The sequence below is a fragment of the Solimicrobium silvestre genome, assembly GCF_002976435.1.
In the GTDB taxonomy this organism is placed as follows: Bacteria; Pseudomonadota; Gammaproteobacteria; order Burkholderiales; family Burkholderiaceae_D; genus Solimicrobium; species Solimicrobium silvestre.
In genome coordinates, this window is the sequence record NZ_PUGF01000029.1 from 1 (window position 1) to 57,671 (window position 57,671).

Sequence of the window (57,671 nt, forward strand, 5' to 3'; positions counted from 1 at the left end):
TACTTTGTATCTAAATCTTACTTCTCAGACACAAACTAAAAATAGTTTTACCAATTTGTACACGACCGTATTTTTTTAATGCGACGCAACATGTTTTCATTAGTTTTCAAGGGGAATGGAGAGAAAAAAGATAATTATTTTTTTTGAAGAAATTTCAAAAATTTTTTCCCGATTGCAAAAAATTTTGAATTATTTAAAAAAAGAAAACTACATTAATTTACAAATTTATTTGATCTTCTTTTGAAAACATCGAAATTTCCCACCAACCAATGCCCACTTGCGTTAAACACGGTATAAGGTGCTTCTTCATTGCACTTAACCAATAAACAAATACGATTAAAACGTCAACATTTAATGCATGAATAGACAAGTACTAAAACTGCATCAGCATCAATGATTTTATGCGGCAATATTTACGCCAAGAATGACTTATTCAACATGTTTAATTGCAATTACACGAAAGTAAAATATTAACAAGCCATCTTCAATCAGAATTCTCTATGTTACATTTGAACTTTTCGCATTTAATTGCTGAAAAATAAATACAATAAAACGACGCGAAAATAAGTAATTAACAATAAAAAAATCCAGTTTTTCCGCCCGAATGGATGTATATCTGCACCAATAAAACGCCAAATAATCATTAAAAATCCATGTCAGCTTATATATTACGTCGCCTCTGGCAAATGCTGCCCACCTTGCTTGGGGTGATTTTATTGGTATTCTTTCTATTTAACTGGGTCGGTGGCGACCCGGCGTATCTGCTGGCCGGCAAAATGTCGAACCCGGTACAAATCGCCGAAATACGCGCGCAACTCGGCATAGATAAGCCGTATTACGTACAACTCGGAATCTTCATTCAACAAATCGCCACCTTCAATTTTGGCGTAAGTTGGAGCACCGGCGAAACGGTTTCTTCCATCATCAGCACCCGCATGGGCCCTTCCCTGACAGTGCTAATTCCGCTCACCATTTTGGAAACCGCGATTGCTATTGCATTAGCCTTGTCGATTGCTTTTATACGTGGCTCACTCACTGACCGCATGGTGATGATTGCCTGCACGGTCGGCATGTCGGTCAGCATTTTGGTGTACATCATTGTTGGCCAATATGTGTTTGCCTACCAACTTGGTTTATTCCCGGTGCAAGGCTGGGGTAATAATTTTTTCGAAAATTTATTCCGCTATTCTGCGTTGCCGATCTTAATTGCGCTAGCTGTCTCGGTTGCACCAGATTTACGATTATTCCGCAGCTTCGTATTGGATGAAGTTAATCAGGATTATGTACGCACCGCACGCGCCAAGGGTTTATCTGAGCGACGGATAGTCTGGGTGCATGTGTTACGCAATGCGTCGATACCCATCATTACCCACGTTATGGCCAACTTGCCGGCTCTGTTGATTGGTGCGTTTTTGATTGAACGTTTCTTTGGTATTCCAGGAATTGGGCGTGAAATTATTTTAGCTGTAGAGCGCAGCGATTTTCCGGTGATTAAAGCAATTACTATCTATGTCGCGATTGTCACCATGATTTTTAATTTGCTAACTGACCTGCTGTATCAAGCGGTTGATCCACGCATTAAATTGAAATAGTTCTGAAATAGAAAAAACCTCAAATGCCATCAACCACACAAACATCTCCCGGTCTCTGGCTACTCGCCTGGCGTCGCTTACAAGCTGATCGCGTTGCTATGTTGGCGCTGACTATAGTCGTCGCTTATTTACTGTTATTGCTTGCGTCTGCAACCGACATAGTCGCATCCGACTGGAATAAAGAAATTGCCGTTAATTATGCTCCACCGACATTTATTGGCACGCAAAAAACGATGACAGGTATTGAAAAAACTGAAGAGGCATTAGCAGAGAATCCACTCGATCCATTAAAAGAGTTTATTAAAGAACTCAAGGTTAAATCTGCCGCAAAAACAACGGAAGTAGCCAAGCGTACCTCCTTACCATTTGGTGCAGATAAGTGGGGCCATGACATCATTAAAAAAACAATTAAAGGCGCAGAAACGTCAATTATTGTTGGCTTGGTCGCCGCACTTTTAGCGACCTTTCTGGGCACATTACTTGGTGCATTTTCTGGTTATTTTGGCGGCTGGATCGACGACATCTTTAGCTGGTTTTACAGTATTTTCACCTCGATACCTTACTTGCTGCTGATCTTGTCAGTCGCAGCGGTACTACAACAAAAAGGTATCGGCACCATCGTATTGATTTTGGCACTCACTGGTTGGACCGGCACTTATCGCTTGATACGCGCTGAATACATGAAACACAAAGAACGTGAATACGTCTTAGCCGCCGATGCAATTGGTGCTTCCCACTGGCGAAAAATGTTTGCGCATATTTTCCCTAATGTTTCACATGTGGCCTTGGTACAGGTTTCCATTTTGGTGGTGAGCTTTATTAAATCGGAAGTAATTTTGAGCTTCCTGGGTTTTGGTGTTCCGGTTGGCATGGTGTCGTGGGGTAGCATGCTCAACGAAGCGCAGAACGAACTCATTTTAGGTAAGTGGTGGCAATTGGTCGCAGCTAGCGTGGCGATGGCGGTGTTGGTGACGGCGTTTTCACTGTTTACGGATGCGCTGCGTGATGCCCTCGATCCTAAACTGAAATGAGGAACGCCACATGAATAATAAAACAGTAGCTAATGCTGACGATATGTTGTTAAACGTTGAAAATTTACGGATCAGTTTCAAAGTTAATAAACACGAAAGCGTAGCCGCCATTAAAGGTATTTCGTTTACGGTTCCTCAAAATTGCACAGTAGCTTTGGTCGGCGAATCCGGCAGCGGTAAATCAGTCAGTTCTTTGGCGATAATGGGTTTATTGCCATCCGATAGCGCTCAAATAGATCCTAATAGTCGAATTACCTTTGAAGGTAAAAATTTGCTGGATTTATCACTGGCTGAACGGCGCAAGTTATGCGGCAAAGAGTTTGCCATGATTTTCCAAGAACCGATGACGTCGTTAAATCCGGTCTTTACGGTGGGATTTCAAATTGCCGAAGTACTGCGTTTGCATTTGAACATGAATGCCAAGCAAGCACATGCGCGCACCTTGGCCTTGCTCGATGAAGTCGGCATTCCTGATCCGAAAACTAAGATAGATGCATATCCCAACCAACTTTCGGGCGGCCAACAACAACGCGTCATGATTGCGATGGCGATTGCCTGCGAGCCAAAATTATTAATCGCCGATGAACCGACCACAGCGCTCGATGTCACTATCCAAAAACAGATTATTGAATTGATCGAGTCATTGCGCACTAAACATAAAATGTCAGTGCTGTTTATTACCCATGATCTGGCCTTGGTCGGTGAAATTGCTGATTATGTGGTTGTGATGCGGCACGGTGAGGTGCGTGAAATGGGCGCAGTGCAGCAGATTTTTGAAGCGCCAAAAGATGCTTACACCAAAGCGTTATTACATTGCCGTCCGTCGCTAACAACCCGGCCTTGGCGCTTGCCGGTCATCGACGATTATATGCAAACAGCGCCAAGCGATAAAATTCACACAGAACGCCCGCGCGGCTTAAATGGCAGCGAAGAGATTGTGCTTGAAGTGACTAACTTAGCGAAAAGTTTTTTCTTCCGTGAAGGTTTTTTCGGCCGCAAAGAATTTAAAGCTGTGGAGGATGTGTCATTCAAGTTAGCGCGCGGAAAAACTTTGGGGGTAGTCGGTGAATCCGGCTCAGGAAAAACGACGCTGGGCTTAACATTACTGCGCTTGCATCAAGCTAGCGGCGGGCAAGCGATTTTTGACGGCAAAGATATTCTCGCCATGTCGAATAACGAATTTATGCATTACAAACGCAGGATTCAAATTATTTTCCAGAATCCTTATGCGTCGTTAAATCCAAGGTTTACTGTCGGTCAAATTTTGATGGAGCCGATGCACATCCATCGTATTGGTTCCAATGATGCTGAGCGCGCAACAATGGCGTATCAATTACTGGATAAAGTGAGTTTGCCGGCCGCGGCTTTTCATCGTTATCCGCATGAATTCTCTGGCGGCCAACGGCAGCGGATTGCAATTGCGCGCTGCCTGACTATGCGCCCGGAAGTATTGGTATGCGATGAATCTGTCTCTGCGCTCGATGTGTCAGTGCAAGCGCAAGTGCTCAACTTGCTGCAAGATTTGCAGGAAGAATTTGGCATGAGCTATATCTTTATTTCACATGATTTAGCAGTGGTGAAATACATTGCCGATCAGGTGATGGTTATGCATCAAGGGCGCGTGGTGGAATTGGCGAATTCAGACGAGTTATATTTGAATCCAAAACAGGAATACACGCGCAGCTTGTTAAGCGCAATACCGCGTGGTTTACAGAATTAGGCCAGATTGAAATTCGGCAATGCTAACTATTTACATGGAACTTATTACACGCTGTCTAAAAATTAGATTTCACCGACAGGAAACCCGTTGGGTACGTTAAAAATTTAAAAAAATCAGGAAAATATATGAAGTTCCTGATTTATGCGACCAAACTCACCGAATTTCAGCATTATTCGTACACAATTCAAACCCAAGCCAGTACAGAGAATGGTTGCCGAAGCCAAAACAAAGCCCTACAATCTGCGCGGTAATCATAACAATAACCACTCAACAACCACTTTTAACACCGCTGCAAGCGTAAGCGCTCAAGCATTATCAGCGCGGAGCATGGCGGGCAATTGGAGTCACTCATGGCATTTCTGCAAGGTAAAAAAATTCTCATCACCGGTTTATTATCAAACCGCTCTATTGCTTACGGCATTGCACAAGCCTGCAAACGCGAAGGCGCCGAACTGGCCTTCACCTATGTTGGTGAGCGCTTTAAAGACCGTATCACCGATTTTGCCGCTGAATTTGACAGTAAATTGATCTTTGATTGCGATGTCGGTAGCGACGAACAGATCGACGCGGTTTTTGCCGATTTGAGCAAATCATGGGATAAATTAGACGGTCTGGTACATGCTATCGGATTCGCACCACGTGAAGCGATTGCCGGTGATTTTTTAGAAGGCCTATCACGCGAATCCTTCAAAATCGCCCACGACATTTCTGCTTACAGCTTCCCGGCATTAGCCAAAGCCGCACAGTCAATGTTAAGTGACGAAGCGGCATTAATTACCCTGACCTATCTTGGCGCCGAGCGCGCTATTCCCAACTACAACACGATGGGGCTAGCCAAAGCATCACTGGAAGCCAGCGTGCGTTATTTGGCCGAAACAATGGGCAAAGACGGCGTTCGCGTGAACGGTATTTCAGCTGGCCCGATCAAAACCCTGGCCGCCGCGGGAATTAAAGATTTCAGCAAATTATTAGGACTGGCAGCGCAAATGGCTCCGTTACGTCGTAACGTTACTATTCACGATGTCGGTAATACTGCCGCGTTCTTGCTGTCATCATTGTCAAGTGGCATTACCGGTGAAATTATCTATGTAGATGGTGGCTTTTCACACGTTGCAGTCAACGTGGAATAAGTTTCCACTGTAAATAGCAGTCGGATTTGCATATCAAATTAATACTGAGTGCCATTAATTTAAGCACTCGTTATGTACCTACCGACTGCGCACCAATCATTTCTCAAAAGCAATAAATCAATGAATTCAATGATCTATGCGTGAATTGTGAAATTATTGATGCAATTCAACTCGAAATACTGTATAGTTCTTTGTGCGCTGCAATATATTAGCAGCGGCAACATTGAAGTAGCATCGTGAACCCTTGCGCGCCAGCAACTTAGTTGGATTGCGCGATGAAAAGCCCCCCGCCTTGTATGTCGTTATTCTAGACATCGTCCCGGCGCAAAGCTTTTTGTGCCGAAATTTCTTTGTTAAAGATACTTCTGAATTTCTTCACGCCATCAATTGGTGTGTAAGGTATTTTGCGCAATTTATGCGTTTATTTGTCGTCTTTAACTATTTCGTTTGGTTTGCGCTGCTGCGCATCACACCTTTTGTGTGCTGCACTAAGTGCTTATTTAAATAAGTACGAAAACTACGAAAGAAAAGCATGACATTTGAACAAATTGGCTTACACGCATCCCTATTAAAAGCATTGACTGAAGCTGGCTACACCAAGCCTACACCAGTGCAACAACAAGCTGTGCCTGCCGCTATCGCTGGTCGCGACTTATTAGTATCATCCCAGACCGGTTCTGGTAAAACCGCTGCATTTATGCTCCCTGCGTTGCATAAATTTGCAAGCAACGAACAAATCAACGACACTGCTGCCGGTGAAAAAACACCTAATCAAGAACGTCAATCAGCTCGCTCACGCGGCGATCGTCCACGTTTTCAAGCAGCAAAACCAAAAATGTTGGTGCTTACACCAACTCGCGAATTAGCTCTGCAAGTAACTACAGCAACCGATAAATACGGTTCATTCTTACGCAAGATTCGTGCGGTATCTATTTTGGGCGGTATGCCTTACCCAAAACAAATGCAACTTTTGGCTAAAAACCCAGAAATCTTGGTTGCTACTCCAGGTCGTTTGATAGACCACATGGAATCCGGCAAAATTGATTTTTCTGAATTAGAAATTTTAGTGTTGGATGAAGCCGATCGTATGTTGGATATGGGCTTTATTGACGACATCGAAAAAATCGTTGATGCAACTCCTGCAACTCGTCAAACCATGTTGTTTTCAGCAACATTGGATGGCGTAGTCGGTAACATGGCACGTCGCATCACGAATAATCCAATGATTATTCAAATCGCTGGCTCAACAGCCAAGCATGAAAACATCTCCCAACGCGTTCACTTTGTCGACGACATGTCACATAAAAACCGTTTGTTAGATCATTTATTGCGCGATGAAACATTGGATCAAGCAGTTATCTTTACCGCTACTAAACGTGATGCAGACACTATTGCTGACCGTTTAAATATCGCTGGTTTTGCAGCTGCCGCTTTGCATGGCGACATGCATCAAGGCGCTCGTAACCGTACATTAGATGGTTTGCGTCGCGGTCAAGTACGCGTTTTAGTAGCAACTGACGTTGCAGCGCGCGGTATTGACGTTCCTGCGATTACCCACGTTTTCAACTACGACTTACCTAAGTTCCCAGAAGATTACGTACATCGTATCGGCCGTACTGGCCGTGCTGGTCGTAATGGTGTTGCGATTTCTTTGGTGAATCATGCTGAAAGCATGAACGTTAAACGCATCGAGCGCTTCACAAAACAATTGATCCCAGTTGAAGTTGTAGAAGGCTTTGAAGCCAAACGCAGCGCATCACCACGTTCATCCGCTAAACCAGGCGGCTGGAAACCAGGTGACGGCCGCAGCAATAGCAACAGCCGTAACGGCAATGGCGGCGGCAATACTGGTAGTGGTTATGCAGGCAACAAGCCAGCACAGCGTACTTTCAGTAAGCCGGCAGCGCCATCCAGAGATGGTGGCGGTGGTTTCAATAAAGAAGCTGGCGGCTACAAAGGTGGCAATCGCTCTTCAGACACTACACGTCGCTCATTCGGCGATCGGTAATCTGGCGAAGTGACTGGAATAATGGCGTAGTCTAACTACGCCATGTAATAAAAAAACGACTGTTCGCAGTCGTTTTTTGTTTTTCAGAGACATAAACAATTAGTTCCATTTCTAGATCAATTGTGAAACCGACAAAGTGCACGGTTGATATAGGAATGGAATAAAATGGTGCTTCATTAAATTAATACTTGCTAGCCACCATGACCACAACTCCCATCAAACTAACTTCTTTCTCTCACGGCGGTGGCTGTGGCTGCAAAATCGCGCCGGGCGTATTGGCTGAAATATTAAAAAACTCTAACGGCTTCCCTATTCCACCGCAATTGATGGTCGGCATAGAAAACTCCGACGATGCTGCCGTTTATAAACTCAACGAAGAACAAGCACTCATCGCCACCACAGATTTTTTTATGCCGATTGTAGATGACCCGTTTGATTTCGGACGAATCGCCGCCACCAACGCCATTTCCGATGTATACGCCATGGGTGGAACTCCAATTATGGCCCTGGCTTTGGTAGGAATGCCTATCAACAAATTACCTCTTGATGTCATTACCAACATAATTAAAGGTGGCGAAACAATTTGTGCCGAAGCAGGAATTCCGATTGCTGGCGGCCATACGATAGACTCAGTCGAACCAATCTATGGTCTGGTGGTTTTAGGCTTGGTGCATCCATCAAAAGTAAAACGCAATGGCGACGCAAAAGCTGGCGACCAACTTATTTTAGGTAAAGGATTGGGCGTAGGAATACTCTCAGCCGCACTTAAAAAAGGCCTGTTAGACGAAGCCGGCTATACCTGCATGATCAATACCACCACCCAACTCAACAAACCCGGTGCGGCCTTGTCAAACATGGATGGAGTTGGTGCAGTCACCGATGTGACTGGTTTTGGATTGCTGGGGCACTTGCTCGAAGTCGCTCGTGCTGCAAAATTAACGGCGAATTTATCTATGCAATCCATTCCATTATTGGATAACGTCATGACGCTGGCCGAACAAGGCTGTATTACTGGCGCATCAGGCCGCAATTGGGCCGCTTACGGGCATGAGGTTAGTTTGCTGGATGGCGTTAGCCAAATCCATCAGCATTTATTAAGTGACCCACAAACTTCCGGCGGATTATTAGTCTCGGTACGCCCTGAAGCGGTTGCCAGTGTATTGGCGCTGTTTCATGCGCAGGGCTTTCCGCATGCCTGCGTTATTGGTGAGTTAGTTGAGAAACCTGTCACTAGCGCAGCAAACATTATCGTGGCACCATAAAAGCATTCTTATTAATCAAAATTACGCGGAGCAGCTCATGAACCAACTTGAACAACTCAAACAAGTCACAACAGTAGTGGCTGATACAGGTGATTTTCAATCCATGAAAATCTTCGCGCCGCAAGATGCCACGACCAACCCATCATTGATCTTGAAAGCCGTTCAAAAACCTGACTATTTGCCTTTGCTAAGTCAAGCAATTAGCGCACATCCACAGGCTACGAACAGCGAAATTATTGATCATTTATTGATCGCTTTCGGTCTACAAATCCTAGCCTTGATACCCGGCCGTGTCTCCACCGAAACCGATGCGCACTTATCGTTTGATACTGCCGCCACCGTTGCCAAAGGACGCCATTTAATTGCACTGTATGAGGCTGCCGGCGTTACCCGTGAACGGGTTTTAATTAAAATCGCCTCAACCTGGGAAGGTATACAAGCCGCGGCTATTCTTGAAAAAGAAGGCATACATTGCAATATGACGCTGTTGTTTTCCTTAGAGCAGGCCGTGACTTGCGCGCAGGCTGGGGCGCAGTTAATTTCGCCATTTGTTGGTCGCATTTATGATTGGTACAAAAAAAATACCGGCCAAGAATACAGTGCTGAAAATGACCCGGGTGTTCAGTCGGTAAAGCAGATTTATAACTACTACCGCAAATTTGGCTTTAAGACTGAAATCATGGGCGCGAGTTTTAGAAACACCGGACAAATTACTGAATTAGCTGGTTGCGACTTGCTTACCATCAGCCCTGAATTACTGCAAAAACTCAGCGAATCCAGCGATCCGGTTCCAAGCAAACTCAACCAGGCAGCAGCAAAGGCTTGCGACTTATCAGCAATCACAATGACCGAAGCCAGCTTCCGTTTAGCGGTGAATAATAATGCGATGGCAGCAGAAAAACTGGCTGAAGGAATTCGTTTATTTTGCGCCGATACCGTCAAGCTGGAACAACTGATCGCATCCATGCGCTAAAGCATTATTGCTGCTACAGCACCGCTTCCACGCCGCGATTAGCCAACTGATCAGCACGTTCATTACCCGCATGACCTGAATGGCCCTTAACCCAGCGCCATTCAATTTGATGTTGTGTCGTTGCAGCATCAAGTGTCTGCCACAAATCGACGTTTTTTACCGGCGCTTTGGAAGCCGTTTTCCAACCTTTGGCTTTCCAGCCTTCGATCCATTCAGTAATGCCCTTTAATACATACTGGCTATCGGTATGTATCGTGACGTGACAAGGGCGTTTCAAAGCGGATAATGCCTGAATTACCGCCATTAATTCCATCCGGTTGTTAGTGGTATTTGCTTCACCGCCGAACAATTCTTTTTCATTTGCGCCGACCACCAATAACGCGCCCCAACCGCCCGGGCCAGGATTACCTTTGCAAGCGCCGTCGGTGTAGATATTAATTTGATCCATGTTGTTTCTTTATTTTATAAGTTTGCTTGGAATATCTAATTGATCGCTGTGATGCCGATTCGTGACCGGAACCGCATTCGGTACCAACAACCGTTTATTTTTCCATGCGGGTCCAATTAAATGCATGCCCTTAACCCGTTTGATAGCTTGAACAATGTAAGCAGCGCCAAGATAAGGCCACCAGCGTTCACCCGCGGGCTCCATAAAGTGAAACCGCTGCAACCACTTCTGATTATCTAATGGCGGCGCATAACAACCAAAATGGCCGCGATCAACTTCCATATTGAGTAATTTTAACCAATCTTTCAACCGCAACAGGCTGATAAATTCGGCTGATTTCGGTAGGAAATAGCGTCCGGAAAATCGCCCCACAGTTTGACGGGCACCCCATAAACTAGCGCCATTAAAACCGCAAATAATCAACCGGCCTTCCGGTATCAATACGCGTTCTACTTCGCGTAGAATTTGATGCGGCTCTGCCGCAAACTCCAGCACATGCGGAAGCACGATTAAATCCAGACTTTGGGTATCAAAAGGCAGATCCTCAAAATCATGTAACAGCGCTATTTTATTCGGTGAATTAGGGAGTAAAGTATCGTTAGCCAGCCACTTATTCGGCATGCGGGAAGCGGCTAAACAATCAATTTGCGGCAAACCAATTTGCACGGCATTAAAGCCAAAAATATCGGCCGTTAATTTATCTAACACCGTCTGTTCCCAAGCGCGCACATAGATGCCCGAAGGTTGTTTCAACCATGCGTCCAAGTCTATGTTACAGTTTTGATTATTCTTTTCTTCCATACCCGCTCAGCTATGACAAACATTCACATTCAGCAAATTCCCGCTTTTGACGACAATTATTTTTGGTTGATACATAACGATCAAAACGCCATTATCGTTGATCCTGGTGATGCTGCGCCAGTGCTAGCCTATTTAAATCAGCACCAGCTTACTCTAAGCGCCATTTTAATCACTCACCATCATGCTGACCATATTGGCGGAGTTGATGAGCTACTTAGCCACGCTGCGGTTCCTGTTTATGGCCCCTTGGCAGATCAACAAAGCGGCCGAATTTCCACCATAACACAGGGATGCCAGCAAGGCGAAACGCTTTTTTTGAAAGAATTAAACCTTCATTTTGACGTATTGGAAGTACCGGGCCATACCAGCACACACATCGCTTATTATTGCGCCGCATTAAGCAGTCTGTTTTGCGGCGACACCCTGTTTGCAGGCGGTTGCGGACGCTTATTTGAAGGTACGCCAGCGCAGATGGTCGCTTCATTACGAAAAATAAGTGCACTGCCAGCTAATACCAATGTCTATTGCGCACACGAATATACCCTATCCAATTTACGCTTTGCCTTGGCAGTTGAACCGAATAATGCGGCATTGCAAAATAGATTTAAACTTGCCAACGTAGCGCGTGAAAACGGTTTATCTACGGTACCCAGCCAGCTGAATCTGGAATTGCAAACTAACCCGTTTTTACGTTCAAGCTCGCCTGAAATTATTCATACGTTGCAAAACAAGCAAAAATTATCCGATGTAACTGATGAGGTGACGGTATTTGCTGCCGTTCGTGAATGGAAAAATACGTTTTGATTGGTTGAAGAAAGGCTACTGCAGATTCTCCGAATAATGCCTATTGGTACGCGAAATTAATCCTGTTACTGTACGCTGTGAATACGAATTTTTAAAATGACAAGCCACGCGGGAAAGTCCGCTCGTAACGTCTTAAGTTCTGAAATAGTGTTACCCCATCGGCCAACAGTATCAGGACATATTAATTTTAAATTATTTGGTTAAAAAAATTTACTATTTATATTAATAGATATTGCAAATTCGACCATAGCATTCGTAATAAGATAGCGATGCCTTTGCGCTTTAAGTACAATCATCTTTGCCGATTTCAACGTTAACGGGTAGATAACATCACCCCCAATTACCCTAGTTCATTGACTACTCTCGACTACACCACCCTCACCCTGTTACGCCAGAATCATCCTGCGTGGAAACTGTTGCGTTCCGATCATGTACCGCTGGTAGCCAGTTTTTTTCAACGTGTATTTATCACGCCCAATGTGCGGATCATGACACAAGCTGATTTGGTGGAAACACTGGAAGATGAATTGTTTTCTTTGCGTGAGCAACTCGGTGCAGATGCTTTTCCTAAAGCGGCTCTGGATTATTTAAATGATTGGGCCAGTAACGCCTGGTTGCGTAAGTTTTATGTGCAGGATTCCGACGAACCGCATTTTGATCTGACGCCCGCCACCGAGAAATCCATTGCCTGGCTCGGTGCACTAGCCGAACGTAGCTTTGTTGGCACTGAATCACGCTTGCTGACCCTGTTTGATTTACTCAAGCAGATGAATACCGGTAGCGAAACCGACCCACAAACCCGCATTGCCGAGTTACACAAACAACGCGATCAGATTGATGCTGAAATTATTCGAGTATCAGCGGGCGATTTTACGTTGTTGGATGACACCGCTCTAAAAGACCGCTTCCAGCAATTTACCAGCATAGCCCGTGAATTATTAGCTGATTTCCGCGAAGTTGAACACAATTTTCGCGGACTGGATCGCCGGGTACGAGAACGTGTCGCCCTATGGAATGGATCTAAAGGTGCATTACTGGAAGAAATCATGGGGGAGCGTGATGCAATTTCCGATACGGATCAGGGTAAGAGTTTTCGAGCTTTTTGGGATTTTTTAATGTCCAGTCGCAGGCAAGAAGAATTGTCGAACCTGTTGGAGCGAGTACTTAACCTGACTCCCATCGCCGAACTCAAACCCGATGCTCGTATCCGCCGAATCCATTACGACTGGTTGGAAGCGGGTGAACATACTCAACGCACGGTGGCGCAATTATCGCAACAGTTACGTCGTTTTTTGGATGATCAGGCTTGGCTGGAAAACCGCCGTATCATGGATATTTTGCACGGCATCGAAGTAAAAGCACTAGCGTTGCGCCACGCTCTGCCGCCAGGTGAAGTCATGAGCATTGCCGACACCGCGGCCAGTATTGAACTGCCGATGGAGCGGCCATTATTTAGCCCAGCCACTAAAACCGCTATAGCAAATCTCAAACTGGAATCGGGTGAAGATGAACTTAATCTCGATTCTGATTCGGCCATGCAAGCGCTATATTCGCAGATTGTGATCGACAAACACCAGCTCGCCAAACATATCCGCCAAACCTTACAGGATCGCTCACAAGTCACCTTGCGCGAACTTTGCGAACTACAACCGCTACAACATGGCTTGGCCGAACTAGTAGCCTACCTGCAACTGGCCTGCGACAGCTTCAACGCCACCGTAGATGAAGATATTATTGAAACCGTTTTCTGGTCACGCGACACCGTCGATGGACAACACATCGAAAAACAAGCACGTTTGCCGCGCGTGATTTTTGTAAGGTAATCCAACTATGTCAGAACCAATGCTTGAACAGACACCAGCCTGCAGTAATTTATCATCACTCATCATCGTCTTGCTTAAAGGCGTGCTATATCAGGAAAATGACGTCAATCTATGGGCGGACTTACTCAACCTGCAAGCGCAAGTGCGTGACTATATTGCCGTCATCGGCCTGGAATTGGCACTGGACGAAGCTGAAGGTTATGCTTTTTTACGCGCCCATTCCGAGTTAAAGGATGATCCCGCATCCAAGCTGCCACGTTTAGTGGTACGTCGCCAACTTTCATTTTCGGTCAGTTTATTACTGGCCTTACTACGAAAAAAACTGGCCGAATTTGATGCCAGCGGCGGGCAAGATGGTAACGGTATGCGGCTGGTATTAAATCGAAACGACATCATCGAACTGATTCGGGTTTTTTTACCCAGCGCCAGTAATGATGCCAAACTCACCGATCAGATTGAAACCCATATCAACAAAATTGTGGAATTAGGTTTCTTGCGCAAACTCAAGGCCAGCAACCCAAGCATGCCAGCGGCTTTCGAAGTCAGGCGCATTATCAAGGCCTTTGTGGATGCGCAATGGCTGGCGGAATTTGATGCGCAATTAGACGCTTATCAAATCCACTTAACTGCTACACAGGAAGAAGATGAATAGCCCAACCGAAGCAAGCTTGCCACTGGACTTTAGCAACGAGCCTGCTCTATCTGGCTTTCGCTTACAACGGCTGGAAGTATTCAACTGGGGCACGTTTGACGAACGCGTCTGGACACTCAACCTGAATGGCAAGAATGCTTTGCTTACCGGTGATATTGGATCGGGCAAATCCACTCTGGTCGATGCAGTAACCACGCTACTGGTTCCGGCGCACCGCATCGCCTATAACAAAGCTGCCGGCGCCGACCATAAAGAACGCTCGTTACGCTCCTACGTGCTGGGCCATTACAAATCCGAACGTAATGACATCAGCGGCACAGCCAAGCCGGTCGCACTACGTGACCAGCATAATTATTCAGTGATTTTGGGCGTATTTCATAACATTGACTACAACCAGACCATCACCCTGGCGCAGGTTTTCTGGATGAAAGAAGCGCAAGGTCAACCAGCGCGTTTTTTTGTCGGCGCTGAACGTGACTTGTCCATTGCCAAAGATTTCGCCGAATTTGGAACCGAGATTACCGCTCTACGCAAAAAATTACGCGGGCCCGGCATCAACCTGTTTGATAGCTTCCCACCCTACGGTGCCTGGTTCCGGCGACGTTTTGGGATTGAAAATGAACAAGCGTTGGAATTATTCCATCAAACCGTATCAATGAAATCGGTCGGCAATCTGACCGATTTTGTACGCAACCACATGCTGGAAGCGTTCGATGTAGCACCGCGCATTGATGCCTTGATCGGCCATTTTGATGATTTGAATCGCGCTCATGCAGCGGTGCTTAAAGCTAAACGCCAAGTGGAATTACTCACGCCATTGATGAGCGATGGCACGCGCTATACCGAACAACAAACACAAGTAGCCCAATTACGCAGTTGCCGGGTCGCTCTTGAACCGTATTTTGCGGGTTTAAAACTAGACTTACTAGATAAGCGCATCGCCGCTCTTAGGCAGGAATTTGAACAACAAACACACCAGATCGCGCGTAGTGAAGAGGTGCGCGATCGCCTCAAGGTGGAAGAAAATGAACTCGAACGAGATATTCACCAAAATGGCGGTGACCGCATTCAAAAACTGACACTAGAGATAGAAGCTAAACAACAGGAGCGCAACACCCGTCAAATAAAGGCCAGTCGGTATACCAAACTGCTTAGTGACATCAGCGAAAAGCCCTGTCTTAATGAAGCTGATTTTTTGGTTCGGCGTAACAACCTTCCAATCGATGCGCAAACCACTTCCGCACAAATCGAAAAACTGCAAAACACCATCGCCGGACATAGCCTTAACCTACTTCAGCTCGAGCAGGAACACGCTCTACTAACAACCGAGATCACCAGTCTTAAAGCGCGCCGCAACAACCTCCCTGCAGAACAAATTACCATGCGCAGCGCCTTATGCCAGGCACTCAATCTTCCAGAAGAAGATATGCCTTTTTCCGGTGAACTCCTGCAAATACATGACAACGAGCGCGACTGGGAAGGCGCTGCGGAACGCATCTTGCGTCCCTTTGGTCTATCGCTGCTGGTGCCGGATATGCATTACCAATTGGTGGCCGATTGGGTGGATAAAATCCATCTCAAAGGACGTCTGGTGTATTTTAGAATCCGCCAAAACTCAAGCGTATCAACTGCCTTACCGAGTTTGCATAGAGATTCTCTGGCACGCAAAATAGCGATAAAGCCCGATTCAGAATTCTTTGACTGGTTAGAGCGTGAACTGGTACGCCGTTTTGACGTGGCCTGCTGTGCTACGCAAGACCAGTTCCGGCGTGAGGTACGAGCCGTCACGCCGAATGGGCAAATCAAAATGCCGGGTGAACGTCATGAAAAAGATGACCGTCACCGCATTAATGATCGCAGCCGTTACGTGCTGGGCTGGAGCAATTTAGACAAAATCGCCACCTTGGAAGCCAGTGCCGCAAAACTAGATGTTGAAAAAAATAAATTACGTGATGTGATTAATAAGACTCAGGCGGTACTTGACACACTCAACATCAAGCTCGCCACACTATCCAGACTGGACGAATACCGCGATTTTAATGAGATCAATTGGCAAGCCGTTGCCGTTTTAATTGCCCAATTACAGGATGAAAAAAAGCTACTCGAATCGGCATCCGACATCTTGCTGCAATTAACGCAACGGCTCACTAAAGTGCGTAGTGAACTGCTTGACGTCAAAATAAAAATTGATCTTCAAATTGAAAAGCGCGGAGGAACCGGGGTCAAACGTAATGTCGCCGAAGAATTACACCGGCATACCACCTTAATCCTGAATCAACAGGAATTAGCAGTCCACACCGCCTATTTTGACGCTCTGAACAGTATCCGCAATGAAGCCTTGGGTGAGCACAACTTAAGCGTAGAATCATGCGATGCACGCGAGCGTGACCTACGCGGCTGGCTACAAACTAAGATCGAATCGGAAGACGGCAAATTGAATCGACTAAGGGACAAAATAGTCAAGGCAATGACATCCTACAACAACGAATTTAGGCTCGAAACGGAAGAAGTGGATGCCAGTATCGACGCGGTGTTCGAATACGACACCATGCTCGCCAAACTGGCCGCCGATGATCTGCCGCGCTTTGAAGCGCGTTTTAAAGAACTGCTCAACGAAGATACCATCCGCGAAGTCGCTAATTTTCAATCGCAACTGGGACGAGAACAAATAAATATTAAAGATCGCATTACACGCATCAACGCTTCGCTCACTGGCATAGATTACAACCCCGGTCGCTTCATCGAACTGGAAGCCAAACCCAGTATGGATACCGACATCCGCGATTTTCAAGCTGAATTACGCGCCTGTACCGAAGGCACGTTAACCGGTTCGGAGGACGATCATTATTCCGAAGCCAAATTTTTACAAGTCAAATACATCATCGAACGCCTGCGCGGTCGGGAAAGCTTGTCGGAACTGGATCGACGCTGGAGCAATAAAGTCACCGATGTACGCAACTGGTATAGCTTTGCCGCCAGCGAACGGTGGCGCGACGATGGCCGGGAACACGAACATTATTCAGATTCAGGCGGCAAATCCGGCGGCCAAAAGGAAAAGCTGGCCTATACTGTTTTAGCCGCCAGTCTGGCTTACCAATTCGGCCTGGAATGGCAAGCGACCCGCTCACGCTCCTTCCACTTTGTAGTAATTGACGAAGCCTTCGGGCGCGGCTCAGACGAATCAGCGCAATACGGCTTACGTCTGTTTGCCCAGCTCAATTTGCAATTACTGATCATCACTCCACTGCAAAAAATTCATATTATTGAACCGTTTGTGTCAAATGTCGGCTTCGTTCATAACGAACAGGGCCGCACGTCCAAATTGCGCAATCTGTCGATTGACGAGTATCGCACTGAAAAAACCAAGGTACTTTCATGAAATGGAGCACACCGGATGAATTGCGTGCTCAACTGCAAAAACGATGGGAACGCGGTGAGCTATTAGCTAGCCTGCTAGGTAGCGAATCGCCCTTTCCCATTCGCTTAACGCTAAAAACACCGACCTCGCCAGACATGGCAGAGCACTTTGATCAGGTGCGAACATGGATCGCTGCACTACGAGCCATGCCACATTGCCGTATCGAGATGCGCGAGTTCAATCATCGTCTTTTGGGTGCCAACGCCATTCCTCATCAAATATGGGTAGATACGCTGGCTGCGGCTCTGGTCTGGTTAGGAAAAAAACGCGATGCTGAACGCTTTAACACGATCATCGCCATAACGCGGGCACAACAACCGCAATTACTTCCTTGGCTGGCAAAACGCCCGTTACGTGCATTAGAGTTGGCCGAATCGTGGTCGCTACTACTTACCATTGTGGGTTGGTTAAAAGCGCATCCGCGTCCCGGAATTTATTTAAGGCAGGTAGATATTCCGCTTGTGCACAGTAAATTAATCGAAGCTCACCGCGCCTTATTAAGCGAATTATTCGATCTAAGCTTAGCGCCCGAAACCATCGACTTCAACGCCACCGGCGTGAACCAATTCGCTCAGCGCTACGGTTTTTTAGATAAACCGCACCGCATCCGTTTCCGCCTGCTTGATCTAATTTCAACCAGGCTACCCGGTGCGCAGTTGGCTGACATCACCTTGGATGCAGACAGTTTTGCCCGCTTAAACCCCGCCATTTCACGTGTTTTCATCACTGAAAATGAAATCAATTTTTTGGCCTTCCCACTTTTGCCCGACAGCATGGTCATTTTTGGAGCGGGATATGGGTTTGAGATGTTGAGTAAAGCGGAGTGGCTGTCATGCTGCCAGATGATCTACTGGGGCGACATCGACACACACGGTTACGCAATTCTTGATCAGTTGCGCAACCATTTCCCACATGCGCAATCCTTCTTAATGGATCGCACCACCTTGATGGCGTTTGAAACGCAATGGGGACAAGAAGATAAACCCATGTTGCGCGACTTACCTAGATTAACGCCAGACGAAGCAGCGCTTTTTGACGATTTGCGCGACAACCGGATAAAAAAACATCTGCGCCTGGAACAGGAACGCATCGGCTTTACTTGGGTAGAAGCGGCATTGACAATACTAACCTCGCCCATTTAACAACCAAGCCAATAGCTCAGTCAAATCCCTACATTCATAATCTGCCCGAACTTCTGACCATCCAGGACGCTTAGTACGATTGATCCAAACACTAGCCAATCCGGCGTCTTGCGCGCCCCGCACGTCTAGCAGCACGTCATCGCCAACATACACGGCATGCTGCGGCTCTACATTTAATGCGGCGCACGCAGCCTTAAAAATGCTTGGGTCCGGTTTGGCGCAACCGAATTGGTGTGCCGCGATGGAGACTTTAAAATGCTCTGCCAAGCCTATTTGTTCTAAATCTGCAAAGCCATTAGAAATACTGCCTAATTGAAAATGCCGGCCTAATTCCGTTAAAGTCGGTATGACATCGTCGTATAAACTGACTTGATTACGCGCCGCGGCAAAAACCTGCATCGCCGTATCGGCCTTATTGTTAACCGTATTTGCGTCTTCACCGGTACTTAAAAATAGCTGCGTTAGCATGGCATGCCGTAAGGCCCATAAGTCAAACTGATAACGCGGGTTAGTTGGTATCAACGCGGCCCGAAAGTTGCGCATACTTTGTATGCTGTGCTGCTCGGTAACCTTGGGCGCATTTGCTTGCAGCCAATCAAATAAAGTTTGCTCTGCATGATTAATGAGCGGAATAATTGGCCATAAAGTGTCGTCCAGATCAAAAATGACGGCTTTTATGGACAGATTTTGAGGTTTCCTGCTATTTTTATGACGCATTTCCACTGGATACTCCACACTTTACTATTCAATACTACGCTGAACTATGATCTAATTTAGCCCAGATTATTTTAATCACCCAAACACTACAGAGGCAACTGCTAACTTATGACAACTTCGCCCGCCGTTGCCAAAACCATTGCATTAGTCGGTAAATATTCAGCCGCAGGTATTGCCAAAGACTTACTCAGCCTGGCGCATTTTCTGGTTGAAGCCGGTCATACCGTCGTGCTGGAACAAGAAACCGCGACTAACTTAAGTCTTACCGAATTTACCATTATGCCGCCGGCGCAGATCGGGCAGCATGCCGACGTTGCTATTGTACTTGGCGGTGATGGAACTATGCTGGGTATTGCGCGTCAATTAGCGCCCTATCAAATACCATTGATTGGAATTAATCAGGGCCGTTTGGGCTTTATGACCGATATTCCCATTGAGCAAATGTATACCGCATTAAGTGAAATTTTGGCTGGTAATCATCAATTAGAACAACGTTCTTTATTGGAAGGCGTCGTCATCCGCGATGGCCAGGAAATTACCAGTGGCTTAGCCTTTAACGATATTGTCGTCGCACGTGGTGCAGGTTCCGGCATGGTGGAATTGAAGGTGACGGTAGACAACCATTTTATGTACAACCAACGTTCCGATGGCTTAATTATTTCTACCCCAACCGGTTCTACCGCTTATGCTTTGTCCGCCGGTGGCCCGTTAATGCATCCCAATTTAGCCGGAATTGTATTTGTGCCAATTGCACCGCATGCGCTTTCTAACCGGCCGATTGTGGTGTCCGATAGTAGTAAAATCATTATCGAAATTTCCGCCGTACGCGAAGCCAGTGTTAATTTTGACATGCAATCATTTGCGCATTTGATGGTGGGTGACCAAATTCATATTCAACGTTCAAAACATGTGATTTGTTTCCTACATCCCAAAGAATGGAATTACTATCATACCCTGCGCGACAAAATGCACTGGAATGAGTACCCAACGGTGAATGGGAATCTCAACTAAGGCACGCATGACACTTTTGACTTATTTTTAACACTTTTCAGATAAAATAAGTCTTCCCCGATTTTTCACCTTACTTCATCTAACTACACCTCAACAACCACCATGCTACGCACCCTAACGATTCGTGATTTTGTCATTGTTGAACACATTGAACTGGAATTTTCTGCTGGATTTTCGGTATTAACCGGAGAAACCGGCGCTGGTAAATCCATCTTGATTGACGCCTTAAGCCTTACTTTAGGTGGCCGGGGCGATGCCAGCATGGTGCGTGAAGGCGCGAATAAAGCCGACATCTGCGCCGAATTTTCTTCCAATAAAGTTTGTGACGCCTGGCTCTCCGAACAAGAGTTAGCAATGGATGAAGGCATGATTTTGCTACGCCGGGTGATTGATAATGCAGGACGTTCCAAAGCCTTTATTAATGGCGTTTCCGCCACCGCCGCACAACTGCGTGAATTGGGTGCGTTATTAGTGGATATTCATGGTCAGCATGCGCATCAGTCCTTATTGCAAAACGACACGCAGCGACAGTTACTGGATAATCACGCTCAGCTAACAACACAAGTACACGAAGTCGGTGGCCTGTATAAAAATTGGAACGCGTTACGCCAGCAACGTACGCAATTTGAAGCGAATGCCAAACAGGTTTTATTAGAACGCGAACGCTTGGAGTGGCAAGTCAGTGAACTCGACAAACTACGCACACAAGCCGATGAATGGCAAGAAATCACCAATGAACACAGCCGTTTAGCGCATGCTGCCAGCTTAATTGAAGGCGCTCAATATGCGCTCAATGCAATCTCGGAATCCGAAGATCCTATCCTGTCTCAAATCGCCGCGATCAATCAAAAACTCGCAAAACTGACTGAATATGACGAAGACCTGCAAGCCATTCTCGACACATTAGAACCGGCCCGCATCCACCTGCAAGAAGCCACTTCGTCATTAAATGATTATTTAAGCCGGGTTGAACTCGACCCTGAACGTTTACGGATAGTGGAAGACCGGGTTGAAGCACTACACTCTTGCGCACGTAAATACCATGTAACGCCAGAAGAACTGCCCACCCTTTTCAAAACGCTATCCACTGAATTAGCGGCATTAGGTGAAGCGACTGACTTGGAATCATTGCTGGCAATGGAACAAGCCGCATTGAAAAAATATAAAACCAGTGCGACGCAACTGGGCAAAGCACGCGCGGCTGCCGCCGACAAACTCGGCAGAGCTGTCACCGACGCGATGCAAGAACTTAGCATGGTAGGCGGCTGTTTTGAAGTCGCTCTGACGCCGATAGAACCAAGTTTATACGGAACCGAACACATTGAATATATGGTGGCAGGACACGCCGGCGTTGCTGCCAGACCGCTTGCCAAAGTCGCGTCTGGCGGTGAGTTAGCACGAATTTCCTTGGCGATTTCAGTTATCACATCCTCTTCCACTGCCACACCAACGTTAATTTTTGATGAGGTTGATAGCGGCATTGGCGGCGGTGTCGCTGAAGTAGTCGGACGTTTATTAAAACGACTTGGGCAAGATTACCAAGTGCTGTGCGTCACCCATTTAGCGCAAGTGGCCAGCCAGGCCGATCAGCATTTCCAGGTCAGTAAAACGAGTCAGGCCGAAGGAACGGTTTCCCATATTGAAATGCTCGACCATAAGTCACGCGTGGAAGAAATCGCCCGCATGATAGGCGGCTTGGAAATCACTGCCACCACCCGCAAGCACGCCAGAGAATTACTTACTACCTAAGTCCAATGTCTAAAAATTCTTCCTCATTCCAGCACGGCAAAGCCAGTAAAACCGCCGTAGTGCTGGTTAACCTAGGTACGCCAGAAGCGCCTACTGCCAAGGCGTTACGACCCTATTTAAAAGAATTTTTATCCGATACGCGTGTGGTCGAAATTCCCAGATTAATCTGGTGGTTTATCCTGAATTGCATCATCCTGCCATTCCGCTCCAAACAATCTGCCGCCAAATACGCGGCGATCTGGACTGCCGAAGGTTCACCATTAAAAGTTCACACACTTAAACAGGCGACATTATTACGTGGTTACTTAGGTGAACGCGGGCATCAGGTTGATGTGGTTGCAGCCATGCGTTACGGCCAGCCTGCTGTATCAGATGTGTTGAACCAGCTGCAGAAAAATGGCTGTGAACGGGTGTTAATTCTGCCGGCTTATCCGCAATACTCCGGCACGACTACCGCATCTATTTTTGATGCGGTCTCCACACATTATAAAAAAATCAGGAACATTCCTGAACTACGTTTTATTAAGCATTATCACGATCATGACGGCTATATTCTTGCCTTAAAAAATTCCATATTCAAACACTGGGAACAAAATAAGCGTGCTGGGCACTTAGTAATGAGTTTTCATGGCGTGCCAAAACGCACCTTATTATTAGGCGATCCTTATCACTGTGAATGCCACAAAACAGCGCGTTTGTTAGCGCAAAGTTTGGGGTTAAAAGAAGACGAATACAGCGTTACGTTTCAATCCCGCTTTGGTAAAGCTGAATGGTTGCAACCATACACCTTACCGAGCATTGAAGCATTGGCAAAAAGCGGCACGCGCCGCGTTGATGTAATTTGCCCGGGCTTTACCAGCGACTGTTTAGAAACGCTGGAAGAAATTAATATTGAAGTGCGAGCCGCTTTTATGCTGGCGGGCGGTAAAGAGTTTCATTACATACCGTGCCTGAATGAAGATGCGCTTTGGTTACGCGCTTTAGCTGAAATCACCGAACCGCATTTACACGCCTGGCCGACCAGTTTTGAGGCGCTACGCGATGTCCAGCAACAAGCTGCCGCTAGTGTGGTTTGGGCTAAAAAAATCGGTGCTACTCAATGAACAGCATCGCAAACAACACCATGACCAACACCGAGCATATTTATGTAGTTGGCGACCTTCAAGGCTGCTGCGACCAGTTCAATGAATTGCATGCGCAGATCTTGCTGCAAGATCCCGACGCGACATTATTTATTGCTGGCGACCTGGTTAATCGTGGACCGCAATCCCTCCCTACTTTACGCAAATTAGTCGCATTAGGTGATCGTGCGAATAGCGTATTAGGTAATCACGATTTAAATTTACTGGGGATCGCGTACGGCGCGCATCGCCCGCATCACGACGCCTATTTACGCCCCATTCTCGATGCGCCAGATCGTGAACAATTGCTCGATTGGCTGCGTCATCGTCCGTTAGCATTTCAAATTGAACAGCATTTAATCATTCATGCAGGTGTATTGCCAAGCTGGACTGTAGAACAAACGCTGGACTATGCGCGAGAAGTTGAGCAGATGTTACAAGGTCCAAACTACGTGGACTTTTTGCGCGTTATGTATAGCAACCAACCCAGCGTTTGGAGCACAACGTTAACCGGTATGGACAGGCTGCGCTGCATCGTCAACGTGTTAACGCGCTTACGGTTTTGCACCATCAGCGATGAAATGGAATTCGACAGCAAAGAAGGCCTCAACAAAACCCCACCCGGCTTTGCTCCGTGGTTTAGTCATCCGAGATTATCGGCATCCAGCACGCTTATTTATGGTCATTGGTCCGCAATTGGTTTGCAACTACAACCCAACTTAATTGGCTTGGATACCGGCTGCGTGTGGGGCGGCAAACTCACGGCAATGCGATTATCTGATCATCAATTATTCCAAGTGGACTGCCCTCCGCATCAGGAAATAAATTAGATTTTATGCATCAACATACTCGAACATACAATTACAAATTTCACCACATTAGAATTCAGCACCTAGCCTAAGCACTAGCCGCAATGCAACGCGGTGTGTATCCTCAACTTCTTCCCCACGTTTACAGCCACCTTACAGCCATCGCCATGACAACTAGCAGCCATCCGCATTTACTCGCCCCGCTCGATTTGGGTTTTACCACCTTAAAAAATCGCGTCATTATGGGCTCGATGCATACCGGTTTGGAAGACCGTTTTTATAACTATTCCAAATTGGCCGCCTACTTTGCCGAACGGGCGCGCGGGGGTGTTGGCTTGATGGTGACCGGTGGAATTTCACCGAACCGCAGCGGTTGGTTGCTGCCGTTCGGCGGCACGATGAATCATTTATTAGATGTATTCAATCATCAAAAAGTCACTAAAGCCGTGCATCAGGAAGGCGGCAAAATCGTCATGCAAATTTTGCATTCGGGACGTTATGGCTATCAGCCCTTGGTAGTTTCTGCTTCGGACAAAAAATCCCCTATTTCCATGTTCAAGCCACGTGCATTAACTGAGCGCGGCATTCAGGGCACGATCCGCGACTACGTGCGTTGCGCTAAATTGGCGCAAAAAGCCGGTTACGACGGGGTTGAAATTATGGGTAGCGAAGGCTATCTGCTGAATCAATTTTTATGCACGCGCACCAATTTACGCAAGGATCGCTGGGGTGGTTCAATTGAAAACCGCATGCGTCTGCCGGTTGAAATCGTTAAACAAATACGCGCTGCAGTCGGTGAGAAATTCATCGTTATGTATCGCCATTCCATTTTAGATTTGGTCGAAGGCGGCAATAGCTGGGATGAAGTGGTAACAGTTGCGCAAGCCTTGGAACTTGCTGGCGTAACGATTTTAAACACCGGCATCGGCTGGCATGAAGCGCGCATCCCAACCATTGTGACTTCGGTACCACGTGCGGCTTTCCGTTCTGTTGCGGCACGTTTAAAAGCGGCAGTAAAAATTCCGGTGGTCGCTTCTAACCGCATTAATACGCCAGACATTGCCGAAGACATTATTGCCAGCGGCGACGCAGATATGGTATCGATGGCGAGGCCATTTTTAGCCGACCCTGACTTTGTGAATAAAGTGGCAAGCAACCGCAGTGATGAAATCAATACCTGCATCGGTTGTAACCAAGCCTGTTTAGATCATACATTTGCCAACCAACGCGCCAGTTGTCTGGTCAATCCGCGTGCTGCACATGAAACTGAATTAATCTATTTAAAAAAATCAAAGGCCAAAAAAGTGGCCGTGGTCGGAAGTGGCCCGGCAGGTTTATCCGCCGCGACCGTTGCAGCAGAATGCGGACACGACGTAACGCTGTTTGACAGTAGCGACAGCATAGGCGGTCAGTTTAAGATTGCCATGCAAGTTCCGGGCAAAGAAGAATTCTCAGAAACGCTGCGCTACTTTGCACGCCGCATTGAAATTACCGGCGTCAAACTTCAGTTAAACCAGCGTGTTACGCGTGACGAATTGTTAGCGCAAGGCTTTGATGAAATCATCGTCGCGACCGGCATTGTGCCGCGCACACCGCGCATAGACGGTGTTAATCACCCTAAAGTATTGTCGTACATTGATGTGTTGCAGCATAAGAAACCGGTCGGTAACAAAGTCGCCATTATCGGCGCGGGTGGAATTGGTTTTGATGTGGCGGAGTACTTATTACACAACCCAAACATCAGTTTGCCGATTACGGTAGAACATTGGTGCGCTGATTGGGGCGTGGATTTAAACGCGACTACGAACGGCGGCTTAGCGACCGACAAGCTGCCTGCTAACCCGTTCCGTCAAATTCATTTACTGCAGCGTAAAGCCAGTAAAGTCGGCGCGGGCCTTGGAAAAACATCAGGCTGGGTACATCGCGCTGCGCTCGCCCACGGCGGTGTCGCGATGTTGGCCGGTGTTGAATACAACAAAATTGACGATGCTGGTTTGCATATCACGGTGAATGGCGAAACGCGTTTGCTGGAAGTGGATAACGTGATTTTATGTGCGGGACAAGACTCGCTGACAGAATTAATGCCTGAATTAAAGGTTGAAGGTACGGCGCAAACCAAACCAACTGGCCCACGTTTTCATCGAATCGGTGGCGCTAAATTGGCGGCTGAGTTGGATGCCAAGCGTGCGATTCGGGAAGGTGCAGAGTTGGCGGCAAGTTTATAAAACTCTACATGACTGGCATCAAACTGCCAGACTAAATCGAGACTCAAAATGTCTTAATGAAAATGGCCAGGATAACCTGGCCATTTTTTACAACGTTTATTTAAATCAGCTTACAACACGCTTATTTAAATTTGTAGTTCACACTTAAATTCAACATCCGGCCTTCTGCATCTTGCATGTTGGTACCAAAAGTCGCACCGACACCAAATGCCTTTACGTCTACCGGCGCTTTTTGCTGGAACAGGTTAATTATATTCAGTCCTAATGTCAGGTTTTGAATCCCGGTATAAGAAATCGCATAATCGGTTGTCCGGTTAGAAGCAACGCGACACTGGGCTGCCGTCAGATTATTCCCAGCACAACCTGCCAGATTCCAAGCGGTATCAGGTAGGCCCGCTTGCTCGTTATATCCACCAGTGTAGTTAAAACGTAAAGAATTGGAGAATTTCTTAAAGTCCCACACCAACGTCAAGCTGCCTGCAAAGTGAGGTATTAAATAGCTACCGACCAAATTATCACTCAAGGTACTGACTGAGGTGTCGTAAAACTTTAATGTATACGTACTATCCAAAATTTCACGGAAATTACCGTATTCACCCAAACTTTGTTTTCCCTGGAATGCTATGTCAAGACCACTGGTTTTTTGTTCGGAGATATTTTGCATCGCGCGAACAATCTGCTGAAGCGATCCCGAGTTGACTCCATACACGGTAAAATCGTTCTGGCCTCCGAGAGCTGGATCATTACTTGAGAACGATTGATCAGCAGCGGTATTTAACGGCCGACGAATAACTGTGGAACCAGCCGGTGTATTCCCGGTTGCCGCATCATTCACTAATTGCTGCGCACCTTGCAGTCCGATAACGTTTGAACGATCAATACTGAAGAAATCGACGGAAGTTGCATAGCCTTTCACCGGCTCAAAAACCAACCCAAGGGAGTAGCTCTTCGCCGTTTCTGGTTTTAATTCAGGATTGTTACTCACTTGGTCAGGTACCGAAACTGAACATTCATTACCTTGAACAGCCAGAGCTCTGGCAGCAATTAGTGATGCTTGTGTCGGCGTTAGGGCCGGGTTATTTGCCGCAGTGTACAAATCATTCGATAACTGAGTCGCTTGTGCACAGCGCAGCGGATCTTGCACTCCCGAATCAAACGCAAACTTCTTCGAGTTAGCACTTTCAATCAGATTCGGTGCCCTGAAGCCATGTTCTAGTGAAGCACGGATTTTCAACGAATCGGTAGGGGAATAAAGCGCTGCCAGTTTAGGTGAAAAATGCGAAGACAGATTAGGATATTTATCCAGACGCAGAGCAGGAATTACTTCAAAGTTTTTCAGCACGGGAATATTGAATTCGGAATACAGGGATTCAATATTACGCGACGAGTTCGCTTCGCTGATACCATAACCGACGATATCACCAGTTTGCAAATTATTACTGTCACCTAAAATCATACTTTCATGGCGCAGCTCACCACCTATGGCGACATTGATTTGACCCGCAGGCAAACTATAAATCGGTCCGGTGATTTTTGCATCAACGAATTCTGCCTGTGTTTGTCCAGTGCTAACAAACTTAGGGAACAACGTGTTCAATACCGTAGCACTATTTTGTCCCCCAGCACGATACCCCCCTGGTTGGTTAAAGAAATTCGGATCGGTGGCATTATAGGACAAACCAACATTAGGGTTGGAATTTGGATAAAAGTTATTGTAGTTACCAATTTCTTGAATAAAACCAGAACTACTAAACGCACCTTGCGTAGTAGAGGTCACTTTGGACCCCATAATCCCGGCTGCAGTTTCCCAATCAAATGCATTGACAGTGCCGCGCAAGCCGCCCAGAACTCGATATTGAGTCCCGACAACATCATTGTAGGAAGGCGCATCCAAAAAGCGGAAACGAAGCTCGGAACCGTCATCACCAGTGGTATTAATCGGATCATTCAGCGAAAGTCCGAGATAATTAAAGGTTAAAGGCTGACCGGTGGACGGATTGCCCCAAGTAACTGGTGCCTGAGCACCATATAACGGTACGGGGGCAATATAGTCCGTTTTTCCTCTTGATAAACTGACTTCTGTAAATGCCTGAGTTCCACCGCCTAAATTGAAGGTACCAGTGCTATAAAAATTGATGCGGTTCGCGTCTGGGACCGCCTGAGATTGCTGCGAACGGTTATATTTACACAAACCACCTTGAATCAGGCTAGGATCACAACCAGGCAATGGCGCAGAATTTGCTCCATCAATCAAATTACCGTGTGAGTAGGTAGATAACGCCCCATATGCTGACGACGTAGAGATCAAGGAAGGATTGGTATATTGCTGTACATCGCTCCACATGACACTTTGACGCTTAAACACGTCGGCATTAACTAAGATATTAAAGCCATCATTCGCGTAATCACCAAAACCGGCAGTAATGGAGGCCTTGTTGGTACCAAAGGTATGGCTTTGCAAGGATTTTTGGCCGTCGGCGTTAACCTCGACACCCTGAAAATTTTGTCTCGTGATGATATTGATAACACCTGCTACCGCATCCGAACCATAAATTGCCGATGCGCCGCTCTTTAATATTTCTACGCGCTCGACCGCATCAATGGGAATTGAATCCACATTGCTAAATACCTCGGTAAAATTAGCAAATCCAAAGCTGGCAATACGGCGTCCGTTCACCAGCACCAACGTAGACTGTGCCCCCAAATTACGTAACGACACTTCCGAACCGCCTGGGGCAAATGAACCATTACCACTAATATCGGTTAAATTTCCCTGGGACGACGAAGCCGCAGTGTTGGCAATCAAATCAGAAATATTAGTTACACCTTGGCGAGCAATATCTTCCCGCTTGATAATCTGAACCGGCGACGCTGTTTCAGCATCGATAGTCTTAATATTAGATCCGGTGACATACACCTTTTCAACATGTACATCCGCATCCTGAGCCTGTTGTGCATGAGCACTAATCATGGCGCTGCTGGCTAAAAGTGCAAGCGCCAGTTGAACAGCAGTTACTCCTACCTTTTGTTCATATTTCATCTTGTGTGACTCCCTTAATCTTTATTTTACAAACTCTGATTTTTTATAAAAACAACTCAAAATAATTTGATACTTTGAAGCCACATTATGTAACGTATTGATACATAGTCCAGATTTTAAGTTGCAATAAGCCAACAGATGTCTGATTAATCCAACAAAAGGATTTAATGTGGTCTGAAAGTGGGAATTTGCGAAATTTAATTTGGGAAATTAAAATTAAATCGTTTATTTATTTTTAATTAAATAACATTTAAATTCGACCAAGGCCGGAATAATTGAAGATATCTAGCTCAATTTACCGAAGATTATTCTAAACTTTCCGATTCTTAGTGTATTTACAGCTCATTTATTCGAAGAGTATGTTGGAACATCGAAAAAAGATACTGCAAATAAACGCTCACCAATTCAATACTTTTTTACCATTAATTTAATCACTCAACCAAATCCGCTCATCGCTAAACAAAGCCACTTATCACAGCGCGGCGACATTTATTGAAGCGTAGTTTTTAATCACGACTATCAAAAATTATTAGAGCATGAAGATGTTATTAAATGCATACAAAAAGGCAGATCCATTTGCAGCGCAGCTCAACGCCATGGAACAGCAGGGAATTATCGACCCACTGATAAATATCAAAAGTAGGAAAATCAAATCGCTAATACCCAGCTAATCAGCGTCTGAATAGTTATGTAATTACAAATTAATAAATCTAAAAAAACCTAACAAGTTTCAGTTTATTAACTAATATTAATTATTCTTTGTCGTCAGTGACGATGACTAAGCTACGCTATATCACCCCCCCTAGTAAGCGAATGATCACTTTTGTATGCAGTCAATTCAACCAACCGCCATTAAATGGCCATAGGCATGAAATTAACTATTTTAAAAAGATTGGTTCCCGTTGTTGCAGTAGCGCTGATGGGAGTCACATTAATCGCTAGCATTAGCCAATACATGAACAATAAGGTGTACGACAGCACCAATTACGCCAACGTCAATGTCGTTCCCAGTCTGCTGCTACTCGGTGAAATGCGGAAGAATTATTTCCTGGCCTGGATATCAGCTCAACAATTGTTTTTTTCAATAAATGGGACAGAGAAGGAAACGCTAATCAGCCAAATCAGTGTTTACCGGCGCAACGTCGAAGATACGTTTAATAAATACGAATTTAATGGCTGTTTTGGAACACCCTGCTTTACGGATGAAGAAGATAAAAGTTTATATTTTCAAGAAAAAGCATTGTGGGCAAAATTTAGTGACTCACTCACACAAGCATTAGCAGAGATTAGCAAAAATCAGCAAGGCCAGGTCAAAGCCCAAAACATCATCCTGGAAACAATGGCTTTAAATGGAAAGCTGTTGGATGTCTTGGATCAGCATCTTCAATACAACGCGGTCATCAGTAAAAGAAGTGCCGACAAGGCGGCAATTGAAAAAGAGCGGGCCTTTTACTTCCTGCAATTTATCGGCTTTGTTACGTTCATCAGCATCGGCGCAATCGGCTTTTTCAGCATCAGGTCAATTTTACGACAGTTGGGTGGCGAACCTGCGGATGCCGCGGACATTGCCGCCAAACTAGCGCTCGGCGACCTTTCTCCTCAAATTCAGTTAAAGCCCGGCGATACCACGAGCTTAATGGCTAAAATCAAGCAGCTCATCAATGCTATGGAAAAAGTAGCCAACCGCGCCGATGCGGTAGGTAGAGGCAACCTGGCTGATGCCGTGGAAGTGCTTTCAGAGCGAGACCGGCTTGGTCAGGCGATCAATCATATGGTGGTGTCGCTGCGCACTGCCAGAATTATTGATGATAGAAATAATTGGCTAAATACTGGCAATAACCAGCTTGCCCAAGCACTGACCGGAGACTTTACGCCACAACAAATCGCCAATACGGCGCTAAGTACCATCGGGCATTACTTAGGTGCCGGGCGCGGCGTGCTTTACAGAATGCGTACCGATGTGGGGATGCTCGATGTACTTGGAAGTTATATGTATTCCGAGGGAGAGAATCAACAAAAAACGGTTAAATTTGGCGAAGGTGCGATCGGTCAGGTTGCCGTTGAAAAAAACCCCATCGTCTTAACCAACATAAGCCGCGCTGCCGGCGACGGCACAGCCCCCATCCTCACCGGCACGACCAACTCACCACCGCACGCTACCTACACTTATCCGATACTTAAAGAAAACATTTTGTTGGGAGTTGTTGAATTTAGCTTTTTGGAGCAGTTAAGTGAAATTAAGCTCGATTACCTCAATTCAGCACTAAAAATTATCGCTTCCTATTTGTATGTAGCAGAGCAACGCGGCCAGATACACACACTATTAACGTTGTCTGAACAGGCTGGGCGGGATGTCAGGAAACAAAATGACTATTTGCAAGAAGTAAATATCCGCATGGAAGAGCAGCAGCAGCAATTGCAGCAACAGGCTGAGGAATTACTGCAATCTAATGCGCAAATGGAGCAGCAGCAACAGAATTTGCAGCAGCAATCGGAAGAACTACAACAATCCAATGCGCAGATGGAAGAACAGCACCAACTACTGGAACACAGCAACGAAGTATTGCGCCAATCGCAAACCGAGATTGATGAAAAAGCCAAGCAACTTGAGCTATCCAATCATTACAAATCCGAATTTCTTGCCAACATGTCGCATGAACTCCGGACGCCGCTTAACGCCATCATCCTGCTTTCTAAAATGATGATGGATAATCCAGATGGCCATCTCCGTGACAGTGAAATTAAAAGATCTGAAGTCATTCATCGCTCCGGTCAGGATTTATTGACTCTAATCAACGACGTGCTGGATTTATCCAAAGTCGATGCGGGTCGCATCGAGCTGAATTTTGTTGAGATTTCAAGTAACGCAATCATCACCGAATTGCGGGATTTATTCGATTCAGTCGCACAAAATAATGGTGTCGAATTTATCATTCAGGATCAGCTGAACACTAAATTGAACAGCGACCCAGGCAAAATCAGCCAGATCGTACGCAATCTCTTGTCGAATGCCTTCAAGTTTACCAAGCAAGGTAGCGTGACCTTACGCATTCAAAAAATACCCAACGATCAACTGCCTATCAGGATCTCGGTCATTGACACCGGCATCGGCATTCCACAGAACAAACACATCAGCATCTTTGACGCATTTCGCCAAGTGGATGGCTCCACTTCGCGCGAATACGGTGGCACCGGGCTAGGACTAACCATTAGCCTGCGTTTCGCAGAATTATTAGGCGGCACCATTAGCTTGAATAGCATTGAAGGCAAAGGAAGTGAATTTACTTTATGCCTTCCAATTACCCCTCCCCTATCACCGCTATCGGCCGCTTTACCCGTGCTGACAACGAACATCAGCGCAACACCAAAAACTAACGTCAACACGCCACAAGGAAAAGTCAACGATGACCGGCATAATTTAAAACAAAATGACAAGGTCATTTTATTGATTGATGACGATCTTGATTTTGGCACGGCAGTGATAGAAATTAACCACCGCCTCGGCTACAAAACACTTGTCGCCAACACGGGTGCTGAAGGTCTTGCATTAACTAAGCAACATCACCCGGCCGGAATTTTGCTGGACTTAGGTTTGCCAGACAAAGACGGAACCGACATTTTGCATGAAATTAAAACCACGCACGAACTAGCATCAATTCCTGTTTACATCATCTCAGCCAGGGATCATGACAGCACGCTTAACCAACAGGACATTGTTGGATACCTGCAAAAACCAGTTGTTAGCAGCCAGATTGTTGAAGCAGAAGCGGCGTTAATTGATGCCATTAAACTAGCGCCTGCCGGCGGTATTTTATTGGTCACTACGATGCAAAACGAGACTAACGAAACAAATGAGATATTACGCATCCTTGAATCTCGACTGGTTTCAGAGCACTATGCCGTACACATAACAACCCCGGGAGAAGAATTACAAGATGCATTGAACAATCATGAATGGGGTGTCGTAATGATTGATCTGGCTAACTTAACGATGGAGAAAGCCTTGGCAGTTGCCCAGACTATTCGCAGCGATAGCCATAATACGGCCATGCTATTTTTTGGGATCGATCAGTTAAGTGACGACGAAGAAGCTCTCCTGCGCAGCTACTCAGACAGCATTATCGTCAACGCGCCACAAGCTGGCCAACGCCTGCAAGAAAATATTGCACGATTTTTACGTACTGTGCCATCCGTTGAACAAACTCAGTTAACTTCGGTTGCGGCTCGTAGCAATGAGAAAAAACTGGCGCATAAAAAAATCCTCGTAATTGACGATGACCCACGCAATTTATTTGTGCTGACTTCCGCATTAGAGCAACAGGGCGCCAAAGTATTCAATGCGTTAAATGGCCGCCGCGCTATGGAGATGCTTGAAAACATACAGGTAAATTTAATCATTACCGACATCATGATGCCGGTAATGGATGGGTATCAAACTATTACCGCGCTTCGTGCAAACCCTAAATTCGCTGCCATTCCGATTGTTGCGCTAACGGCCAAGGCGATGCAGCACGACAGAGAAAATATCTTGGAAATTGGTGCCGATGATTACCTTTCCAAACCGGTAGATTACGATGTGCTGTGCAATATGGCGGCACTATGGTGTACAAAAAGCGTTGAATGAATCATGGAAATCACACTTCAATCCTCTGAAAATTTGTGCCGTATTGGCGTGCTCGGCCACTTGGAAAGTGCCGCAGAGCGCGACCAGCTTCAACATATACTCGATTCAGCCGACCAAACGGTACAGCATCAAATTGATTTTTATGATGCCGATACACTCCCGCCAGAAATCATTGCTGCAATTGCCAGATGCCTGACTAGATTAGTCCAGATTAAAATAATTACTTACCATTATCTGCTCACGCATAGCCTGATGCGCCTGGACTTACCGGTGCACCCGATTGCGGTGAGAATCAATAAAGCGCAGGCTCAAACTAAGCTCCAAATTCAAGCATTAGCCTTAGCGGGTTCCGCCAACAGCTTGGATAAAATTCTACCGATTATTGAACAGCTTCCATTAGGCAAAATGGCCGTGTTTGTAGTGCAGCATGTATTGGAAAATCAAATTAATCTGTTGGATACCTTACTGCGGACTCGTACCGAATATAAGGTTGTCATGCCGCAGAATTTAATGCCGATAGAACCTGGAACAATTTATGTAGCGCCACCAGGGCATCACATGAAGGTAGCTCATGGTCTGGTTTACCTGACTCGCGACAAGGCAGTTCAGTACGCAAGGCCGTCGATTGATGTGTTATTTGAGTCGCTGGCAAGCGAGTATGGCAGCCAACTAATGGCGATTCTGTTATGCGGATTTGGCCGGGACGGCGTGGATGGCTGCGCCAAGTTAACCAACGCAGGTGCTTGCGTCATCATTGAAAACGGTGCGGAATGTGAGAACGCGCGGGCACTTCCCGATGCAGCAATTGAAGCTGGTAAATTCAACCATGTTTTAAAATTACCCGTCATTTGCAGCCTGGTTGCGGCAACCGTTTACACCAATGACACCGCTATAACGGAGCATCAGCTAGAGCTATTTATAGATGCGCTATTGAGTCATTATGGTTATGACTTCAGAGGCTATCAACAAGCCAGCTTTAAGCGCCGGATCATGCACATCATGATGAAATTTGAACTGCCCAATTTGCTTGATTTTGAGCGTGCAATTTTCTCCGACAGCACCCTATTCAATCGCATGATGGCGGAAATTTCCGTTGGAGTAAGTACCTTCTTCAGACACCCAGAACAGTTTCTACTGTTGCGCGAAAAAATCTTCCCTTACCTGGAAAGTTTTCCGGTCATTAAATTATGGTCGGCAGGTTGTGCCACCGGCGAAGAGCCTTATTCTTTAGCTATTTTGCTAGAAGAATTAGGCTTGCTTAAACGCAGCCGCTTATTTGCCACGGATTTTAATGCTTACTTAATTGACATAGCCAAGGCGGGTTTATTCCCGCAGAAATCATTAGAAACCAGCCAGCAAAATTATGAAAAAAGTGGCGGAAAAAATAATTTCTTCTCCTTCATTGAACAAGGTAGTCACTACCTAACAGTCAAAGATTCCATACGCAGCACGACTTTGTTTCATCGACACTCGTTGGTTGACGAGGGTATTTTTAACGAGTTTCAATTCATCATCTGTCGCAATGTCATGATTTATTTCAAACCTGAATTACAAAGCAAGATACTTGAACGGTTTGCACGCTCCTTGCACCGTGATGGCTTTCTGGTTCTTGGCCCACAAGATGGCATGCATCATCTGGCTCGTTCAGCGGGCTTCGTGCCTTACATCACCGGCAGTCACGTGTATCGCTTGGGCAATGGAGGCTTACATGGGTGAACTATTTAAGATTCTCGCCGTTGATGACAATCAGGGTAATCGATTTTTACTCAACGAATTACTCGCGCGTTTGCCTGATGTTGAAGTCATTGAAGCCTCCAGCGGCGCAGAAGCGTTATTGCGTACCGTTGAACATGATTTTCAATTAATTTTGCTGGATGTCCATATGCCGATCATGGATGGTTATGAAACTGCCCGGCTGCTACAAATGACTTCGCGCACCCGAAATATTCCGATTGTATTTCTTACTGCCGTATTTAAGTCGGAAGAATTTATCAAGCGCGGCTACGCGTTGGGTGCGGTCGATTATTTAACCAAACCGTTAGACGATAATATTTTCCTAAATCGGGTCAGGCATTACCAGCACCTGCAAGACAGGGAAAACCGTTTAATCACCGCACTTTCTGAAATGCGTTCGATGCAGGATAACTTGCTGCAATCAGAAAAACTTTCTGCGCTCGGTGCGATGGTGGCAGGCGTTTCACACGAGCTCAATACACCGTTAGGTAATTCAAAACTCGCCATTTCAACCATGCACGACCGGCTCAACGAACTCAATCGTCACTACCTTGCAGGCACGATCAAACGCAGCAATATTGAAGAATTTATCAAGGAAAGTTTAGATATTGTGGTGCTCGCCAATCGCTCAATTGAGCGCGCGTTAAACTTGGTGGTCACGTTTAAACAGGTCGCGGTTGATCAAACTTCAGAACAACGCCGTCTATTTGATTTAGCCACTGTGATTAATGAAACCATCACGAGTTTGCGGCCGAGTTTTAAGCATGACCCGTGGCAATTTGATATAGAGATACCGGCAGGAATTCAAATGGATAGTTACCCCGGTCCTCTGGAGCAGATCATCATCAATTTAGTTCACAACAGCATACGTCACGGTTTTGATGGGCGCGGTCATGGGTGTATCACCATCCGTGCCAGCACGGAGGAAAACGACCTATCCCAGAAGCTGGTGACGATCGTCTTTAAAGACGATGGCAACGGCATTGCACCCAATAATATTGGCAGGGTATTTGATCCATTTTTTACTACCCGGCTAGGACGCGGCGGCTCAGGCATCGGCTTAAACATCACCCACCGGATCGCCACATCGCTACTGGCCGGCAGCATTCACGTTGAATCTGAATTCGGTTTCGGAGCGACATTTACCTTAACCGTTCCATGCAAGGTGCATTCTGCGATTTAAAGCCGAATTTAAGGCTGAACTTGCGGCGCACAAGTTGGTGCAGCAGGAAAAGTTACCTCAAATAAGCGCTCATCAATCCAATGTACTTTTACTTTTAATTTATTCGCGGCGCCCAGCCCATTAATTGCTAAACAAAGATCTTTGTCGCAACGTGCCTGTACCGTTTTAGTATCAGCCGCTGGTTGCACATTACCTGAACTAATTAAGTCATTACTCATCCAGTCGATTAATTCCAGCTGAGGCCCATGAATTAATAAACCGCGTCCATCCGTGTCACACGTTAAGGCATCAATCTGCGGAAAAAAAACAATGGAGCGATTCAATGCCTGCCAATCACCGGCCAAACCGGACGGTTGATGCTTAATGCGATACCAAATCGGATTCACAATACTAGGTAACTGAATTTTTGCGAAGGAAATGGGACTTCTGGTCCGCAATTCGTTATGCGCTAAATCAGACATCATCGGCACTGAAATGACGGCATTATCGGCTTGCGGGTTATTAGCAACTTCATTTTCGGCACCGTCTCCAAACTTCAGTTGTAAAACATAAGAACCATGACTTAATTTGTAGCCGCCAAAAGCATGCATCAATATGCTAATACCTGAATCTTCCGTAATAAACTGATCATCGGCACTTAAATTCCACTGCAGCGCTTTTGACGACAAGGTTGCCACCGTTGCATTAAGCGGAGCAACGGTCATGTGCGGACGTGCTTCAATTTTCGTCACCGCAACATCAAAAGAAGCGGGTTCTTTTTCCAAATGTCTAATAGTGACTTTGGCAGGAAATTTTGCATTCGCCGCCACGTCAGCGGGACAAGAAAATATCCGGCTTGTGCTGCTAACCGGGCTCGCATTTAACGTTAAATTAGGCACATCGCTGGCACGACAAAGCAGATTGTTCCCTAATTGGATGACCTCAATCCGATCAAGATTATCACCATAAACACTCAGCTCCGTTTCAAGATCGTAATGCACCAGCCGCTGTATATGCGCTCGACGCTGTTGAATAGTCACGACTAATTCTTGTTTGGCCGCGCCATATTGTTGCACTTCCAATGTCGCCGGGCCCGGTTCGGCTTTACTCAGGTCAACACTGAGTTCGTTGGGCAGCTCCGCCGTGCTACTTGCCAGAGTTTTTCCATTCACCAGCAAATTCACCTGCTCAATACACGCATTGCCATTGACACCGGTAAACCCAAGCTTGGTTTGCTCACCTGAAATTAAGCTATCCAACCCCACTATTTGCGCCAGCAATGGTGCATTGGTCGGCACCACAAAATTAAACGGGCTAAGACTTACTTCGGCAAAACCAAATTTCGCCGTCAGGGTTGCGTCTAATAGTTGCCCATGCAGAGTCAGTGCAGAATCCGTATTTTTGTAATCAAACAAAAAATGCCCGGTGTCTGGCTTGAAGTCAATGACGTTAAATTGCGCCAACATCGCACTAGAGCCGTGCTCTTTAATGACTAAATTCCAGTCATGCCAATAATTGAGTAAAGGGAGCCGGCCTTTAACGCTGCTCACTATGTCACCTTTAGCCAGACAGAACGGGGTTTTACTTTCCAACACCAGTTCCGGTGCTTTACCGGGAAACCAACTTGGTACATACACATAGGCAGTTTTTATATCGCCGCTTTTAAAGCGCGCGTTGGTAAATAATTGGATCGTAGTCGTAGCGGCTTTTCTTTGCCCTAATGAAGGCGCAAAATCATAATTGTCGCCATATTTATTCACTAAATAAGTGCTCGTCTCGGTCACTAATTTTAAACCGGCAAAAATATCCGTTGGGAGCTTAACTGAGGCCGCATCAGGGCCGGCGGCTAGCCAGATATCATTTGAAGGAACCAACAAATCTTCGCTAGCTACGATATAGGCGGCAACACATTTTGAATTTACCGTTCCGTCCTTAAAACAATCCGGGTCGACATATTTAACGCCAAATTTAGCGGCTAAGGACTTCGCCGCATCGACCGCCTGATCTGATTTTTTAGTTTGAATAACCGCATCCAGCGCACGCGATATAAATGCAATCGCATGATTAATCTGGTCTATTTTTTGCAGATCGACAAAGCGCTGTGGATCGGTTTTGATGGCGTCGCTAATTAATGCAGCCGATTCGGAAAAGCTCGTGTGCAATCCAAACATGGTGCGCACTTGAGGCGCTAACACAATAATGGGAATTTGATCGTCTGCAGCAATCTCAATCGCGACCTCACCGGCATGATCGGACAGATCAAATTGTCGCGTTACGACATTATTGCTGATCGGCGTTACTGTCGCCAAAACGGCTAACCATTTCACGTCGGTTTTTTCAGCCTGGTCAGTCGTAACAACCAGTTTGTCGCCTTTGCGTAAATGATTGACTAAAAATATCGGGAGACTTTCCTTGCCACGCACCACATTAGCGGTAATGGTTGGGCCGAGATGACTGATGTTTTCTGGTGGCGGACTAGCTGGCGCAGCACTGGCGAATTGCTCGAAAAACAACGTGCTAAGCAGTAAAAAAATTGGAAGTAATTTATTCAATGTTATTTTCATCATGTATTAGCGTGCCTTGAAGAACCTCATTTTAATTCATGCGCGAGGTATTTGAATTAACTGGCACGCACAAACGCATGAAGAAAAATCTTCATGCGTTTGTTTACAGATTATTTACCAGCATAAACCAAGTCGGCGCGACGGTTTTCAGCCCACGCAGCAGCGTCGTTACCACTGGCTTTTGGTTTTTCTTTACCAAATGAAACCGCTTCCATACGTGAACTTGGCACACCCGAAGCAGCTAATGCTTTCAGTTCTGCTTCTGCACGCTTTTCGCCCAAAGCGAGGTTATATTCGGCACCGCCACGGCTATCGGTATTACCTTGAATAACGATGCTACGCGCAGTATGTGACACCAGATAATTAGCGTGCGCCGTGTTTAACGCTGCAAACTCTGGCTTGATACTGTATTGATCAAAGTCAAAATAAATACTACGTTTAGCCAACATGCCATGTGCGTCATTTAACGGATCAAGCACCGGCGCGACTACCGCAGCAACTGTACGTACCTGTGCCGGCGCTGGTGCTGCTGCAACGGGTGTTGGTACTGACGTTGCTACTTTTGGCGTAGTTCCGCAAGCAGTAACTAATAGAGCAGCTGTAGTAGCAAGAGCGATGGTTGTTAACGTTTGTTTCATGTGATCCTCGATGGAATAGATTAAATTTACTACTAAGTGTTTGTGTTACTGGTTGCTGCTTATTGAAATTTACTTCTACCTACTTCAATGTCTGGTTGCTTTTTAATTGTTGATGAAAATTTTTCGTCCGCTCTGCTCGCTCTATCAGCAAATTGAGTTTGGGCGTTTGCCCTCGTTTTTTGCTGCTTCGCTGCTTGAACAGGCACTTCGGTAAAATTTTCTGCCAGCTTGTGATACAACGGCGTCGGGCTGATGAATTTTGAGATCCGGCTTGCCACCACCGACGCCGCCATTAACGGCAGCAGCATTTGATGACTGTTGGTCATTTCCATGCAGATAACGAATGAGGTTACCGGAGCGCGGGTAACGCCCGACAGATATGCAGCCATCACCAACAACACAATCGCGCTGTGATCTGCCATTAAAGGAAATAATGCAGCAACGTTGTCGCCGATTCCAGCCCCGACCGAAAGCGATGGCGCAAACACACCACCGGCAATCCCGCTAATAGATGAAAGTAACGTTGCCAGCAACTTGGCCATGCCGAAATACCACGGCAAGCTTGCCGTATCTTCCAACGACAAGCGCGTTGGCTGGTAGCCAGTGCCAAATATCAAACCGTTGCAGCTAACACCGATGATGGCAACAATTAAGCCGCAAACAGCCGCAAAGAGTATCGGCCGTTGCTTCACAAAAGCCGCAAAGCGACTCGGCATGTGAAACGTAGACAAAATAAATAACCGGCTAAACAAGCCGCCGGCGGCACCGCCGACTATTCCGCACAATAAAATGGCGCCCAGGCTTCCATTCCAATCGAGAAAAGATTCGGTGGTACCAAAATACGTATAGCTGCCCAGTATCGATAAGGAAATTAAACCCGAGCCGATGATCGTCACTAAGGTTGAGCTATTCGCGTTAAAAACATGTTTTTTACTTAATTCTTCGATAGCAAACATAATTCCCGCTAAAGGAGTGTTGAATGCTGCGGCAATCCCTGCTGCACCGCCCGCCAGAATTAAAATGCGACGTGATTCGACGCTTTGAAATGGCCCCCTACCATGAAAGGAGTTCATGACAGCAGCGCCGATTTGAATGGTTGGCCCTTCTCGACCAATCGAAGCACCAAGCCCGATACCTCCAAGGGTAAGTAACGCTTTGCCTATGGCGATACGCCAGGACAGCAAATAACCAATATTGACATTTTCCTCAGCATCGGTCGCCGCAATGGTTTGCGGTATACCACTACCCTGCGACCCAGGCACAAAGCGCTTGCCAAGATAGGCTAACAAAGCAAACCCCAGCGGCATAAACAACAATGGCGCGTAAGGATGCAATTTATTCAAGTGCATGTTAAATGTGCTCATTTGATCACTACCCAACGCCAAGCCTACTGCCATAAGACCGACCAAAACCGGCCCGACTATCCAAGCTGATCCACGGTGCCAAATTTCAAGTAGCCGCGCACTAAGTCGCTCAGAATGTTCAGGTATCATTACCGGGTTGCAATTACATTAAAATTGTTAAAAAAGGGAATTATTTCTTTACGGCATATTATATTGCTATAAATTATATTTGCGTAAATTTAAATTTAGTGCACTTCGCACTTGAAATCGAGTCAATAAATGAATAAAAAGAACAGCAATATTCAAGAGCCTTCATCTATATCGGCGACTAACGCGCCGGAGATTAGCGATTCGGCGGCCCGTCTTGAAATTTTAAGAAAACTACGCATCATCATTCGTGCCGCAGCAAAGCATTCTTCCTGGATAGATAAGCAATGCGGAGTGAATGGCGCGCAACTCTGGATAATGCAGGAATTACACGAGGCGGGAGCATTACGGATTGGAGAGTTGACGTTAAAACTTGCCGTGCACCAAACCACGACCAGCAATTTGGTCGACGGTTTAGAAAAACGCGGTTATGTGCAAAAAATGCGCGACCCGAATGATCAGCGCGCCGTCACCGTTACGCTAACTGCACAGGGCTCGCAAATGTTATTGGCGGCACCCAAACCGGCGCGTGGACTATTACCCGAAGCGCTGATGCAACTTGATCGCAGCAGCTTGAACGTATTAGATCAAGGCTTGCTCGGTCTATTGGAAAGCATCGACATATTGGATGAAGAACTGGGCATGTTACCGCTCCCTTTTACAATGTAATCATGAGCTAATCATGAAACTATGCAGAGACAATAATGAACTCATTCGTCCCTAAAACGTTTTTACTCGAACTGTTCAATTGCGCAGTCAACGCCGTCAGCGCTGAAAAATGCCTGCCGTCCTATTTACCGACGCCACCTGTACATGGCAAAACCATTGTCATCGGTGCCGGCAAAGGTGCGGCAGCCATGGCTAGAGTTATCGAACAACACTGGCCGGGTGAAATTTCTGGCCTAGTCGTCACTCGCTACGGGCACGGCGCAGATTGTCAAAAAATAGAAGTCGTTGAAGCTGCGCATCCGGTACCTGATGAAGCAGGTCGCCAGGCAGCTGCGCGCATGCTGAACATGGTGCACGGCTTAACGGAACATGATTTGGTACTGTGTTTGATTTCTGGCGGCGGATCGGCCTTATTATCCTTACCTGCCGAAGGCATTACGCTGGAACAAAAACAGGCCATCAATAAAGCCTTACTCAAGAGCGGCGCGACCATTGCAGAAATAAATTGCGTGCGCAAACACTTGTCGGCTATCAAAGGCGGCCGTTTAGCATTAGCCTGCGCACCGGCACGAGTAGTGACGTTGCTGATTTCCGATATACCGGGCGATGACGCTACGATTATCGCCAGCGGCCCAACTTTGCCGGACGCGACGACTTGTGCAGAAGCACTGGCAATTTTGCGTCACTATGGGATTACTATTCCCGCCAATATTGAACAACATTTAGCATCAAGCGCTGGAGAAACACCCAAGCCCGGCGATACGCGCTTTGCCAACAACAGCCACCAAATTATCGCCAGTGCGCAAACCGCATTAACCGCAGCCGCTGACCTTGCCCGCGCTGCCGGCATTACACCCTATATTTTGTCGGACAAGATGGAAGGCGAAGCACGCGAAGTCGGTAACATGCATGCTGTTCTGGCTAAACAAATTGCCCGGCAAGTGAATCTACAAGGGCAACCATTTAAAAAACCATGTGTCCTGATTTCTGGTGGAGAAACTACCGTCACTGTGCGTGGCTCTGGCCGCGGCGGGCGCAACGCTGAATTTTTACTTAGCCTGGCAATTGGGTTAGACGGGCAGCCGGATATCTATGCGATTGCCTGCGACACGGATGGTATTGATGGCTCGGAAGATAACGCCGGAGCCGTGCTCAGCCCAGACTCCATTGCACGCGCTACTAGCTTGGCAATAGAAGCCCAAGCGCTACTGGACAACAATGATGGTTACGGTTTTTTTAGTGCGTTAGGGGATTTGGTGATCAGCGGCCCAACCAGAACCAATGTGAATGATTTCCGCGCAGTATTGATTTTGTGAGTGATTCTGTGGGTGAGTTTAGATTAATATCGCGTCAAGAATCAGAACTCACACGCGTATGTACTAAACACCCCGCAGCATAAGTCGCCCAAATAGCCCGATCATCGCCTAGCATAGCCAACACAAAAAGTAGTTCTTCCAAACTAGTCGTGCATGCCGTGCGCCGCGCTAATAAAGGCGTTGCTTGCAAATCCAGCACAATAAAATCCGCTTCCGCACCAATCTCAAAACTTCCTATCACACCTTCCAGTTGCATACAGCGTGCAGCGCCTAGCGTCGCTAAATAAAACATGCGCAACGCAGATAAATGCGTACCGCCCAAGCGTGCCACTTTGTACGCTTCGTTCATGGTTTTAAGCATGCAAAAAGAAGTTCCAGCGCCAACATCGGAAGCTAATGACATCAGCACTTGCTGCGCATCCGCATAATCGAAATTAAACAGGCCACTACCGAGAAATAAGTTAGAGGTTGGACAAATGGCGATAGCGGATTGAGTCTGCGCCATACGTGAACGATCAAATTCATCCAGCCAAATGCAGTGCCCATACATAGATCTGGGACGCAGCATACCGTAATAATCGTAGACATCCAGATAGCTGCGCGCCTTAGGGAATAAAGATTTTATCCACGCGACTTCATCCACATTTTCAGCGACATGCGTTTGTAAATACGTATCAGGGTAAGTGCGCGCCAACTCGCCCGCCAACTTTAATTGTGCGTCCGTTGAGGTCGCTGCAAAACGTGGTGTGATGGCATATAGTTGACGGCCATTTTTATGCCATTTATTGATAAGCGCTTCGCTGTCGCGGGCACTTTGTTCAGCACTGTCTTGCAGGAATTCCGGGCAATTCCTATCCATCATTACCTTACCCGCCACCATGCGTAAATTGCGTGCTGCGCTCTCGGTAAAAAATGCATCGACCGATTCGGGATGAACGCTGCAATACACCATGGCGCTAGTGGTACCGCATCGCAGTAATTCATCAAGGAAAAACCGCGCTACCTCCTGTGCATGCTGCGCATCTGAAAACTGCCGTTCGGTCGGAAAAGTATATTTATCCAGCCACGGCAAAAGACCATCCGCGGGAGAGGCAATCATGTCAGTTTGCGGGTAATGCAGATGGGTGTCGATAAAGCCGGGCATGAGCAGCTTGCCGCGGTAATCCTGGATAACAACATCTTCTGCAAGCGTATTCTTAAGCTGCGCATAAGCACCGACGGCTTGAACTTTACCGTCACAAGCAATCAGTACGCCATCTTCATGCCAAACTGTCGCTTGCGAATCAAATGCCGGGTCATTCGTGAAATATAAAATACTGGCCCGATAAGCCTGAGTCACATTTTTACCGGCATTCGTGTTTCCAACGGCGCTGTGCATACATATTCCTGACGCTTGTTGATCGATCAAATATCTACCTGCAACGCTTCCGCCACAGCCAGTCGCGCTGCAGAAGCCAGTTCACGCCGATGCGCGCCTATTGATGAAATTGGTTCCAGACTCTGCAACTCAACGACCACTTCACCGCCATTCAGGATGTTATCCATGCTCGCGGCAAAGGTCATGTCGCCGGTGAAATCAACCGCGTGATGCAGCTCACCTGCCGCATTTAAATAGCGCAGTGTGAATGGTTGAATCGGTACTTTTGCATGAATCGCTGCTTCAAATAAATTGGCATGAAAAGGTAATACTACGCCTTGCGCTGCAGTGGTTCCTTCAGGGAAAAATGCCACTCGCTCACCGGCTTCAATCTGATCGATCAGATATTGATAAATGCGTTTTACGTCAGATTTACTGCCGCGTGAAATATAAATAGTGCCAGCCTGCTCCGCCAACCAACCCAACATAGGCCAGGAGCGGATATCTGATTTAGCGACGAATCGGCATGGCGCCAAACTATTGATGACAAAAATATCCAACCAGGAGATATGGTTAGAAATAATTACAGAACCAGTCGGCATGCTGGCTAAATTCATTTTGACACGCACGTTAAAAACAGCCAGCAATTGCTGCGACCAAATTTGAATACGGCTTTGCTTGGCTTCTTTACTTAACCACGGAAAAAGTAAAAAACAAATTAACAGGCCACGCACTAAATGCACTGCTACGCGACAAATTTGGAGGTAATAACGAAGCTTATTCACAATAATTCCACAATGATATTTAACCGTATAAAAAATCGGGCAGCGTAGCTACCCGATTTGAAGTGTTCATTACAATAGGATTTATTGAAGTCTTATTGAAGTCGATAAACCACATGCCCCATCACAATTGTGTGATGAACGACAGCAGGTAATGTATAGCTTAAAAATGGCGTATGTTTGCCTTGACTGGCTAAGGCTTTTTCTTCCACCAGCCATTCGCCTGCGGGGTTAAAAATGCAAATGTCCGCATTACTTCCCAGGCTAAGTTTGCCAGCATTGAGTCCAGCTACCCGCGCTGGCTCACTGGTTATTTTTGCGATCGCGACAGATAAATTCACATGACTTTCATTCGCCCATTTCATGGCCAATGACAATAATAATTCCAACCCTGTGGCACCTGGTGATGCTTCCGCAAATGGCATCAGTTTTTCATCATCGTCAACTGGCGTATGGTCGGAGCAAATTGCATCTACCGTGCCGTCAAACACGGCCATGCGTAACGCATCGCGGTCGCGCGTTGAACGTAGCGGCGGACTTAATCTGGCGTTGGCGTCAAAAAAGCCAATGTCCGCATCGGACAAATGCAAATGATGCGCGCCCACATCGCAGCTCACATCCAGACCTTCACGCTTGGCTTGACGAACTAATTCAACGCCAGCAGCGGAAGATAAGCGACACAAATGGACGCGTGCACCAGTTGCGCGCTGTAATTCAAAAATCGTATGCAAGGCGATGGTTTCGGCCATTACCGGTACGCCAGATAAACCCATGCGCGAAGCAAATGCGCCGCTATGCGCTACGCCGCCGACACCGATGTGCGCATCTTGCGGACGCAACCAAACGGTGTAGCCAAAAGTTTTTGCATATTGCATGGCGCGCAATAGCACGTTGGTATCCAGGATAATTTGTTCAGCCTGAGAAAAACCCACACAACCGGCTTCGGTCAACGCGGCCATTTCAGTCAGCTCCTTACCCTGCAAGCCGAGCGTTAATGCGCCCAATGGATACACATGCGCTAAACGCTGTGCTCTGGCGCGCTGTTTCAGCATGCCGACCAAACCGGATTCATCCAACACCGGATCAGTGTCAGGCGGGCACACTAAACTGGTGACACCGCCATGTACTGCGGCGCGTAATTCGGATTCCAATGTAGCTTTATATTCATAACCGGGTTCGCGCAACCGTGCGCACAAATCAACCAAACCAGGTGCCACGATTAATCCGGTAGCGTCGATGACTTCATCTGCGACAAAATTATCTGGTGCGGTGCCGATTCCTGCAATTTTTCCAAACACGATGAACAGATCAAGCTGCGCATCAATATCATTCATCGGATCAATTAAATGGCCATTTTTTATATGTAGTTTCATTTCGCCTAGTTCCCCGCCAAAATACTCATGACCGCCATGCGGACTGCAATCCCAAACGTGACCTGTGGAAGGATCACAGCTTGCGGGCCATCGGCCACCGCTGAATCAATTTCCACACCACGGTTCATTGGCCCCGGATGCATGACGATTGCATCTGGTTTTGCCAGCGCCAAACGTTCTGGCGTCAAGCCGTAACTTTTAAAAAATTCTTGCGCCGAAGGCAGTAACGCGCCGCTCATCCGTTCGTTTTGCAAACGTAGCGTGATGATGACATCCACATCTTTCAAGCCTTCGTTCATGTCGGTAAACACCCGCACGCCCATTTGCTCCAAACCGCCGGGCAGCAAGGTGCGTGGTCCGATGGCCCGCACTTCGGGCACGCCTAACGTAGTTAGCGCATGAATGTCAGAGCGGGCAACGCGACTATGCAAAATATCCCCAACAATCGCCACGCGCAGTTGGGTAAAGTCTTTTTTATAGTGACGTATCGTGTACATATCCAACAAACCCTGAGTTGGGTGAGCATGGCGACCATCGCCTGCATTCACCACATGCACATGGTTTTGATTGGTGTCGCGCAGATGTTTGGCGATTAAATACGGCGCGCCGGATTGCGCATGGCGCACCACAAACATGTCGGCATGCATGGCGGCCAAGTTATCAATGGTGTCGAGTAACGATTCACCTTTGCTGGTGCTGGAAGCCGCAATATTTAAGTTAATGACGTCGGCAGATAAACGTTTTGAAGCAATTTCAAACGTCGTTCTGGTGCGTGTGGAGTTTTCAAAAAATAAATTGAAGACACTTTTTCCGCGCATCAACGGGACTTTTTTGACTTCCCGATTGCCGATGGAAACAAACGATTCGGCAGTATCTAAAATATGATGAATGACCGACTTGGGCAGGCCTTCGGTGGTGAGTAAATGCTGCAATTCACCGTGTTGATTTAATTGTGGATTATGCATATTATTTTTTAGTGGGCGTAGGTTCAATATCGTCGTTTTTATGGTCGCTGATCTCTACCAAACTCAATATCAGTTTTGATGCTTGCTCTGCTGTTTGATCTGCCACTAACTCACGCTGTAGTTGCAATGATAAATTCAGCGGTAACGTTAATTGTTGCGCGACAAAATCAGCGGCATACGGCAATTGACGACCGCCTCGATCAACCAAACACGCTAGCAATATTTGATTTGGTCGACCATAGTCAAATAACTCATTAATCGCAGCGCGCGTGGTGCGCCCGGTGAACAGCACATCATCAACCAAAATGATGTTAGCGCCATCCACTTCAAACGGAATCTGGGTAGTTTTAACTTCAGCATGCAAACCTTTTTGCGCGTAATCATCGCGGTAAAAGGAAACGTCGATATAGCCGACCGGATTTTTAATCTGGCAATCATGCGCCAAGCGTTCAGCCAGCCATGCACCACCCGAATAGATTCCCACAATCGCCACATTATTCAAATTGGCGACGGCGGCTTTAATTTGTCTGGCTAACTCCAGATATAAAGCCTCTGCATCAAATTGCTGAATCGGTTTCATGGGTTCTCGTCAAAGTATTGTTGCAAAATTAGTGCGGCGGCTTGGGCATCAATCACCTCACCGCGCTTGGCAGAAATAACAGCCGAAGTATAACGCTCATCGACCAAGGTTGTCGTTACCCCAAACCGTCCTTCCAACTGATTTGAAAAGCGTCGGCAACGCACCGTCATTTCATGCTCAGCTCCGTCCGGATGGCTAGGCAAACCGACCACGCAATGCGTTACTTGCCATTCTTTTAAAAGAAGTGCAATTGCGTCAAATTTTGCTTGATTGGATTCAGCAGAAATTACTGTTAAGGCTTGAGCTTGCTTTAAGAAGGTATTTCCAACGGCGACACCGATACGTTTTAGGCCAAAATCAAAGGCTAATAAGGTAGTTGCAGTCAATGCACACATCCTTGCGCAAAAATACTTAGCTTACTTCGCTTACATAAGTTACTAAGCATGACCAGCCTCGCCGGATAGCATAATCGGGTCTATGCCGAGTAGTTTCAATGCAGCTGAAAAACGCAGTTCAATTGGCATGTCAAACAAAATGGCCGGATCGGCAGGTACCGTAAGCCAGCCATTTCTAATGATTTCATCCTCTAATTGCCCCGCACTCCAACCCGCATAGCCGACGCTGACTAGCAGGCGTTTCGGCCCACTGCCGTTGGCAACCGCTTCCAATACATCACGTGAAGTGGTAAAGGCAATTTGATCGCTGATTTTGATGGTGGAAGTATAGTCATCCAGGGGTGCGTGCAATACAAAGCCACGATCGTCCTGAACTGGGCCGCCAAACATCACCAGTTTTTTGGTTTCTTGACAAAGTTCTGGGGTAATGTCGAGTTTGATGCTGATCCGCTCTAGCAGTGTTTCAATATTCATGTCGGTGGGCTTGTTAATAACAACACCCAAAGCGCCGCGATCGTTATGCTCACACAAGTAAATCACCGTGCCGCCAAACATCGGATCTTGCATCGACGGCATGGCGATCAAAAAGTGATTCGCTAAGTTTAAGTCGGATAACGGCATGAAATCAACATGGAATGATGAACCTGGCTTTGAACCAGATTCAGTGGAAATTTGATAAGGTTTAATATGCTCCGTCATAGCGCGATTTTAGCATTTTTACCTTCCGGTTTGCTCCAAACATTGCAAATTTTCAATAAATTATGTTTATATCCAGAGTTTCACGATCAAAATCCAATGCGTGAAACATAAAATTTGCACCTTCTTCTACCCATAATAGTATCTATACAGGAAAATACTTAATTTTTGCATGAAATAATTAAGCGCTTTTTAAGGTGCAAATAAATTGAAATATACGGTCACTTTTAAATGATAAAAATGATCAATTAAAGATGAAAATCACCCTGTGCTTCCGGCTGATAAATAATCGATAAAATCCGTAATTTCATCGTGCGTCCGCTTGGCACTTGCCAAGCTATCGTTTGCTTCACCGACATGCCCAGCAAGGCGCTACCCACTGGCGCAAAAATAGAAACCGTATCGGGAAGATTTGCCTGATGCGGATAAACCAGCGTTAAATCGTATTCAATCGCGGTGGCATCATCAATAAAACGCGCCTTTGAATTCATGGTGATAACGTTGTCCGGAATTTCTTCTGGCGAAACAATATCAGCGCGATTCAATTCCACCAGAAGAGCATCTATGCCTGGCAAATTACGATGCGTATTCGACTCTAATAATTGTTCGATGCGCTCCAAATCAAAACTCGAAACGACAATTGGCGGTTTTACTTCCATGATGATGCTTCCTCTAAAAAAGTGGACTTGTGCAAGAGCAGAATAGGAACAACGGGTGAGAATTGAGTTGCTGCAAAAATAATAACTTCTTGAATGAGCGCTTGCGGAACGAGGTTAGCTACGAAAATCGCAAAGCATGGCTTTTTATGTGTTTTGCGTTCAGATTTAAAAAGAACGAATGGCTCAAATGTACCATATAAGTAGATAATTTATTACTCAATTAGACAATAAAATATCTAAATAACCTTATCGCAATAGCTATCACAATGCATTAAGCCAACACAGTAATGTCTGAAAATGGCTAGACAACATGAATTGCTGTGCGTTTAAATACGTTATGAAAAATTTATTTACGCCATCAACACCAATCACAGCAAGCAGCTTGGACCATGCCAACTGCTATCGTGCTTTATGCGCCAAAGACAGTCGTTTTGATGGCGAATTTTTTGTTGGCGTCTCCACCACCGGCATTTACTGCCGGCCAGTGTGCAGAGTAAAAACTCCGCGCCCGTCTTCCTGCACTTTTTACCAAAATGCCAGCTCCGCCGAAGCCGCAGGGTTTAGACCATGCCTGCGCTGCCGACCTGAGTTAGCGCCATATGCATTACAACAAAATCTGGCTTATGCCATTTGGCAAAGGATTTCAGCGGGCGCATTAAACAACCGCGGCGACGGCGGAAATATGCAAGAGCTAGCGCAACAGGTAGGTTTATCAGCGCGCCAATTACAACGACTAATGCAAAACCACTTTGGCGTTTCACCGATAGAACTGGCGCAAACTGCACGTCTGTTGTTTGCCAAAAAACTACTACAAGAAACCAGCCTGGCAATGACAGAACTAGCTTACGCAGCGGGCTTTGGCAGCGTCCGACGCTTTAATGCGCTATTTTTAAATCGTTACGGAATGGCACCCAGCGCAATCCGTCGCAGCGCCACAAGCAAAGCATCGACAGATCACATCACCTTACGTTTAGCCTACCGCGCCCCGTTTGCCTGGGACACAATGCTAGATTATTTAGCGGGCCGAATCATCTCTGGCGTTGAAGCGATAGAAGAAGACGTAGGAGTAAATAAGCAACAACGCTATTACGTACGCAGCGTCAATTTCTGGCATGGGAAAGAGCAACTACAGGGATGGCTTAAGGTCAGCAATTTAAGCAAAGAACAGCAACTCGAAGTGCAACTATCCAGCAATTTTTCACCTGTACTAATGCCGCTATTAGCCAAAGTAAGGCAGCAATTTGATCTGGATGCCAACCCAACCATTGTTGAAGCACATCTATCCAGCGATCCGTTGTTAGCCGCGCAAATAAAACGAACACCAGGATTACGCGTACCAGGCGCATTCAACCGTTTTGAACTAGCAATACGCGCCGTATTAGGTCAACAAATAAGCGTGGCAGGCGCAACCACCTTAGCCGCCCGCCTGATACAGCAATTTGGCACACCAAGCACAACCCCGTTCAGCAGCATTACCCATCATTTTCCTGAACCAGCAGCATTAGCAGCGCTGAGCCAAGAGCAAATAGCACAATTAGGAATGCCAAAAAGTCGCGCCGCTACCATCTTAGCCGTAGCCCAATTTGCCGCCGATGGTGGATTAGAATTACCGTTAGGCAGCAGCTTAGACAAAGCGGTAGCACATCTAAAAACCGTACGTGGCATCGGTGAATGGACCGCCCAATACATAGCCCTGCGCGTCCTACGTTACCCCGATGCATTCCCGGCGGGCGATTTAGGCTTACAAAAAGCCGCCGCCGTAGATACAGAAAATAGCGCAGGAAAAATAAGCGAAGCACAACTCCTGAACCGCGCACAATCATGGACGCCATGGCGCGGCTATGCAGCGTTGTTGTTATGGCAGTCGTTGAGTAATTGATGGATTGAAGTTGGTGTTGAAGTTGGTGTTGAAGTTGGTGTTGCTGTTGATTTTGACCTACCTCCACTTCTAGTTCGGCCGGTTTTTCAACGAGAAAAAGGATCAGAAAGGTTCGCTGTTTGAGCCGCAGGCGAGTTTCGAACTTTTCCCTTTTTCTCGTTGAAAAATCGGGGTTTCCGAAATAGCGTGGTCGCTTTTTTTGCTTACTCTTTTTTGGCGAGACAAAAAAAGTGAGTAGCCGCCGGTCTACCACCGGCCAGCAATTCAAAATAAATTAAGCGACAATTTTTATCCAACCAGAAAACCAGCTCAAAATAGTTGCATATTCACCGTAACGCGTGGGCACAAAAACCATGCCCACCCTACAAATAAGCTATCCGCCAGCAATCTAAAATATATCAAGCATAAATTTAAGCAGAGATAAAAATGAACACAATCATCCACTACAAAGAACATCCCTCCCCTTTAGGCCAGCTAACCCTAGCAGCCACCCCCCAAGGAATCTGCGGAATTTACTTCGAAGACCAACGCAACTTCAACGACATAAAAGACAAACAAAACTGGCAACACACGGAACATCACCAACACCTAGACAAAGCAACCCACCAACTAGACGAATACTTCGCCGGACAACGCCAACACTTCGACGTGCAATTAGATTTACACCTCAGAGGCACAGAGTTTCAGCAAGCCGTGTGGCAAGCATTATTAAGCATTAAATTTGGAAAAACAAGCAGCTACGGAGCACACGCCAAACTGATCAACAAACCACTTGCAGTACGCGCAGTAGGCGGCGCAATTGGACGCAATCCAATCTCCATCATCGTGCCATGTCATCGCGTATTAGGCGGCAACGGCACGCTGACTGGTTATGATGGCGGACTAGATAGGAAAAAATATTTGCTACAGCTTGAAGGCGTCATCTAAATCAATGTGAACAAATTAATGTGCAGCAACCATACCCTGCCACCCACCGCCCAATGCCTTCACCAAATACACTGCATTCAGCATTTGCTGTCCGTGAATTTGCACAGCCTGGCGCTGACTAGCCAACAAAGATTGCTGCGCTGAGATCACATTCAGGTAAATATCCAAACCTCCAGTGTAGCGATCATTGGCAAGTTCCAGCACCCGTGCCGAGCTGGCCTCCGCTGCTTCTGCCTGATGATTAGCGCCATTCAAAATCGCCATGCTATCAATCCCGGTTTGAACTTCCTGCATGGCGATCAACACACTTTGTCGATAGTTCGCCGTAGCAGCTACATAGGAAGATTCCGCGATTTTTACATTTGCGGTAGTTTTGCCGGCATCAAATAAATGCTGAGTTAGCCCCGCACCCAGTGACCAAAGAATGCTAGGCGCATTAAACAAATTTGCCATCTGATTGCTGTCCCAGCCACCATTCGCTTGCAACATAATGGTTGGGTAATAAGCCGCGCGTGCAACACCAATATTGGCATTCGCTACCGCCATGGCACGCTCTGCCGAAGCCACATCAGGGCGGCGTTGCAATACATCAGCTGGCAAGCCAACCGGTAAAGAAGGCGCGACTAATTTAACTACTTGCGGGGCCAACTTAAATTCAGGCGCCGGGGTGCCGGTGAGCGTAGAAAGCGCATTTTGAACCGAAGAGCGCTGATTTTGCAGCAGCACCAATTGCGTTTTATTAGTGTCTAACAAAGCCTGCTGTTCGGCCAAATCCAAACCGGAAGCCGCTTCCAGGTCATGCCGAATGCGAATAAAGTCTAATGCTTTGGCTTGCAATACCACGCCTTTTTCGACGATATCAATTTCCACATCCAATTCGCGCAAATTGAAATAATCTGCCGCCAGATCGGACATCAACATCAATTTGGTATTTTCAAAATCCGCCGTTGCTTGACCTTCAGCCGCCTTGACACCTTCAACGACCCGTCGTACCCGACCAAACAAATCTGCTTCATAACCCACAGCAAAACCCAGCTGCGGATTATTTTGCACTACAGAGGAATTCGGCATGCCGTAGACTGCCAACGGTCGATTGGCCGAAGTCTTAAAGCGTGCATCACTGGCTTGTAAATCAACTTGCGGCAATTGAATAGATGAACTAGCCGTCACTTGCAAACGTGCCTGATTAAGCCGCTCTGCTGCCACCACTAAACTTTGGTTATGTTGTGCAGCTTGCTGCTCCAACTGATTGAGTTGCTCGTCACCAAACATCTCCCACCAATTTCCTTTTAACACGCCGTCGCTCGGTTCTGCTGGATGAAATGAGGTATTGGTTTGCCAGCCTTTGGGCATTGCAACATCAGGCTTTTGATAATCTGGCCCGACCGCACAAGCTGCTAAACAACTCAGCAGCAAAGCACTGACGGAATAATTGCTTAGTTGCTTATTCATGAATGCGCTTTCCCTGCGGCTTCAGGCTTGTCCTTTTGCACAGTGACGATATCGTTATCAGCCAGCGAATCAGCGGGGTTGACGATTAAATTATCAGCAGCAGTAATGCCACTCAAAATTTCCAGCGAATTGCCCAGATCATGACCAACCGTCACCGTATGTAATTGCACATGCCCAGCATTATCAACTACCGCAATCCGCGTACCTTCAGGGCGGAACAACAGCACATTCGATGGTACGCGCAACACATTAGAAGTACCGTTAGCGGACAAAGCGACTTGCACGTAAGAACCAGCGAGTAATTTATTGTCATGGTTAGGAAGGTTAATTTCCATTTGCAAAGTACGGGTAGCGGCATCAATAGCACCGGCAGCGCGAACTACTTTTCCTTGAAATACTTGGTCGCGCATTTCATTTTGAGTGACAGAAACGCTATCGCCAATATTAATACGCTGTGCAAACGCCTGCGGCACATACACATACAAACGCAATGGATCAACTTGCGCCATCGTAAATAGCGCACGCCCTGCTCCGCCGTTACCGGCATCAATCAAGTCACCCACTTCCACGTTACGACGGGTAATGACGCCAGAAAATGGTGCGAGTACTTTCTTAAAGCCTTCCAGTTTTTGCAAGCGCTGCACATTGGCGTCCGCTGCCTCCACGTTAGCGACAGCCTGGGTATAAGCACTGCGACGCTCATTGAGTTCTTGCTGGGTTACCGCGTCTTTTTTACGTAACTCTTCCCAGCGTTCTGCTGAAGTTTTAGCCAAATCTAAACTGGATGCCGATTGCGCTCTGGCTGCAATCGCCTGCGCTAATTGTGAATCGACTTCTGGCGTATCAATTTCCGCTAAAACTTCATCTTTAACTACGCTGCTGCCGATATCTTTTTTCCAGCGCAAAACATAGCCGCTGCTGCGCGCGTAGATAGGCGCTTCGATGATCCCCTGCAAAGTACTTGGCAAAGTAATGGTTTCCGTTTTTCCACCACCCTGAGCGTGAATAACGGAGACAAAAACCCGCGCATCCTGCTCGGTAGCACTTGCTAACGTTTGACTATGAAGTACGCGCAACACCACGGTTACTCCTGCGCCGAGCAGCAATAGCAGCACAATCAAAATACTAATCATCTTGGCCCGTTTCAATATAGGGGCGTGTGCAACATGATGCGCATGTGTCGCTGAATGCGAGCCTGTCGCTGCATCAGTATGAATGCCAAGATTGGCGTGACGTTTTTCAGACATGTTAAGTATTTCCTTCTTCATTACCTGCATTAGCTGCGGACAACGATGGTGATAGATTTAATGAATGGTTCCGTGCTTCTTTACGATGTTCTAAATAGCGATGTATGCCGGCAAACACAACTGGTACAAAAAATAAGGTGGATACCGTGGCAAATAACAGCCCACCGATCACAGCACGACCTAACGGTGCATTTTGTTCAGCACCTTCACCGAAGCCAATCGCCATCGGAATCATACCGATAATCATTGCCAGTGCGGTCATTAATACCGGACGAATCCGGGTGGCCCCGGCTTCTAACGCGGCTGACAAAGGCGGCGCGCCATCTAGCATGCGCTGGCGTGCAAACGACACCATCAAAATACTATTTGCGGTAGCGACCCCCATGGTCATAATCGCTCCGGTCAGGGCTGGCACACTAAGCGTGGTGCCGGTTAAAAACAGCATCCAGACAATCCCTGCCAGTGCGGCCGGTAACGCGGTAATGATAATGAACGGATCCACCCATGATTGGAAGTTAACCACGATCAGCAAATAGACCAACACAATCGCCATCAGCAAGCCGATACCTAAACCGAAGAACGACGATTTCATCGTTTCTACCTGACCGCGTATCACCATATGCGTACCGCGTGGTAAATCAGGGCGCATTTGTTCAACCAGTTTTTCTACCTGATCTGAAACTCCACCCAGATCACGGCCTTGCACACTCACGTACAAATCAATCACCGGAGTGATGTTGTAATGAGAAACGTCCGCCATTTGCTCGGCTGGCGCAACTTGCACCAAGTTACTCAACAATTGTGGTGCGGTGTTAGGGTTGGTGTTGGTACCTGATTTAACTGGCGTGCGCAACAACGCATCCATATCACTAATCTGGTATTGCGGTGTTTGCACGGCGATGTTGTACACAACGCCATTGCCAGGATTTAACCAGAACGCCGGAGCCGTTTGCGAACTACCCGACAAGGACACCAACAAGTTTTGCGCCAGATCAACCGGATTTAATCCGAGTTGCTTAATCTGGTTACGGTCCATGGTCATTGCCAAGGTCGGCAGATTTAATTTTTGTTGAATATGTACATCCACCGCACCAGGAATTTGCTTAACCTGCTTCATCAATTTACTGGCAAGCTGGTAATTATTCGCCAAATTACTTCCAGAAATCTGCACGTCCAACGCGGCCGGCAAACCGAAGTTAAGAATTTGGGTGACGATATCGGCAGGCTGGAAGAAAAATTCAACGCTAGGAAAACGCTTCGGCAATTCACTGCGTAATTTATCAACATACGAGACGCTTGGTTGATGATGTTCATTGAGTGAAATTTGAATTTCGCCATCCATCGTGCCTATCGTTCCCGAATTGCTATAGGAGAGATTAATACCGCTATAAGGCAAGCCTAAATTATCTAAAACGGTTTCCAGCTCGGAAGCAGGAATAATTTCACGGATCACTTTTTCTACTTCATCCGCGATTCGTGCCGTTTCTTCAATCCGGGTACCGGTTGGCGCACGCATGTGCAAGCGAATCTGGCCTGAATCAACGCTAGGGAAAAAGTCGCGCCCCAAGAAAAACACCAAGCCCAAAGACAGAACGCAGAACCCTAAAAAGAGGCTGCCAAACTCTTTACGATGCGTGAGTAATTTCGACAAAATAATCACGTAACCGCCGCGGAATTTTTCAAATC

The 57,671-nt window shown here is 46.6% G+C and carries 42 protein-coding genes (1 of these 42 running past the window's edge); 24 read left to right on the forward strand and 18 right to left on the reverse strand.

Going from position 1 to position 57,671, the window contains the following annotated elements; translation table 11 throughout:
* The first annotated feature begins 653 nt into the window (after positions 1-653).
* From S2091_RS20870 to tal, 7 genes are all read left to right on the forward strand, one after another.
* On the forward strand, positions 654-1,592 hold the full coding sequence (locus S2091_RS20870) for an ABC transporter permease (RefSeq protein ID WP_105533906.1): 939 nt from the start codon (positions 654-656) through the stop codon (positions 1,590-1,592).
* A gap of 23 nt (positions 1,593-1,615) precedes the next feature.
* Entirely contained in the window at positions 1,616-2,623 is a 1,008-nt protein-coding gene (locus tag S2091_RS20875) for an ABC transporter permease (protein ID WP_105533907.1), read from the forward strand.
* 10 nt (positions 2,624-2,633) lie between these two features.
* Entirely contained in the window at positions 2,634-4,343 is a 1,710-nt protein-coding gene (locus S2091_RS20880) for an ABC transporter ATP-binding protein (protein WP_207769771.1), read from the forward strand.
* A 350-nt stretch (positions 4,344-4,693) separates the two neighbouring features.
* Complete coding sequence (gene fabI, locus S2091_RS20885; RefSeq protein ID WP_105533908.1) at positions 4,694-5,473, forward strand: enoyl-ACP reductase FabI; 780 nt, start codon at positions 4,694-4,696, stop codon at positions 5,471-5,473.
* 532 nt (positions 5,474-6,005) lie between these two features.
* Positions 6,006-7,481, forward strand: coding sequence for a DEAD/DEAH box helicase (locus S2091_RS20890; RefSeq protein ID WP_105533909.1), 1,476 nt, complete (start codon positions 6,006-6,008; stop codon positions 7,479-7,481).
* 200 nt (positions 7,482-7,681) lie between these two features.
* Positions 7,682-8,743 (forward strand): selenide, water dikinase SelD, encoded by a 1,062-nt coding sequence (selD, locus tag S2091_RS20895; protein ID WP_105533910.1) that lies wholly within the window; start codon positions 7,682-7,684, stop codon positions 8,741-8,743.
* 37 nt (positions 8,744-8,780) lie between these two features.
* Positions 8,781-9,716, forward strand: coding sequence for a transaldolase (tal, locus tag S2091_RS20900; RefSeq protein WP_105533911.1), 936 nt, complete (start codon positions 8,781-8,783; stop codon positions 9,714-9,716).
* 13 nt (positions 9,717-9,729) lie between these two features.
* Here the strand turns inward: tal and rnhA are convergent, their stop codons facing one another.
* A complete protein-coding gene (rnhA, locus tag S2091_RS20905; protein ID WP_105533912.1) occupies positions 9,730-10,164 on the reverse strand; it encodes a ribonuclease HI in 435 nt (144 codons plus the stop codon).
* Between the two features lie 9 nt (positions 10,165-10,173).
* Complete coding sequence (locus S2091_RS20910) at positions 10,174-10,965, reverse strand: class I SAM-dependent methyltransferase (RefSeq protein WP_105533913.1); 792 nt, start codon at positions 10,963-10,965, stop codon at positions 10,174-10,176.
* 12 nt (positions 10,966-10,977) lie between these two features.
* Here S2091_RS20910 and gloB point away from each other — a divergent pair, with 12 nt between their 5' ends.
* The 5 genes from gloB to S2091_RS20935 all read left to right on the forward strand — a co-directional run bounded on the left by gloB (position 10,978) and on the right by S2091_RS20935 (position 18,804).
* Complete coding sequence (gene gloB / locus S2091_RS20915) at positions 10,978-11,769, forward strand: hydroxyacylglutathione hydrolase (RefSeq protein ID WP_207769772.1); 792 nt, start codon at positions 10,978-10,980, stop codon at positions 11,767-11,769.
* A gap of 353 nt (positions 11,770-12,122) precedes the next feature.
* Positions 12,123-13,592, forward strand: coding sequence for a DUF3375 domain-containing protein (locus S2091_RS20920; protein ID WP_105533914.1), 1,470 nt, complete (start codon positions 12,123-12,125; stop codon positions 13,590-13,592).
* A gap of 7 nt (positions 13,593-13,599) precedes the next feature.
* Positions 13,600-14,244: a DUF4194 domain-containing protein gene (locus S2091_RS20925; RefSeq protein WP_105533915.1), complete on the forward strand. Its 645-nt coding sequence runs from the start codon at positions 13,600-13,602 to the stop codon at positions 14,242-14,244.
* Positions 14,237-17,623, forward strand: coding sequence for an ATP-binding protein (locus S2091_RS20930; protein ID WP_105533916.1), 3,387 nt, complete (start codon positions 14,237-14,239; stop codon positions 17,621-17,623). Before S2091_RS20925 ends, S2091_RS20930 begins: the two co-directional genes overlap by 8 nt.
* Entirely contained in the window at positions 17,620-18,804 is a 1,185-nt protein-coding gene (locus S2091_RS20935; RefSeq protein WP_105533917.1) for a Wadjet anti-phage system protein JetD domain-containing protein, read from the forward strand. Before S2091_RS20930 ends, S2091_RS20935 begins: the two co-directional genes overlap by 4 nt.
* Here the strand turns inward: S2091_RS20935 and S2091_RS20940 are convergent.
* On the reverse strand, positions 18,787-19,521 hold the full coding sequence (locus tag S2091_RS20940) for an HAD family hydrolase (RefSeq protein WP_105533948.1): 735 nt from the start codon (positions 19,519-19,521) through the stop codon (positions 18,787-18,789). The genes S2091_RS20935 and S2091_RS20940 overlap by 18 nt on opposite strands.
* A gap of 108 nt (positions 19,522-19,629) precedes the next feature.
* Here S2091_RS20940 and S2091_RS20945 point away from each other — a divergent pair, with 108 nt between their 5' ends.
* From S2091_RS20945 to S2091_RS20965, 5 genes are all read left to right on the forward strand, one after another.
* Positions 19,630-20,532: an NAD kinase gene (locus tag S2091_RS20945; RefSeq protein WP_105533918.1), complete on the forward strand. Its 903-nt coding sequence runs from the start codon at positions 19,630-19,632 to the stop codon at positions 20,530-20,532.
* Positions 20,533-20,634: 102 nt separating this feature from the next.
* Complete coding sequence (gene recN / locus S2091_RS20950; protein ID WP_105533919.1) at positions 20,635-22,281, forward strand: DNA repair protein RecN; 1,647 nt, start codon at positions 20,635-20,637, stop codon at positions 22,279-22,281.
* A gap of 5 nt (positions 22,282-22,286) precedes the next feature.
* Complete coding sequence (hemH, locus tag S2091_RS20955) at positions 22,287-23,384, forward strand: ferrochelatase (RefSeq protein ID WP_105533920.1); 1,098 nt, start codon at positions 22,287-22,289, stop codon at positions 23,382-23,384.
* Positions 23,381-24,232, forward strand: coding sequence for a symmetrical bis(5'-nucleosyl)-tetraphosphatase (locus S2091_RS20960; RefSeq protein ID WP_243405518.1), 852 nt, complete (start codon positions 23,381-23,383; stop codon positions 24,230-24,232). The genes hemH and S2091_RS20960 overlap by 4 nt, the downstream gene beginning before the upstream one ends.
* A gap of 146 nt (positions 24,233-24,378) precedes the next feature.
* On the forward strand, positions 24,379-26,436 hold the full coding sequence (locus S2091_RS20965) for an NADPH-dependent 2,4-dienoyl-CoA reductase (RefSeq protein WP_105533921.1): 2,058 nt from the start codon (positions 24,379-24,381) through the stop codon (positions 26,434-26,436).
* A 121-nt stretch (positions 26,437-26,557) separates the two neighbouring features.
* On the opposite strand, the gene S2091_RS20970 is transcribed toward S2091_RS20965, so the two are convergent.
* The gene (locus S2091_RS20970) at positions 26,558-29,476 is read right to left on the reverse strand and encodes a TonB-dependent receptor domain-containing protein (RefSeq protein ID WP_105533922.1); all 2,919 of its coding nucleotides are present in this window, start codon (positions 29,474-29,476) and stop codon (positions 26,558-26,560) included.
* A gap of 868 nt (positions 29,477-30,344) precedes the next feature.
* Here S2091_RS20970 and S2091_RS20975 point away from each other — a divergent pair.
* Genes S2091_RS20975 through S2091_RS20985 form a run of 3 tightly spaced genes read left to right on the forward strand, consistent with a single transcriptional unit; the run spans position 30,345 to position 37,017 of the window.
* On the forward strand, positions 30,345-34,100 hold the full coding sequence (locus S2091_RS20975; protein ID WP_165795055.1) for a response regulator: 3,756 nt from the start codon (positions 30,345-30,347) through the stop codon (positions 34,098-34,100).
* Between the two features lie 3 nt (positions 34,101-34,103).
* Positions 34,104-35,816 (forward strand): CheR family methyltransferase, encoded by a 1,713-nt coding sequence (locus tag S2091_RS20980; RefSeq protein WP_105533924.1) that lies wholly within the window; start codon positions 34,104-34,106, stop codon positions 35,814-35,816.
* A complete protein-coding gene (locus S2091_RS20985; RefSeq protein ID WP_165795056.1) occupies positions 35,809-37,017 on the forward strand; it encodes a sensor histidine kinase in 1,209 nt (402 codons plus the stop codon). Before S2091_RS20980 ends, S2091_RS20985 begins: the two co-directional genes overlap by 8 nt.
* An 8-nt stretch (positions 37,018-37,025) precedes the next feature.
* On the opposite strand, the gene S2091_RS20990 is transcribed toward S2091_RS20985, so the two are convergent.
* The 3 genes from S2091_RS20990 to S2091_RS21000 form a co-directional block, all read right to left on the reverse strand.
* Entirely contained in the window at positions 37,026-39,563 is a 2,538-nt protein-coding gene (locus tag S2091_RS20990) for a hypothetical protein (protein WP_105533926.1), read from the reverse strand.
* Between the two features lie 107 nt (positions 39,564-39,670).
* Positions 39,671-40,198, reverse strand: coding sequence for a peptidoglycan-associated lipoprotein Pal (pal, locus tag S2091_RS20995; RefSeq protein WP_105533927.1), 528 nt, complete (start codon positions 40,196-40,198; stop codon positions 39,671-39,673).
* 59 nt (positions 40,199-40,257) lie between these two features.
* Positions 40,258-41,691, reverse strand: a complete 1,434-nt coding sequence (locus tag S2091_RS21000; protein ID WP_105533928.1) for a chloride channel protein — start codon at positions 41,689-41,691, stop codon at positions 40,258-40,260.
* Positions 41,692-41,820: 129 nt separating this feature from the next.
* On the opposite strand from S2091_RS21000, the gene S2091_RS21005 reads away from it, so the two are divergent.
* Both S2091_RS21005 and S2091_RS21010 read left to right on the forward strand, forming a co-directional pair.
* Positions 41,821-42,357, forward strand: coding sequence for a MarR family winged helix-turn-helix transcriptional regulator (locus tag S2091_RS21005; protein ID WP_105533929.1), 537 nt, complete (start codon positions 41,821-41,823; stop codon positions 42,355-42,357).
* A 35-nt stretch (positions 42,358-42,392) separates the two neighbouring features.
* The gene (locus tag S2091_RS21010) at positions 42,393-43,673 is read left to right on the forward strand and encodes a glycerate kinase type-2 family protein (protein ID WP_105533930.1); all 1,281 of its coding nucleotides are present in this window, start codon (positions 42,393-42,395) and stop codon (positions 43,671-43,673) included.
* 34 nt (positions 43,674-43,707) lie between these two features.
* Here the strand turns inward: S2091_RS21010 and guaD are convergent, their stop codons facing one another.
* The 8 genes from guaD to rnk all read right to left on the reverse strand — a co-directional run bounded on the left by guaD (position 43,708) and on the right by rnk (position 50,480).
* Positions 43,708-45,051 (reverse strand): guanine deaminase, encoded by a 1,344-nt coding sequence (guaD, locus tag S2091_RS21015; RefSeq protein ID WP_105533931.1) that lies wholly within the window; start codon positions 45,049-45,051, stop codon positions 43,708-43,710.
* 26 nt (positions 45,052-45,077) lie between these two features.
* A complete protein-coding gene (locus tag S2091_RS21020) occupies positions 45,078-45,815 on the reverse strand; it encodes a lysophospholipid acyltransferase family protein (protein ID WP_105533932.1) in 738 nt (245 codons plus the stop codon).
* A 92-nt stretch (positions 45,816-45,907) separates the two neighbouring features.
* On the reverse strand, positions 45,908-47,185 hold the full coding sequence (locus S2091_RS21025) for a dihydroorotase (RefSeq protein ID WP_105533933.1): 1,278 nt from the start codon (positions 47,183-47,185) through the stop codon (positions 45,908-45,910).
* 5 nt (positions 47,186-47,190) lie between these two features.
* Complete coding sequence (locus S2091_RS21030; protein WP_105533934.1) at positions 47,191-48,150, reverse strand: aspartate carbamoyltransferase catalytic subunit; 960 nt, start codon at positions 48,148-48,150, stop codon at positions 47,191-47,193.
* Between the two features lies 1 nt (position 48,151).
* Positions 48,152-48,730: a bifunctional pyr operon transcriptional regulator/uracil phosphoribosyltransferase PyrR gene (gene pyrR, locus S2091_RS21035; RefSeq protein WP_105533935.1), complete on the reverse strand. Its 579-nt coding sequence runs from the start codon at positions 48,728-48,730 to the stop codon at positions 48,152-48,154.
* Entirely contained in the window at positions 48,727-49,125 is a 399-nt protein-coding gene (gene ruvX / locus S2091_RS21040; protein WP_105533936.1) for a Holliday junction resolvase RuvX, read from the reverse strand. The genes pyrR and ruvX overlap by 4 nt, the downstream gene beginning before the upstream one ends.
* Positions 49,126-49,167: 42 nt before the next feature.
* Positions 49,168-49,746, reverse strand: coding sequence for a YqgE/AlgH family protein (locus tag S2091_RS21045; protein ID WP_243405520.1), 579 nt, complete (start codon positions 49,744-49,746; stop codon positions 49,168-49,170).
* A gap of 323 nt (positions 49,747-50,069) precedes the next feature.
* On the reverse strand, positions 50,070-50,480 hold the full coding sequence (gene rnk / locus S2091_RS21050; protein ID WP_105533938.1) for a nucleoside diphosphate kinase regulator: 411 nt from the start codon (positions 50,478-50,480) through the stop codon (positions 50,070-50,072).
* Positions 50,481-50,817: 337 nt separating this feature from the next.
* Between rnk and S2091_RS21055 the strand changes: the two genes are divergently transcribed.
* Both S2091_RS21055 and S2091_RS21060 read left to right on the forward strand, forming a co-directional pair.
* The gene (locus S2091_RS21055) at positions 50,818-52,359 is read left to right on the forward strand and encodes a DNA-3-methyladenine glycosylase 2 family protein (protein ID WP_105533939.1); all 1,542 of its coding nucleotides are present in this window, start codon (positions 50,818-50,820) and stop codon (positions 52,357-52,359) included.
* A gap of 426 nt (positions 52,360-52,785) precedes the next feature.
* Positions 52,786-53,286 carry a methylated-DNA--[protein]-cysteine S-methyltransferase gene (locus S2091_RS21060; protein WP_105533940.1) on the forward strand — a complete coding sequence of 167 codons (501 nt, stop codon included), beginning with the start codon at positions 52,786-52,788 and terminating at the stop codon, positions 53,284-53,286.
* A 15-nt stretch (positions 53,287-53,301) separates the two neighbouring features.
* Here the strand turns inward: S2091_RS21060 and S2091_RS21065 are convergent, their stop codons facing one another.
* The 3 genes in view from S2091_RS21065 to S2091_RS21075 are tightly spaced (at most 1 nt apart) and all read right to left on the reverse strand, a layout consistent with a single transcriptional unit that may run on beyond the window.
* On the reverse strand, positions 53,302-54,738 hold the full coding sequence (locus tag S2091_RS21065; protein ID WP_105533941.1) for an efflux transporter outer membrane subunit: 1,437 nt from the start codon (positions 54,736-54,738) through the stop codon (positions 53,302-53,304).
* Positions 54,735-55,985 (reverse strand): efflux RND transporter periplasmic adaptor subunit, encoded by a 1,251-nt coding sequence (locus S2091_RS21070; protein WP_105533942.1) that lies wholly within the window; start codon positions 55,983-55,985, stop codon positions 54,735-54,737. The genes S2091_RS21065 and S2091_RS21070 overlap by 4 nt, the downstream gene beginning before the upstream one ends.
* 1 nt (position 55,986) lies before the next feature.
* A protein-coding gene (locus S2091_RS21075) for an efflux RND transporter permease subunit (RefSeq protein WP_105533943.1) crosses the window boundary here: on the reverse strand, positions 55,987-57,671 show its 3' portion. 1,543 nt of this gene lie beyond the right edge of the window; only the last 1,685 of its 3,228 coding nucleotides appear in the window; the start codon falls outside the window, past its right edge; the stop codon is at positions 55,987-55,989.

Coding starts and splice junctions, on each gene's coding strand:
- S2091_RS21045 (WP_243405520.1), bottom strand. CDS start 49,746: ATGCCGTTATCCGACTTAAACTTAGCGAATCACTTTTTGATCGCCATG.
- selD (WP_105533910.1), top strand. CDS start 7,682: ATGACCACAACTCCCATCAAACTAACTTCTTTCTCTCACGGCGGTGGC.
- S2091_RS21005 (WP_105533929.1), top strand. CDS start 41,821: ATGAATAAAAAGAACAGCAATATTCAAGAGCCTTCATCTATATCGGCG.
- S2091_RS20880 (WP_207769771.1), top strand. CDS start 2,634: ATGAATAATAAAACAGTAGCTAATGCTGACGATATGTTGTTAAACGTT.
- S2091_RS20935 (WP_105533917.1), top strand. CDS start 17,620: ATGAAATGGAGCACACCGGATGAATTGCGTGCTCAACTGCAAAAACGA.
- S2091_RS20970 (WP_105533922.1), bottom strand. CDS start 29,476: ATGAAATATGAACAAAAGGTAGGAGTAACTGCTGTTCAACTGGCGCTT.
- tal (WP_105533911.1), top strand. CDS start 8,781: ATGAACCAACTTGAACAACTCAAACAAGTCACAACAGTAGTGGCTGAT.
- S2091_RS21055 (WP_105533939.1), top strand. CDS start 50,818: ATGAAAAATTTATTTACGCCATCAACACCAATCACAGCAAGCAGCTTG.
- S2091_RS20940 (WP_105533948.1), bottom strand. CDS start 19,521: ATGCGTCATAAAAATAGCAGGAAACCTCAAAATCTGTCCATAAAAGCC.
- S2091_RS20875 (WP_105533907.1), top strand. CDS start 1,616: ATGCCATCAACCACACAAACATCTCCCGGTCTCTGGCTACTCGCCTGG.
- pal (WP_105533927.1), bottom strand. CDS start 40,198: ATGAAACAAACGTTAACAACCATCGCTCTTGCTACTACAGCTGCTCTA.
- S2091_RS20870 (WP_105533906.1), top strand. CDS start 654: ATGTCAGCTTATATATTACGTCGCCTCTGGCAAATGCTGCCCACCTTG.
- S2091_RS21010 (WP_105533930.1), top strand. CDS start 42,393: ATGAACTCATTCGTCCCTAAAACGTTTTTACTCGAACTGTTCAATTGC.
- S2091_RS21025 (WP_105533933.1), bottom strand. CDS start 47,185: ATGAAACTACATATAAAAAATGGCCATTTAATTGATCCGATGAATGAT.
- hemH (WP_105533920.1), top strand. CDS start 22,287: ATGTCTAAAAATTCTTCCTCATTCCAGCACGGCAAAGCCAGTAAAACC.
- S2091_RS20930 (WP_105533916.1), top strand. CDS start 14,237: ATGAATAGCCCAACCGAAGCAAGCTTGCCACTGGACTTTAGCAACGAG.
- S2091_RS20960 (WP_243405518.1), top strand. CDS start 23,381: ATGAACAGCATCGCAAACAACACCATGACCAACACCGAGCATATTTAT.
- pyrR (WP_105533935.1), bottom strand. CDS start 48,730: ATGAAACCGATTCAGCAATTTGATGCAGAGGCTTTATATCTGGAGTTA.
- S2091_RS21060 (WP_105533940.1), top strand. CDS start 52,786: ATGAACACAATCATCCACTACAAAGAACATCCCTCCCCTTTAGGCCAG.
- gloB (WP_207769772.1), top strand. CDS start 10,978: ATGACAAACATTCACATTCAGCAAATTCCCGCTTTTGACGACAATTAT.
- S2091_RS20975 (WP_165795055.1), top strand. CDS start 30,345: ATGAAATTAACTATTTTAAAAAGATTGGTTCCCGTTGTTGCAGTAGCG.
- S2091_RS20890 (WP_105533909.1), top strand. CDS start 6,006: ATGACATTTGAACAAATTGGCTTACACGCATCCCTATTAAAAGCATTG.
- ruvX (WP_105533936.1), bottom strand. CDS start 49,125: ATGTGTGCATTGACTGCAACTACCTTATTAGCCTTTGATTTTGGCCTA.
- S2091_RS20990 (WP_105533926.1), bottom strand. CDS start 39,563: ATGATGAAAATAACATTGAATAAATTACTTCCAATTTTTTTACTGCTT.
- S2091_RS21070 (WP_105533942.1), bottom strand. CDS start 55,985: ATGTCTGAAAAACGTCACGCCAATCTTGGCATTCATACTGATGCAGCG.
- S2091_RS21030 (WP_105533934.1), bottom strand. CDS start 48,150: ATGCATAATCCACAATTAAATCAACACGGTGAATTGCAGCATTTACTC.
- rnk (WP_105533938.1), bottom strand. CDS start 50,480: ATGGAAGTAAAACCGCCAATTGTCGTTTCGAGTTTTGATTTGGAGCGC.
- rnhA (WP_105533912.1), bottom strand. CDS start 10,164: ATGGATCAAATTAATATCTACACCGACGGCGCTTGCAAAGGTAATCCT.
- S2091_RS20945 (WP_105533918.1), top strand. CDS start 19,630: ATGACAACTTCGCCCGCCGTTGCCAAAACCATTGCATTAGTCGGTAAA.
- recN (WP_105533919.1), top strand. CDS start 20,635: ATGCTACGCACCCTAACGATTCGTGATTTTGTCATTGTTGAACACATT.
- S2091_RS20925 (WP_105533915.1), top strand. CDS start 13,600: ATGTCAGAACCAATGCTTGAACAGACACCAGCCTGCAGTAATTTATCA.
- S2091_RS20965 (WP_105533921.1), top strand. CDS start 24,379: ATGACAACTAGCAGCCATCCGCATTTACTCGCCCCGCTCGATTTGGGT.
- S2091_RS21065 (WP_105533941.1), bottom strand. CDS start 54,738: ATGAATAAGCAACTAAGCAATTATTCCGTCAGTGCTTTGCTGCTGAGT.
- S2091_RS20980 (WP_105533924.1), top strand. CDS start 34,104: ATGGAAATCACACTTCAATCCTCTGAAAATTTGTGCCGTATTGGCGTG.
- guaD (WP_105533931.1), bottom strand. CDS start 45,051: ATGCACAGCGCCGTTGGAAACACGAATGCCGGTAAAAATGTGACTCAG.
- fabI (WP_105533908.1), top strand. CDS start 4,694: ATGGCATTTCTGCAAGGTAAAAAAATTCTCATCACCGGTTTATTATCA.
- S2091_RS20985 (WP_165795056.1), top strand. CDS start 35,809: ATGGGTGAACTATTTAAGATTCTCGCCGTTGATGACAATCAGGGTAAT.
- S2091_RS21000 (WP_105533928.1), bottom strand. CDS start 41,691: ATGATACCTGAACATTCTGAGCGACTTAGTGCGCGGCTACTTGAAATT.
- S2091_RS20910 (WP_105533913.1), bottom strand. CDS start 10,965: ATGGAAGAAAAGAATAATCAAAACTGTAACATAGACTTGGACGCATGG.